Annotated in this window: 61 protein-coding genes, 1 pseudogene and 1 riboswitch (2 of these 63 cut by a window edge); of the genes and pseudogenes, 16 read left to right on the forward strand and 46 right to left on the reverse strand. The window is 72.1% G+C overall.

Annotated elements, in window-relative coordinates:
- From ACCP09_RS05550 to ACCP09_RS05610, 13 genes are all read right to left on the reverse strand, one after another.
- Positions 1–531, reverse strand: partial view of a histidine phosphatase family protein gene (locus tag ACCP09_RS05550; protein WP_433743583.1) — the 5' portion only. Its footprint begins 96 nt before the window's first position; only the first 531 of its 627 coding nucleotides appear in the window; the start codon lies at positions 529–531; its stop codon lies beyond the left edge, outside the window.
- On the reverse strand, positions 528–1,829 hold the full coding sequence (hemL, locus tag ACCP09_RS05555) for a glutamate-1-semialdehyde 2,1-aminomutase (RefSeq protein WP_433743586.1): 1,302 nt from the start codon (positions 1,827–1,829) through the stop codon (positions 528–530). The genes ACCP09_RS05550 and hemL overlap by 4 nt, the downstream gene beginning before the upstream one ends.
- Positions 1,830–1,854: 25 nt before the next feature.
- Positions 1,855–2,199: a hypothetical protein gene (locus ACCP09_RS05560; RefSeq protein ID WP_027932774.1), complete on the reverse strand. Its 345-nt coding sequence runs from the start codon at positions 2,197–2,199 to the stop codon at positions 1,855–1,857.
- Positions 2,200–2,211: 12 nt separating this feature from the next.
- Positions 2,212–2,634, reverse strand: coding sequence for a DUF3093 family protein (locus ACCP09_RS05565; RefSeq protein WP_027932775.1), 423 nt, complete (start codon positions 2,632–2,634; stop codon positions 2,212–2,214).
- Between the two features lie 3 nt (positions 2,635–2,637).
- Positions 2,638–3,099 carry a hypothetical protein gene (locus ACCP09_RS05570; protein ID WP_027932776.1) on the reverse strand — a complete coding sequence of 154 codons (462 nt, stop codon included), beginning with the start codon at positions 3,097–3,099 and terminating at the stop codon, positions 2,638–2,640.
- Positions 3,100–3,157: 58 nt separating this feature from the next.
- On the reverse strand, positions 3,158–4,129 hold the full coding sequence (gene hemB / locus ACCP09_RS05575) for a porphobilinogen synthase (RefSeq protein ID WP_433743591.1): 972 nt from the start codon (positions 4,127–4,129) through the stop codon (positions 3,158–3,160).
- Positions 4,130–4,418: 289 nt separating this feature from the next.
- Positions 4,419–5,954, reverse strand: coding sequence for a uroporphyrinogen-III synthase (locus ACCP09_RS05580; protein WP_017986409.1), 1,536 nt, complete (start codon positions 5,952–5,954; stop codon positions 4,419–4,421).
- Positions 5,955–6,009: 55 nt separating this feature from the next.
- Positions 6,010–6,966 (reverse strand): hydroxymethylbilane synthase, encoded by a 957-nt coding sequence (hemC, locus tag ACCP09_RS05585; RefSeq protein ID WP_017986408.1) that lies wholly within the window; start codon positions 6,964–6,966, stop codon positions 6,010–6,012.
- Complete coding sequence (locus ACCP09_RS05590) at positions 6,963–8,288, reverse strand: glutamyl-tRNA reductase (protein ID WP_020417383.1); 1,326 nt, start codon at positions 8,286–8,288, stop codon at positions 6,963–6,965. Before ACCP09_RS05590 ends, hemC begins: the two co-directional genes overlap by 4 nt.
- Positions 8,289–9,071: a redox-sensing transcriptional repressor Rex gene (locus tag ACCP09_RS05595; protein WP_020417382.1), complete on the reverse strand. Its 783-nt coding sequence runs from the start codon at positions 9,069–9,071 to the stop codon at positions 8,289–8,291.
- A gap of 165 nt (positions 9,072–9,236) precedes the next feature.
- Complete coding sequence (locus ACCP09_RS05600; RefSeq protein ID WP_433743596.1) at positions 9,237–10,751, reverse strand: molybdopterin-dependent oxidoreductase; 1,515 nt, start codon at positions 10,749–10,751, stop codon at positions 9,237–9,239.
- A 47-nt stretch (positions 10,752–10,798) separates the two neighbouring features.
- Entirely contained in the window at positions 10,799–11,035 is a 237-nt protein-coding gene (locus ACCP09_RS05605; RefSeq protein WP_433743599.1) for a glutaredoxin family protein, read from the reverse strand.
- Between the two features lie 7 nt (positions 11,036–11,042).
- The gene (locus ACCP09_RS05610) at positions 11,043–12,536 is read right to left on the reverse strand and encodes an AMP-binding protein (protein ID WP_123684107.1); all 1,494 of its coding nucleotides are present in this window, start codon (positions 12,534–12,536) and stop codon (positions 11,043–11,045) included.
- Between the two features lie 212 nt (positions 12,537–12,748).
- On the opposite strand from ACCP09_RS05610, the gene ACCP09_RS05615 reads away from it, so the two are divergent.
- The gene (locus ACCP09_RS05615) at positions 12,749–13,339 is read left to right on the forward strand and encodes a sigma-70 family RNA polymerase sigma factor (RefSeq protein WP_228685318.1); all 591 of its coding nucleotides are present in this window, start codon (positions 12,749–12,751) and stop codon (positions 13,337–13,339) included.
- A 39-nt stretch (positions 13,340–13,378) separates the two neighbouring features.
- On the forward strand, positions 13,379–14,377 hold the full coding sequence (locus ACCP09_RS05620; protein WP_433743603.1) for a DUF5667 domain-containing protein: 999 nt from the start codon (positions 13,379–13,381) through the stop codon (positions 14,375–14,377).
- Here the strand turns inward: ACCP09_RS05620 and ACCP09_RS05625 are convergent.
- Together ACCP09_RS05625 and ACCP09_RS05630 are read right to left on the reverse strand one after the other, a co-directional pair.
- On the reverse strand, positions 14,374–14,688 hold the full coding sequence (locus ACCP09_RS05625; protein ID WP_400980631.1) for a DMT family transporter: 315 nt from the start codon (positions 14,686–14,688) through the stop codon (positions 14,374–14,376). The genes ACCP09_RS05620 and ACCP09_RS05625 overlap by 4 nt on opposite strands.
- 33 nt (positions 14,689–14,721) lie before the next feature.
- Positions 14,722–14,781, reverse strand: a riboswitch (guanidine-III (ykkC-III) riboswitch).
- Between the two features lie 5 nt (positions 14,782–14,786).
- On the reverse strand, positions 14,787–16,787 hold the full coding sequence (locus tag ACCP09_RS05630) for an ABC1 kinase family protein (RefSeq protein ID WP_433743606.1): 2,001 nt from the start codon (positions 16,785–16,787) through the stop codon (positions 14,787–14,789).
- Between the two features lie 136 nt (positions 16,788–16,923).
- Here ACCP09_RS05630 and ACCP09_RS05635 point away from each other — a divergent pair, with 136 nt between their 5' ends.
- Positions 16,924–17,760, forward strand: coding sequence for an HAD family hydrolase (locus tag ACCP09_RS05635; RefSeq protein ID WP_223843283.1), 837 nt, complete (start codon positions 16,924–16,926; stop codon positions 17,758–17,760).
- Between the two features lie 54 nt (positions 17,761–17,814).
- Here ACCP09_RS05635 and ACCP09_RS05640 read toward each other — a convergent pair whose 3' ends face one another.
- The 14 genes from ACCP09_RS05640 to ACCP09_RS05705 all read right to left on the reverse strand — a co-directional run bounded on the left by ACCP09_RS05640 (position 17,815) and on the right by ACCP09_RS05705 (position 30,877).
- Positions 17,815–17,946, reverse strand: coding sequence for a hypothetical protein (locus tag ACCP09_RS05640; protein ID WP_267283903.1), 132 nt, complete (start codon positions 17,944–17,946; stop codon positions 17,815–17,817).
- Between the two features lie 24 nt (positions 17,947–17,970).
- Positions 17,971–18,963: a lysophospholipid acyltransferase family protein gene (locus tag ACCP09_RS05645; RefSeq protein WP_027932784.1), complete on the reverse strand. Its 993-nt coding sequence runs from the start codon at positions 18,961–18,963 to the stop codon at positions 17,971–17,973.
- A 28-nt stretch (positions 18,964–18,991) separates the two neighbouring features.
- Positions 18,992–20,017, reverse strand: a complete 1,026-nt coding sequence (locus ACCP09_RS05650) for an NAD-dependent epimerase/dehydratase family protein (protein ID WP_123684110.1) — start codon at positions 20,015–20,017, stop codon at positions 18,992–18,994.
- 191 nt (positions 20,018–20,208) lie between these two features.
- Positions 20,209–20,310: a 30S ribosomal protein bS22 gene (locus tag ACCP09_RS05655; protein ID WP_017986394.1), complete on the reverse strand. Its 102-nt coding sequence runs from the start codon at positions 20,308–20,310 to the stop codon at positions 20,209–20,211.
- Between the two features lie 323 nt (positions 20,311–20,633).
- Entirely contained in the window at positions 20,634–20,846 is a 213-nt protein-coding gene (locus ACCP09_RS05660) for a helix-turn-helix domain-containing protein (RefSeq protein WP_017986393.1), read from the reverse strand.
- A gap of 189 nt (positions 20,847–21,035) precedes the next feature.
- Positions 21,036–21,842, reverse strand: coding sequence for a pyrroline-5-carboxylate reductase (gene proC / locus ACCP09_RS05665; RefSeq protein ID WP_027932786.1), 807 nt, complete (start codon positions 21,840–21,842; stop codon positions 21,036–21,038).
- A 645-nt stretch (positions 21,843–22,487) separates the two neighbouring features.
- Positions 22,488–23,312: a thioesterase family protein gene (locus tag ACCP09_RS05670; RefSeq protein WP_027932787.1), complete on the reverse strand. Its 825-nt coding sequence runs from the start codon at positions 23,310–23,312 to the stop codon at positions 22,488–22,490.
- Positions 23,309–24,235 carry a proline dehydrogenase family protein gene (locus ACCP09_RS05675; protein ID WP_123684111.1) on the reverse strand — a complete coding sequence of 309 codons (927 nt, stop codon included), beginning with the start codon at positions 24,233–24,235 and terminating at the stop codon, positions 23,309–23,311. The genes ACCP09_RS05670 and ACCP09_RS05675 overlap by 4 nt, the downstream gene beginning before the upstream one ends.
- Positions 24,236–24,318: 83 nt before the next feature.
- Positions 24,319–25,092: a sugar phosphate isomerase/epimerase family protein gene (locus ACCP09_RS05680; protein ID WP_027932789.1), complete on the reverse strand. Its 774-nt coding sequence runs from the start codon at positions 25,090–25,092 to the stop codon at positions 24,319–24,321.
- Positions 25,093–25,117: 25 nt separating this feature from the next.
- A complete protein-coding gene (locus ACCP09_RS05685; protein ID WP_433743615.1) occupies positions 25,118–26,806 on the reverse strand; it encodes a hypothetical protein in 1,689 nt (562 codons plus the stop codon).
- 88 nt (positions 26,807–26,894) lie between these two features.
- Positions 26,895–27,902, reverse strand: a complete 1,008-nt coding sequence (locus tag ACCP09_RS05690; RefSeq protein ID WP_027932791.1) for a Ppx/GppA phosphatase family protein — start codon at positions 27,900–27,902, stop codon at positions 26,895–26,897.
- 67 nt (positions 27,903–27,969) lie between these two features.
- Entirely contained in the window at positions 27,970–28,659 is a 690-nt protein-coding gene (locus ACCP09_RS05695; RefSeq protein ID WP_026153724.1) for a response regulator transcription factor, read from the reverse strand.
- Complete coding sequence (locus ACCP09_RS05700; protein WP_027932792.1) at positions 28,659–29,879, reverse strand: sensor histidine kinase; 1,221 nt, start codon at positions 29,877–29,879, stop codon at positions 28,659–28,661. Before ACCP09_RS05700 ends, ACCP09_RS05695 begins: the two co-directional genes overlap by 1 nt.
- Positions 29,880–29,986: 107 nt before the next feature.
- Entirely contained in the window at positions 29,987–30,877 is an 891-nt protein-coding gene (locus ACCP09_RS05705) for an oxidoreductase (protein WP_433743620.1), read from the reverse strand.
- Positions 30,878–30,944: 67 nt separating this feature from the next.
- On the opposite strand from ACCP09_RS05705, the gene ACCP09_RS05710 reads away from it, so the two are divergent.
- Positions 30,945–31,574, forward strand: coding sequence for a DNA-binding response regulator (locus tag ACCP09_RS05710; RefSeq protein WP_433743623.1), 630 nt, complete (start codon positions 30,945–30,947; stop codon positions 31,572–31,574).
- On the opposite strand, the gene ACCP09_RS05715 is transcribed toward ACCP09_RS05710, so the two are convergent.
- Positions 31,560–32,159: a TetR/AcrR family transcriptional regulator gene (locus ACCP09_RS05715; RefSeq protein ID WP_123684114.1), complete on the reverse strand. Its 600-nt coding sequence runs from the start codon at positions 32,157–32,159 to the stop codon at positions 31,560–31,562. The genes ACCP09_RS05710 and ACCP09_RS05715 overlap by 15 nt on opposite strands.
- A gap of 67 nt (positions 32,160–32,226) precedes the next feature.
- Between ACCP09_RS05715 and ACCP09_RS05720 the strand changes: the two genes are divergently transcribed.
- Positions 32,227–32,406: a hypothetical protein gene (locus tag ACCP09_RS05720; protein WP_027932796.1), complete on the forward strand. Its 180-nt coding sequence runs from the start codon at positions 32,227–32,229 to the stop codon at positions 32,404–32,406.
- A 51-nt stretch (positions 32,407–32,457) separates the two neighbouring features.
- Here the strand turns inward: ACCP09_RS05720 and ACCP09_RS05725 are convergent, their stop codons facing one another.
- From ACCP09_RS05725 to ACCP09_RS05740, 4 genes are all read right to left on the reverse strand, one after another.
- Complete coding sequence (locus tag ACCP09_RS05725) at positions 32,458–33,198, reverse strand: phosphoglyceromutase (RefSeq protein WP_433743627.1); 741 nt, start codon at positions 33,196–33,198, stop codon at positions 32,458–32,460.
- A gap of 565 nt (positions 33,199–33,763) precedes the next feature.
- The gene (locus ACCP09_RS05730) at positions 33,764–34,279 is read right to left on the reverse strand and encodes a YbjN domain-containing protein (protein ID WP_433743630.1); all 516 of its coding nucleotides are present in this window, start codon (positions 34,277–34,279) and stop codon (positions 33,764–33,766) included.
- Positions 34,276–35,571: a D-inositol-3-phosphate glycosyltransferase gene (mshA, locus tag ACCP09_RS05735; RefSeq protein WP_208722538.1), complete on the reverse strand. Its 1,296-nt coding sequence runs from the start codon at positions 35,569–35,571 to the stop codon at positions 34,276–34,278. The genes ACCP09_RS05730 and mshA overlap by 4 nt, the downstream gene beginning before the upstream one ends.
- A 111-nt stretch (positions 35,572–35,682) precedes the next feature.
- Entirely contained in the window at positions 35,683–36,852 is a 1,170-nt protein-coding gene (locus ACCP09_RS05740; protein ID WP_378333810.1) for a L,D-transpeptidase, read from the reverse strand.
- A 94-nt stretch (positions 36,853–36,946) separates the two neighbouring features.
- Here ACCP09_RS05740 and ACCP09_RS05745 point away from each other — a divergent pair, with 94 nt between their 5' ends.
- On the forward strand, positions 36,947–37,681 hold the full coding sequence (locus tag ACCP09_RS05745) for an SDR family oxidoreductase (protein ID WP_017986377.1): 735 nt from the start codon (positions 36,947–36,949) through the stop codon (positions 37,679–37,681).
- On the opposite strand, the gene ACCP09_RS05750 is transcribed toward ACCP09_RS05745, so the two are convergent.
- The gene (locus ACCP09_RS05750; RefSeq protein ID WP_027932801.1) at positions 37,682–38,704 is read right to left on the reverse strand and encodes a UDP-N-acetylmuramate dehydrogenase; all 1,023 of its coding nucleotides are present in this window, start codon (positions 38,702–38,704) and stop codon (positions 37,682–37,684) included. It abuts the gene before it with no gap.
- A 26-nt stretch (positions 38,705–38,730) separates the two neighbouring features.
- Here ACCP09_RS05750 and ACCP09_RS05755 point away from each other — a divergent pair, with 26 nt between their 5' ends.
- From ACCP09_RS05755 to purU, 7 genes and pseudogenes are all read left to right on the forward strand, one after another.
- A complete protein-coding gene (locus ACCP09_RS05755) occupies positions 38,731–39,228 on the forward strand; it encodes a DUF2505 domain-containing protein (RefSeq protein ID WP_027932802.1) in 498 nt (165 codons plus the stop codon).
- Positions 39,210–40,004 (forward strand): class I SAM-dependent methyltransferase, encoded by a 795-nt coding sequence (locus tag ACCP09_RS05760; RefSeq protein ID WP_433743636.1) that lies wholly within the window; start codon positions 39,210–39,212, stop codon positions 40,002–40,004. The genes ACCP09_RS05755 and ACCP09_RS05760 overlap by 19 nt, the downstream gene beginning before the upstream one ends.
- A gap of 112 nt (positions 40,005–40,116) precedes the next feature.
- Positions 40,117–40,839, forward strand: coding sequence for a GNAT family N-acetyltransferase (locus tag ACCP09_RS05765; RefSeq protein ID WP_433743639.1), 723 nt, complete (start codon positions 40,117–40,119; stop codon positions 40,837–40,839).
- Positions 40,840–40,916: 77 nt separating this feature from the next.
- On the forward strand, positions 40,917–41,600 hold the full coding sequence (locus tag ACCP09_RS05770) for a lysophospholipid acyltransferase family protein (protein WP_378333808.1): 684 nt from the start codon (positions 40,917–40,919) through the stop codon (positions 41,598–41,600).
- A 103-nt stretch (positions 41,601–41,703) separates the two neighbouring features.
- Positions 41,704–42,063, forward strand: a pseudogene (locus ACCP09_RS05775) (DedA family protein); the annotation flags it as partial.
- Positions 42,064–42,187: 124 nt separating this feature from the next.
- Positions 42,188–42,928 carry a maleylpyruvate isomerase family mycothiol-dependent enzyme gene (locus ACCP09_RS05780; RefSeq protein ID WP_433743643.1) on the forward strand — a complete coding sequence of 247 codons (741 nt, stop codon included), beginning with the start codon at positions 42,188–42,190 and terminating at the stop codon, positions 42,926–42,928.
- A 26-nt stretch (positions 42,929–42,954) separates the two neighbouring features.
- Positions 42,955–43,815 (forward strand): formyltetrahydrofolate deformylase, encoded by an 861-nt coding sequence (gene purU, locus ACCP09_RS05785; RefSeq protein WP_037322690.1) that lies wholly within the window; start codon positions 42,955–42,957, stop codon positions 43,813–43,815.
- On the opposite strand, the gene ACCP09_RS05790 is transcribed toward purU, so the two are convergent.
- From ACCP09_RS05790 to ACCP09_RS05805, 4 genes are all read right to left on the reverse strand, one after another.
- Entirely contained in the window at positions 43,812–44,555 is a 744-nt protein-coding gene (locus tag ACCP09_RS05790) for a hypothetical protein (protein ID WP_433743647.1), read from the reverse strand. The genes purU and ACCP09_RS05790 overlap by 4 nt on opposite strands.
- Before the next feature lie 76 nt (positions 44,556–44,631).
- Positions 44,632–45,639, reverse strand: a complete 1,008-nt coding sequence (locus tag ACCP09_RS05795) for an NADP-dependent oxidoreductase (RefSeq protein ID WP_378333893.1) — start codon at positions 45,637–45,639, stop codon at positions 44,632–44,634.
- 105 nt (positions 45,640–45,744) lie between these two features.
- Positions 45,745–46,179, reverse strand: coding sequence for an SRPBCC family protein (locus ACCP09_RS05800; protein WP_123684124.1), 435 nt, complete (start codon positions 46,177–46,179; stop codon positions 45,745–45,747).
- 46 nt (positions 46,180–46,225) lie between these two features.
- Entirely contained in the window at positions 46,226–47,143 is a 918-nt protein-coding gene (locus tag ACCP09_RS05805) for an ABC transporter substrate-binding protein (protein WP_433743651.1), read from the reverse strand.
- A 118-nt stretch (positions 47,144–47,261) separates the two neighbouring features.
- Here ACCP09_RS05805 and ACCP09_RS05810 point away from each other — a divergent pair, with 118 nt between their 5' ends.
- Positions 47,262–47,948, forward strand: a complete 687-nt coding sequence (locus ACCP09_RS05810; RefSeq protein WP_027932812.1) for an ABC transporter permease — start codon at positions 47,262–47,264, stop codon at positions 47,946–47,948.
- Positions 47,921–48,670, forward strand: coding sequence for an ABC transporter permease (locus ACCP09_RS05815; protein WP_123684126.1), 750 nt, complete (start codon positions 47,921–47,923; stop codon positions 48,668–48,670). The genes ACCP09_RS05810 and ACCP09_RS05815 overlap by 28 nt, the downstream gene beginning before the upstream one ends.
- Here the strand turns inward: ACCP09_RS05815 and ACCP09_RS05820 are convergent.
- The 4 genes from ACCP09_RS05820 to ACCP09_RS05835 all read right to left on the reverse strand — a co-directional run bounded on the left by ACCP09_RS05820 (position 48,654) and on the right by ACCP09_RS05835 (position 51,630).
- Positions 48,654–49,205 carry a YbaK/EbsC family protein gene (locus ACCP09_RS05820; RefSeq protein ID WP_400980676.1) on the reverse strand — a complete coding sequence of 184 codons (552 nt, stop codon included), beginning with the start codon at positions 49,203–49,205 and terminating at the stop codon, positions 48,654–48,656. The two genes, ACCP09_RS05815 and ACCP09_RS05820, sit on opposite strands and share 17 nt — an antisense overlap.
- Positions 49,206–49,230: 25 nt before the next feature.
- On the reverse strand, positions 49,231–49,527 hold the full coding sequence (locus ACCP09_RS05825; protein WP_017986361.1) for a DUF2516 family protein: 297 nt from the start codon (positions 49,525–49,527) through the stop codon (positions 49,231–49,233).
- Between the two features lie 1,045 nt (positions 49,528–50,572).
- On the reverse strand, positions 50,573–51,193 hold the full coding sequence (locus ACCP09_RS05830; protein ID WP_378362603.1) for a hypothetical protein: 621 nt from the start codon (positions 51,191–51,193) through the stop codon (positions 50,573–50,575).
- Between the two features lie 5 nt (positions 51,194–51,198).
- The gene (locus tag ACCP09_RS05835) at positions 51,199–51,630 is read right to left on the reverse strand and encodes a helix-turn-helix domain-containing protein (RefSeq protein ID WP_020419556.1); all 432 of its coding nucleotides are present in this window, start codon (positions 51,628–51,630) and stop codon (positions 51,199–51,201) included.
- A 111-nt stretch (positions 51,631–51,741) separates the two neighbouring features.
- Between ACCP09_RS05835 and ACCP09_RS05840 the strand changes: the two genes are divergently transcribed.
- Positions 51,742–52,875, forward strand: coding sequence for a methyltransferase domain-containing protein (locus ACCP09_RS05840; protein WP_378362602.1), 1,134 nt, complete (start codon positions 51,742–51,744; stop codon positions 52,873–52,875).
- Between the two features lie 806 nt (positions 52,876–53,681).
- Here the strand turns inward: ACCP09_RS05840 and ACCP09_RS05845 are convergent.
- The 3 genes in view from ACCP09_RS05845 to ACCP09_RS05855 are tightly spaced (at most 49 nt apart) and all read right to left on the reverse strand, a layout consistent with a single transcriptional unit that may run on beyond the window.
- On the reverse strand, positions 53,682–54,305 hold the full coding sequence (locus ACCP09_RS05845) for an AAA family ATPase (protein WP_378362601.1): 624 nt from the start codon (positions 54,303–54,305) through the stop codon (positions 53,682–53,684).
- A 15-nt stretch (positions 54,306–54,320) separates the two neighbouring features.
- On the reverse strand, positions 54,321–54,722 hold the full coding sequence (locus tag ACCP09_RS05850; RefSeq protein ID WP_081617646.1) for a zf-TFIIB domain-containing protein: 402 nt from the start codon (positions 54,720–54,722) through the stop codon (positions 54,321–54,323).
- 49 nt (positions 54,723–54,771) lie between these two features.
- Positions 54,772–55,925: the 3' portion of an FtsX-like permease family protein gene (locus ACCP09_RS05855; RefSeq protein WP_433743660.1), read on the reverse strand. The gene runs 1,081 nt beyond the window's last position; 1,154 of the gene's 2,235 nt are visible here — the last part of the coding sequence; its start codon lies beyond the right edge, outside the window; its stop codon occupies positions 54,772–54,774.

Raw genomic sequence — 55,925 nt, forward strand, 5'->3', positions numbered from 1 at the left:
CGCGAGCGAGCACTGGCGGCGGCGCGGGTCGTGCCACAGCGGCTTGGCCTCCAGGAACCGGCGCAGCGTCCAGATCGGCAGCTGGTGCGACACGCACAACGCCTCGTGGCCCTCGGCCTTCGAGCGGGCCCGCAGGACCGCGCCGAGCATCCGGTGCGCGATCTCCACGTACGGCTCGCCCCACGAGGGCAGGAACGGGTTGCGCAGCTTCGACCAGTGCCGCGGCTGGCGCAGCGCGCCGTCGCCGACCGCGACCTTCTGGCCCTCGAACATGTTGCCCGCCTCGATCAGCCGCTCGTCGGTCTGCACGTCGAGCCGGTGCGCCGCGGCGATCGGGGCCGCGGTCTCCTGCGCGCGCTGCAGCGGCGAGGCGACCACGTGGGTGATGTCGTGGGCGGCGACGGCCTCGGCGACCGTCAGTGCCTGGCGGCGGCCGCGCTCGGACAGGTGGAAGCCGGGCAGGCGGCCGTAGAGGATCCCCTCCGGGTTGTGCACTTCGCCGTGCCGCAGGAGGTGCACGATGGTCGTCACTGACGGGCCTCCGCAGCGGCCTTCGCAGCCGCGGGCAGCGCGGCCTCGATGACCTCGAACGCCGCGTCGTCCATCGCGGAGTTGACGAACCAGGCCTCGAACGCGCTCGGCGGCCCGTACACGCCGCGCTCCAGCAGCGCGTGGAAGAACGGCGGGAAGCGCCAGGTGTCCGCGCTGGTGGCGTCGTGGTAGTTGCGCACCGGCTCCTCGCGGAAGAACACGCTGAGCAGGTTCCCCGCGTAGGCCACGTGGTGCGGCACCCCGGCCTTGGTCAGCGCCTCGGTGAACAGCGCGCCGAGCCGCTGCGAGTTGGCGTCCAGGCGGCGGTACACCTCGTCGTCGGCCGCGCGCAGGGTCGCCAGGCCCGTGGCCACCGCGACCGGGTTCCCGGACAGCGTGCCGGCCTGGTAAACCGGGCCCGTCGGGGCGAGCCGGGCCATCACGTCGGAGCGGCCGCCGAACGCCGCGGCGGGCAGCCCGCCGGACATGACCTTGCCGAACGTGTAGAGGTCGCCGGGCACGCCCTCGATGCCGAACCAGCCGGACCGGGACACCCGGAAGCCGGTCATGACCTCGTCCATGATCAGCAGCGCGCCGTGCTCGTGCGCGAGGTCACGCAGCTGGGCGTTGAAGTCCACGTCCGGCGCGACGGCGCCCATGTTGCCCGCGGCGGCCTCGGTGATGACCGCCGCGATCGAGTCCGGGTTGTCCGCGAACGACTGCCGCACGGCCTCGATGTCGTTGTAGGGCAGCACGATCGTGTCCGCGGCCTGCGCCCCGGTCACCCCGGGCGAGGTCGGCAGGCCGAGCGTGGCGACGCCGGAGCCGGCCTGGGCGAGCAGCGCGTCGACGTGCCCGTGGTAGCAGCCGGCGAACTTGACGATCTTGCTGCGGCCGGTGAACCCACGGGCCAGCCGGATCGCGCTCATCGTCGCCTCGGTGCCGGAGTTGACCAGCCGCACCTGGTGCACCGGGTCGACCCGGTCGATGATCTCCTCGGCCAGCTCGACCTCGCCGATCGTCGGCGTGCCGAACGACAGGCCCGAGCTCGCGGCCGCGCGGGCCGCCTCGACGACCGCCGGGTGCGCGTGCCCGAGGATCATCGGCCCCCACGAGGACACCAGGTCCACATACCGGTTGCCGTCCGCGTCCCACAGGTACGGACCCTCGCCGCGCACCATGAACCGCGGCGTGCCGCCCACCGAGTTGAACGCCCGCACCGGGGAGTTCACCCCACCCGGCGTCACAGCGGCGGCCCGGTCGAACCATGCCCTGGACTTGTCGACTGCTTGCGTCACAGACCCCAGTCTTGCAAAGGTCCCGTCAGGCCTGGTTCAGGTGTCCGGTGAAGTAGCCGAAGTCGTCCTCGCCGCGCTCGGACTCGCGACTCTTGCGGCGGCGCCTGACGCGCACCGCGAGCAGGACCTCGCGGACGGCGTCGACCAGCAGGATCCCGGCGACCACGCCGAGGCCGATCGCGCCGGACATCCAGCTCCCGACCCAGCGCGTGCTGGTCAGGACGGTGCCGTCGGTGAGGGTCACCACGACCGTGTGCACGCCCTGCTGCCACAACTGGAAGGCGCCCCACACGGCCACCGCCGCCAGCAGCACCTCGGCCAGCGCGACCACCGCGCGCACGGGCTGGTTGAGGCGGGCCTGTTCAGTCACGTGAGCAGCCTCTCATGCCGTCCGCGCCTCCTGCAGCGCGGTCCGCAGCGCCTCGACGTCCTTGGCCCATGCGAGCACGACGGTGCCGTCGGTGAGCCGGACGGGCAGCGAGTCGTATTTGTTCGGGGTGGTCCAGCCGCCGCCGAGCACCCGCGCCCCGGTCGGCGCGCCGACGTCGGCGACCTCGGCGATGTCGGTCAGCGGCAGCCGTTCGCGGCCCTGCCACAGCGCTTCGCCGGTGACGCGGACGGTCAGGAACCGCCGCCGCGCGTACACCCACGGCGCGGTGATCGCGGCCAGCCCGAGACCGACGATCACCCACGCGACGGTGTGCGTGGCGCCGGTGAGCAGCTCGGCCAGGAACCCGAGCAGGGCGAAGCCGGGCCCGTACGCGAGGGCCGTCCAGCTCGCTCCGCGTTCCAGGTACCGGTCCACGGCTTACCGGCGGCTGACCTTCGGGAAGAACGGCTGCACCGACGGGATGTACATCAGCGCCAGCGCGACCAGGCCGAGCAGCGTCGCGACCAGCGAGATGCCGGTGTAGGCCTGCATCACGAACTGGAACACCAGCGTGATCGCCACCAGGACCGTCAGGACGGTGCGGGCGGAGCGGGTGCCCTGGCGCGCCTTCCAGGCGAACAGCACGAAGAAGGCCGCGAACGACACCGAGCCGACCAGCAGCATCGCGAACAGCACCGTGGTGCCGGACGCGATCTTGTCCGGGGTGATCTGCGTGTTCGTGTTGGCCTTGACCAGGGTGTCGATGACCTGCTGGCGGGCCAGGAACACCACCAGGTAGGCGATGACGAGGACCACCGCGGAGGCGACCCACAGCCAGAACGACACTTGCACCGGCCTCGGCGGCTCGGGCCGTTCGACCAGGTCGTCCGATTCACTCACCCGTCAGAGCCTACTGTGCCGACGGCGCCGCCGACGCAGCCGGGCCGCGGCCGCTGGCTCAGTCCAGCCAGGCCACCGCTTCCGTCGCCCAGTAGGTCAGGATCATGTCCGCACCCGCGCGGCGGATCGAGGTCAGCACCTCCAGGATCGTGCGCTCGCGGTCCAGCCAGCCGTTCGCCGCGGCCGCCTCGACCATCGCGTACTCGCCGGAGATGTTGTACGCCGCCACCGGGACCGGGGACGCGTCGGCCGCCAGGCGGATCACGTCCAGGTACGACAGCGCCGGCTTGACCATGATCGCGTCGGCGCCCTCTTCGACGTCCAGCTCGAGCTCCCGCAGCGCCTCGCGCGCGTTGCCCGGGTCCTGCTGGTACGTCTTGCGGTCGCCCTTGAGCTGGGAGTCCACCGCCTCGCGGAACGGGCCGTAGAACGCGCTCGCGTACTTGACGGAGTAGGCCAGGATTCCGGTCTCGGTGTGGCCTGCCTCGTCGAGCGCCCGGCGGATCACGCCGACCTGGCCGTCCATCATGCCGCTCGGCCCGAGGAGGTGCGCCCCTGCTTCGGCCTGGGCCACGGCCATGTCCGCGTACACCGCCAGCGTCGCGTCGTTGTCCACGGCTCCGCGGTCGTCCAGCACGCCGCAGTGGCCGTGGTCGGTGAACTCGTCCAGGCAGGTGTCGGCCATCAGGACGGTCGAGTCGCCGAGCTCCGCACGCAGGTCCCGCAGAGCCACGTTGAGGATGCCGTTCTCGTCGACCGCGCCGGAGCCGGTCGCGTCCCGGTTCGCGGGCACGCCGAAGATCATCAGCCCGCCGACGCCTGCCTGCACCGCTTCCACGGCCGCCTTGCGCAGCGTGTCCCGGGTGTGCTGGACGACGCCCGGCATGCTCGAGATGGGCCGCGGCGCGGTGGCGCCCTCGGCGACGAACATGGGCAGGATCAGCTGACGCGGCCGGAGGGTGGTCTCACTGACGAGGCGCCGCAGCGCCGCCGTGCTCCGCAACCGGCGGGGACGATGCTCGGGAAACACCCCATCGACGGTACTCCGGCCACGGAACGCGCTCGGGGCCGCCCGCGACATCTCACGGACGGCCCCGAGGGTCGGACGATCAGGAAGAACGCCGGGTGCGCTTACCCCGGAAATGACTCGCGGCCGCCCGCGGTTGACCACGAGCGGCCCAAGCCGACGATCAAGAGAACCCCCGAGAGCGCGTTACCTTCCTCGGCGGCGGCAGGGCGCGTGCGCGGCCGGCGGGTCCCCGGGAAATGGCTCGGGGCCGCCCGTGGCAATCCACGAACGGCCCCGGAACACCGGACGATCAGGAAGAACGCCGGGTGCGCTTCGCCTTCCGCGGCGGCGGCAGGGCGCCCTCCGCGCGCAGCTTGGCGGCGTGCGCGGCGAGCGCGTCGACCAGGTGCGGCACGTCGGCCACCTCCGGCTGCACGTCCACCCGCAGGCCGAACTCCACCGCGGTCTCCGCGGTCTTCGGCCCGATGCACGCGACCAGCGTGCGCGTGTGCGGCTTGCCCGCGATGCCGACCAGGTTCCGCACGGTCGACGACGAGGTGAAGCACACCGCGTCGAACCCGCCGGTCTTGATCATCTCGCGGGTCTCGGCCGGCGGCGGCGCGGCGCGGACGGTCCGGTAGGCCGTCACGTCGTCGACCTCCCAGCCGCGGTCCACCAGGCCGGCGGACAGCGTCTCGGTGGCGATGTCGGCCCGCGGCAGCAGCACGCGGTTCACCGGGTCCAGCACGTCGTCGTACGGCGGGAACTCGGCCAGCAGACCCTCGCTGGACTGCTCGCCCTGCGGGATCATCTCCGGGTTGATGCCGAACGCGCGCACGCGGGCCGCGGTGGCCTCGCCCACGCAGGCGATCTTCACGCCGGAGAAGGCGCGGGCGTCGAGGCCGAACTCCTCGAACTTCTCCCACACAGCCTTCACCGCGTTGGCCGAGGTGAACACGATCCACTGGTAGCGGCCGTCGACCAGGCCCTTGACCGCGCGCTCCATCTGGGCGGGGCTGCGCGGCGGCTCGACCGAGATGGTCGGGACCTCGTGCGAGGTGGCGCCGTGGATGCGCAGCCGCTCGGCCATCTCGCCGGCCTGCTCCTTGGTGCGCGGCACCAGGACCTTCCAGCCGTAGAGGGCGCGCGACTCCCACCAGGACAGCTTCGACCGCTGCCCGGCCTGCTCGCCGACGGTCACCACGAGCGGGCCGACCAGCTCACCGGCGTCCTGCGACAGGCTCGCCAGCGTGGTGTCGACCGTGCGCTGGGTGTTGATCGTGCCGTTGGCGGTGACGGCGACCGGGGTGGTGCCTGCCAGGCCGTGCTCGGTCAGCGCGCCCGCGGCCTCGGCCAGCTGGCCGGACGTCGCGTGCAGCACGATCGGGCCGGGAGCGGCGGCCACCTTCGCCCAGTCGACGTCGCCGCGGACGTCGACGTCGGTGTAGCTGCCGCCGAGCGCGATGCCGGCGTAGGCGGGCACGGCCGAGCCGGGCGTGATGCCGGGGACGACCTCGAAGACCGCGCTGGTCTTCGCGACGGCCTGCACCTCGGCGACGGCGGCGGCGCTGGTCAGCGGGTCACCGCTGGACAGGCGCAGCACGAGCCGTCCGCCCTTGGCCTCGTTGGCGAGGTCCTTCGCGACCTCGGCGGGCTCGCCGACGGCGGGCCTGACCTCGGCGTCCGCGCTGGCGCCCGCGAGCACGCCTGCGGGCACGTCCGGGTCGGTCACCACGACCTCGGCCTTCGCCAGGAGCTCCTGGGCACGTACGGTCAGCAGTCCGGCGTCGCCGGGGCCGGAGCCCACGAAGGCGACGCGCCCAGCGGTTGTCCGCGCGGGGGTCATCGTGTCTTTCTCCTATGAGTCGGCGCGAGCGCACCGAACCGTTCGAGGAACTGTTTCACCGTGATTCGCGGCCCGGGCCGGACAGCGCGCCGGCTCCGAGGTCGAGCAGCTCCGCGGCCAGGTCGCGGCCGAGTTGCTCCGCTTCGCTCTTGCCGGCGACCGCCGAGGCGCGCAGCAGCTGCACACCCTCGTCGTCGAGGCCGGCGGCGGCGACCCCGCGCAGCGACACGTTCTCGATGACCGAGCCGTCCGCGTCGAGATCCTCCACCACCTCGGCGAGTGCGCCGACGGGCGCGCTGCAGCCGGCTTCGAGCGCGGCCAGCATGGCCCGCTCCGCCGTCACCGCGGCCCGTGTCGCTTCGTCGTCCACAATGGACCGAAGAAGGTGTTCGATGTCCACGTCGTCGACGCGGCACTCCACCGCCAGCGCGCCCTGTGCGGGCGCGGGCAGCATCTGGATCGGGTCCAGGGTCTCGGTGATCACGTCGGCCCGGCCGAGGCGGGCCAGGCCGGCGCGCGCGAGCACGACGGCGTCCAGCTCGCCGTCGAAGACCTTGTTCAGCCGGGTGTCGATGTTGCCCCGGATGGGCACGACCTCGAAGCCGAGGCCGAGCGCGCGCAGCTGCGCCGTGCGGCGCGGCGAACCGGTGCCGATGCGGGCGCCGGGGGGCAGCTCGCCCAGCGTCAGCCCGTCGCGGGCGATCAGCGCGTCACGCGGGTCCTCCCGCGGCGGCACGGCGGCCAGCACGATGCCGCGCTCGGGCGCCGTCGGCAGGTCCTTGTACGAGTGCACCGCGACGTCGACCTGCTTGTTCAGCAGGGCCTCGCGCAGCGCGGAGGTGAACACGCCGACACCGATCTCCGCGATCGGCGCGCTGGAGCGGTCACCGGGTGTCGAGACCTTGACGATCTCGACCTCCTGGCCCGCCTTGCGCAGCGCGTCGGCAACCGTGCCGGTCTGGGTCAGGGCGAGGGCGCTGCCCCGCGTCCCGATCCGAATGGTCCTCGTCACTTGCTTTCACCGTCTGTCCTGGGCAGGCGCTCGGTGGTCGGGCTCGACACGACGGCAGGCGATGCCGGGTCGAGCTCGAACAGCTCCCGCAGCGCGTTGGCGTAGTCCGTGCCCTGGGTTTCCGCGGCGAGCTGCTTCACACGCACCGTCGGCGCGTGCAGCAGCTTGTCCACCACCCGGCGCACGGTCCGGTTGAACTCGTCGCGGACCTCGGCGTCGAGGCCGGGCAGCCGGTTGTCCAGCCGCAGCATCTCGGCGTCGACGACCTCGGCGGCCCGCTTGCGCAGCGCGGTGACGGTCGGGGTGACCGCGGCGCTGCGCTGGGCGGCGAGGTACTCGCGCACCTCGTCCAGCACGATGCCGTTGGCCTTGGCGATCTGCTTGGCGCTGCCCGCCGAGCCCAGCGAGTCCATCCGCTTGCGGACGGTCTCCAGGTCGACGAGGCGGACGCCGGGCAGGCTGTCCACGTCGGGGTGGACGTCCCGCGGCAGGCCGAGGTCGCACACCACCACCGGACGCTCGCCGCGGCCGGCGAGGTGCGCGGGCGTGATGACGACGTCCTGCGCGCCGGTGCAGGCGACCACGACGTCGGCGTCGGCGAGGCGGGCGGTCAGCTCGTCCATGCCGGCCGCGACGGCGGGCACGCCCTGCTCGGTCACGTTGGCGGCCAGCCGCTCGGCGTTGGCCAGGGTGCGGTTGACGACCGTGATGCGGCCGATGCCGCTCTTGCGCAGCTGGCTCGCCGACAGCGCGCCCATCGAACCGGCGCCGACGATGACCGCGTGCTTGCCGGCCAGGTCGGGCGCCTCGCCGAGGGCCTCGGACACCACGGACGCGCCGAGGTGGTCCAGCCCGGTCTCGGTGTGCACGCGCTTGCCGACGCGGAGCGTGGTCTGGATCAGCTCGTGCAGGGTGCGGCCGACGGTGCCCGCCTCGCGCGCGGCGGCGTAGTAGTTGCGCACCTGACCGAGGATCTGGGTCTCGCCGACGACCATCGAGTCCAGGCCGGAGGCCACGGAGAAGATGTGCTCGACGGCGGCGCCCGCGTAGTGCACGTAGAAGTTGTCGTAGAGGTCGGCGGCGTCGCAGCCGGCCTGCCGCGCGAGCACCTCGGAGATGTCGGCCAGACCGCCGTGGAACGCCTCGACGACCGAGTAGACCTCGATGCGGTTGCACGTCGAGACGAGCATGACCTCGTTCACGTGCGGCGACTGCTGGAGCTCGTGCAGCACCTTCTCCAGCTCCGTCGCAGGCACCGCGACCTTCTCCAGCGTCCGGAGATCGGCAGTGCGGTACGACAGCCCGACGGCCAGGACACTCACTTAGCGCACCACCATTCCGTTACCACCCACGTTCTCCGCTCGCCGGGCGACGTGGAACGACAGGATCTGCAGCTCCACGGCCAGGTCGACCTTGCGCACCTCGACGTGGTCGGGCACCTGGAGGACCACCGGCGCGAAGTTCAGGATGCACTGCACCCCGCCCTGCACCAGCCGGTCGGCGACCGTCTGGGCCGCGGGCGGCGGCGTCGCGATGACGCCGATCGAGATCCCCCGCTCCGAGCACACCTCGGGGATGTCGTTGAGGTGCGACACCGGGATCCCGCCGACCGGAACGCCGATCAGGTCGGGGTCGATGTCGAACAGCGCCTCGACCGGGAACCCTCGGCCGGGGAAGCCTCCGTAATTGGCCAACGCATGACCGAGGTTACCGATTCCGACGACGGCGACCTTGTGCTGTCGCGTGAGTCCCAATATGCGCTCGAGCTGGGCCACCAGCACGGCGACCTCGTAGCCGACGCCGCGGGTGCCGTACGAGCCGAGGTAGGACAGGTCCTTGCGCAGCTTGGCGGAGTTCACGCCGGCGGCGGTGGCGAGCTCCTCGCTGGCCACGGTGGTCGCGCCCTGCTCGGACATGGCGGACAGGACGCGCAGGTACACGGCGAGACGGGCGACGGCGGCCTCCGGGATCGCGCGGACCCTGGCCTCCTCGGCGCCGTTCTCGGTGACCGCGGGCATCTCCGCGGTGGGGGCGTTGTCGGCGTCCGGGGTGGACAGCTTCCGGGCGACGGCCGAACCGTTTCGCCGGCCACGCTGTGACACCACGCCGGCCTCCTCGTTCCACGCCCTCGATGAGCTTCGAAATCCCTCTTGACCCGGGCCGCGAAGTCGGGTTTGATGCACGGCCGCCGTGAGGGGTACCGGCAATACGGTAGCCACTTGTGAACGCAGGCACAAAGTGGCTGGTCAACGGCATGACCGAAAGCACATCTAGCGCGCGGTGAAGGTGATCGTGTGCCAGCCGGTGGCGCCGTCCGGGACGACGTCGGCGAGCTGATCGGTCTGCGTGTAACCGCTGCGGTCGGTGGCCCGCACCCGCACGGCGTGGCTGCCGCGCGCGACCGGCACGTCCACCCACCACATGCGCCAGGCGTCCACCGTCACCTCGGTGGACAGCTCCGCCGTCGCCCACGGGCCGTCGTCCACGCTCACCTCGACCCGGTCGATCCCGGTGTGCTGCGCCCACGCGATCCCGGCGATGCGCACCTGCCCGGCGGCGACCGGACCGCGCGGCGCGTCGACGCGCGACTCGGTCTTCACCGGCGCCTGCCGCGCCCAGCCGCGCTGCAGCCAGTACGGCTTGCGCGCGGCCCAGGTGGTGACCTCCAGGTCGGTCACCCACTTGGTCGCCGAGACGTAGCCGTACAGCCCGGGCACGACGAGCCGCGCCGGGAAGCCGTGCTCGACGGGCAGCGGCTCGCCGTTCATGCCGATCGCGAGCATCGCGCCGACGGACGGGTCGGCCATCGCGGACACCGGCGTGCCCGCGGTCCAGCCGTCCGCGCTGGTGGAGAACACCTGCTCGGCGCCGGGCCGGACACCCGCCTCGGCGAGCAGCTCGGCGAGGTCGACGCCGATGAACCGCGCCGTCGAGATGTAGGGCCCGCCGACCGGGTTGGACACGCAGCACAGGGTCACGATCCGCTCGACCAGCGGCCGGTTCCGGATGTCGGACCAGGAGTAGGCGACCTCTCGGTCGACCATGCCGTGGATCCGCAGCGACCAGTCCTCGGTGCGGACCTGCGGCACCACGAGCGCCGTGTCGATGCGGTAGAAGTCCGCGTTGGGCGTGAGGAACGACGGCGTGCCGAACTTCGCGAAGTCCGCGCCGGCGGGCACCGGTGGCGCGGTCCGCGCGGCGACCAGCGGGCCGACGGCCGCCCGGGAGCCCTCGGCGTCCCTGCTCGTGCCGACCAGCTGTCCGGCGACCCCGGCCACGCCTGCGCCGGCCACGGCGATGAGGAAGTTCCGCCGCGCGGCCGACGAGTACTGCCCGTCGAGCGCGGTCCGGTGCAGCCACGCGAACACCGCGAGCCCGGCGACCAGGCTGGCCACCGGCGCGAGCAACGCGATCTGCCCGAGGTCGGGGCGGGTGAACACGGCGGCCCCGCCGAGCACGCCGACCGCGGACACGAACACCAGCCCGGGCGCGGCCCGGCGGCGGGAGGCCAGCCCGGCGGCCACCGCGAGCGCGAGCGCGACCACGGCCATGCCGGTCAGCAGCACGGCCTTGTCCGCGGTGCCGAACGCCCGCACCGCGAAGTCCTTGAGCCAGGCCGGGGTCAGGTCGATCGCCGCGTTGCCGACCGCCACGAACGGCGAAGCGCCCGCCCCGACGAACCCGGCGACCAGGTGCCCGGCCCCGAGCGCGGCGACCAGGGCGATCACGCCGATCAGCCCGGCAACGGGCGCGGACAGCCGCGGCGACTCGAGGTTCGTGCTCACGCCACCAGTCTGGCCCCGGCGGAGCGCCCAGCGGGGTTACCGATCGCTTACGCCAGCGCGGCCCGGAGCCGGTCCTCCTCGACCTTCCAGTAGCCGTGCTCGGCGCCGTCGACCAGGATCACCGGCACCCGGTCGCCGTACTCGGCCTGCCACTCCCGGTCGCTGTCGACGTCCGCGGCGCGCCACGGCACGCCCAGCTCGGCGCAGATCCGCTCGACGTCCCGCTCCGCCTGGACGCACGACGAGCAGCCCTGGCGGGTCATCACGGTCACTTCGTGGGCCATGGGGAAATCATCCCCGCAACTGCACCCGGCGCAGCTTCCCGGTCGGCGAATGCGGCAGCCGCTCGGCGAACTCGACCGTGTGCGGCACCTTGTACCCGGCCAGCCGCTCCGCGCAGGCCTCGACGACCTGCTGCTCGGACAGCGACGCACCGGGCGCGGGAACCACGACCGCCTTGACCGCCTCGCCGCTGCGCTCGTCGAGCACGCCGACCACGGCCACCTCGGCCACCTCCGGCAGCCCGGCGATGACCTCCTCGACCTCGTGCGGGTACACGTTGAAGCCGTTCACGATGATCAGGTCGTTGGCGCGGTCCACCAGGTGGAGGTCGCCGTCGCTGTCCAGGAACCCGACGTCGCCGGTGCGGAACCAGCCGTCGGCGTCCGGCCCGTGCGCGCCGTCCGGCCAGTAGCCGGAGAACAGGTTCGCGCCGCGGATCGCGACCAGGCCGGTGCCGTCGCCGTCCTCCTCGAACACGTCCTCCGGGTCGTCCGGGTCGAGCGGCACCGGCTCGCCCGAGCCGTCCGGCCCGACCAGCCGGATCTCCACGCCGGGCAGCGGGCGGCCCGTCGAGCCGGGCTTCGGGTAGCCGGTGACCAGCGTCGACGTCACCACCGGCGCGGTCTCGGTCAGCCCGTAGCCCTCGAACACGCCCAGCCCGGTCTTCTCCCGGATCGCGGCGAGGACCTTCGGGTGCAGCGGCGCCGCGCCCGAGGTGAGCAGGCGGACCGTGCCGAGGCCGGCAGCCAGCTCGTCCGGCTCCAGCGTGGCCAGTTCGGCGTACATCGCCGGGACCCCGCCGATCACGGTGACGCGGTGCTCCGCGCACGCCTGCAGCGCCCGGCGCGCGTCGAACCGCTCGGCCAACACGACCGTCGCGCCCACCGCCGTGCTGAGCAGCAGGCCGGGGCCGAGCCCGTAGACGTGGAACAGCGGGATCGCGATCAGCACCCGGTCCGGGTGCCCGACCGGCGGCGGGTCGATCCGGCCCAGCTGTTCGAGGTTGGCGAGCAGCGCGCGGTGCGACAGCATCACCCCGCGCGGCGGCCCGGTGGTGCCCGAGGTGTAGGACAACACGGCGATGTCCTCACCGCCGCCGCGGACGGGGAAATTCGCACCGGGACCGATTTCCGGCCGCAGCACCGGCACGTCGTCCGTCCCGTCGTCGGGGTTCCGGCTGATCACCAGGCGCGCGCCGCTGTGCGCGAGCACGGTGTCCAGTTCCGGGCGCGGGGACAGCGGCGAGACGGGCACCGCGATCGCACCGCAGCGGGTGACGCCGAACAGGGTGACGGCGAAGTCCGCCGAGGTGGGCAGCCGCAGCGCGACCCGGTCACCGGCACCAACGCCCCGGTCCGCCAGGCGTTGCGCGAGCCCGCCCGCGGCCGCGTCCAGCTGCGACCAGGTCAGGCTGACGCCGGCGGCGGTGTCGATCACCGCGACGGCGTCCGGCCACTGCTCCGCGGCGCCGGTGAGCAGGTCGGCGATGTTGCCGGTTTTCATGGGGTCAGTGTGGCACCAGCTCCCCCGTCATGGGGAAGCTCGCCGATCGTCGCTCTTCCGAGACCCCCGCCACTACCTACTTCCGGGTAACTACCCGTATGCTGCTTCTCGCGTCGTAGTGGTGATGATCACTCGGGTCGGACGAAGGAGTCGCCGTGACGAACTGGCTTGCCGCCCGCCCAGCGGGTCTGCACGTCGGCACGGTCACCCGCGTGCACGAGGTGCCGGACGAGCAGGCGGGGCCGTGGGCCCTGGTCCGCGCTGCCCAGCAGGGTGACAGCGCCGCCTTCGGCGCGCTCTACGACCAGTACGTCGACGTCGTGTACCGCTACGTGTACTTCCGCCTCAGCGACCGCGAGCTCGCCGAGGACATCACGAGCGAGACGTTCCTGCGGGCGCTGCGGCGCATCTCGTCGGTCAGCTACCAGGGCCGCGACGTGGGCGCCTGGTTCGTCACCATCGCCCGCAACATCGTGCTCGACCACCTCAAGTCCAGCCGGTACAAGCTCGAGGTGGTCACCGACGAGGTGGCCGACTCGGGCACCGCGCCGTTCGCCGCGCCCTCGGGCGCCGATCCGGGACCGGAGCAGCAAGCGGTCACCAGCGCGACGCGCGACGCGCTGCTGTCCGCGATCGCCGGGCTGGGCGACGACCAGCGGGAATGCATCGTCCTGCGGTTCATCCAGGGCCTGTCGCTGGCCGAAACGGCGCAGATCATGAAGCGCAACGAGGGCGCCATCAAGGCGTTGCAGCACCGCGCGGTGCGCAAGCTCGCCCAGCTACTCCCGGACGCGTGGCGCTGAACGCGTAACAACCGGACGGTTTGCGTCGTTGCAGCAGGTGTGGACGAGCACCGGTGGACGGCGCGCGAGCTGGAAGTCATCTCCGGGCTCCGCGGGCTCGGTCGCGCCGTCGAACCGGACGACGACACGAAGGCGCGGATCCGCGCCGAGATTTCGCGGAAGCTGGAGGCGGAACCCAGCAGGCGGCGCCGCGCGCTGGCGACCGTCCTCGCCGCCGCGGCCGCGCTGATCGTCTTCGTCGGCGGGGTCGGCCTGCTGCTCTCCCGCGGCTCGCTGCCCGGCGACCCGCTCTACGGCATGAAGCTGGCGAGCGAGGACGCCGAGCTGCAGCTCACCTTCGACGAAGCCGCACGCGGGTCCAAGCACCTGCAGTTCGCGTCGAACCGGCTGGACGAACTCGCCGCGATGCCGTCGGCGGACACCAGCGCTTTTCTGACAACGTTGTCGGCATTCGCCGCGGAGGCGACGGCCGGGACGGCGCAGCTCACGGTGCTCGGCGTGCAGGGCGACACGGCCCGGCTGGACCAGCTGCGGACTTGGGCGAGCGAGCAGGCGGGCAAGCTCGCCGCCCTCGACGTGCCGGACGGCGCCCGCAACGGGTTCACGCAGGCCGGGACGCTGCTCAACCGCATCGACGCGCGGGCGGCGGCACTGACCGGGCGGCTGTCCTGCTACCGCATCACCACCGGCGAGGCGGACGACCTGGGCGCGGTCCCGGCGACCGGCGAGTGCACCGTGCCGCCGGACGCGCTGCTCGGCATCCCCTCGGGCGCGCCGCTGCCGCCGGTGAGCACGGTGTCCCCGCCGCCGGTGGAGATCGCCACCACGCCGACCGCCCCCGGCAGCAGCACGCCCTTCGTGCCCAGCGCGACCGGCCCGCTACCACCGTCGAGCACCGGATCGACGCCGACGGTCCTGCCGCCGCCGATCAGCGCGCCGACCAGCACCCGGCTGCCCACCCCGTCGACCACGACGCCACCACCACTGATCTCGATCCCGCCGCTGATCCCCGGCCTGCCGGGGCTCGGCATCGGCTAGTGCAGGACCTTCAGGCCGACGACGCCCGCGACGATCAGCCCGAGGCACACCAGGCGGGCCGCGGTGGCCGGTTCGCCGAGCGCGACCATGCCGTACACGGCGGTGCCGATCGCGCCGATGCCCACCCACACGGCGTATCCGGTGCCGATCGGGATCGACCGCATCGCGTACGAGAGCCCGGCCATGCTCGCGACCAGCGCGACGACGAACAAGACGCTCGGACCGACCCTGGTGAAGCCGCGCGCCGCGTTCAGCGCCGCGGCCCACACGGTTTCCAGGATTCCGGACAGGATGAGCACGATCCACGCCACGACGAGAAACCTCCGAACGAAAACCGACGTCCTCCCACGTCGTCTTGTCCTGCCGGGTACGACGGCTCGTCCGGGGTGGCGCGCCACCGCCGCCGAGGCTACCCCGGCCCGCCCCGCTGGGCGCGGAACACCACGAACAGCAGCCGCAGCCCCAGCAGCGCGCTGACCACCAGCAGGTTGTAGCCGAACAGCTGGTTCAGCGTCAGCTCCGGCAGCACCCGCGGCCCACCGGTCCCGGCGAGCAGCAGCACCGCCATCAGGCCGGTCGCGGCGCCGGTCAGGGCCAGCAGCACCTCGTGCAGCATGCCGAAGACCACCGCGCGGTCACGTTCGTCGGCGAAGGTGCGGACGTTCACGGTCAGCCTGCCCTGCTCCAGCGCCGACGTCAGCCGGTCCACGCGGCGGGGCAGGCGGCGCAGCACCGGCAGCAAGGCGAGCAGCTCGTCGGTCGCCGCGCCGCGCAGGGACTCCGGCTGCAGCCGCTCCCCGACCACGGACCCGGCGAACTTCCGGGACTCGCCGAGGATGTCGAACCCCGGCGACAGCAGCGCGAGCGTGCCCTCCACCGTCGCCAGCGCGCGGAACACCGCCGCGATGGCGGGCGGGATCGACAACCGGAACTCGGCGATGATCCGGAACAGGTCGGTGAACATGTCCACGTCCGGCGACCGCCCGTGCGACAGGTGCTTGGCCATCAGCGCGCCCAGCGCCCGCTCCAGGCGCTGCTCGTCGATCTCGTCCGGCCGGTCCACGATCTCCAGCAGCCCGTCCCGCAGCCCCTCCGGATCGCCGCGGTCGACGGCGGCGAACAGGTTCGCCAGCCCGCCGCGCAGGGACGAGTCGAGCCGGCCCACCGATCCGAAGTCGAGGAGCCCGAGGTTGCCGTCGGCGAGCAGCAGGACGTTGCCGGGGTGCGGATCGGCGTGGAAGACGCCGTGCAGCAGGACCTGCCGCAGCAGCGAGTCGAGCAGGCCGCGGGCCAGCACCGCGCGCCGCTCGGCCGGGACGTCGCCGATGCCCTCCCGCACCGGCACGCCGTCCAGCCGCCGCATGACCAGCACGCGCTCGCCGGACAGCTTGGCGTGCACGGCGGGCAGCGCGAGACCCGAGCCGTTCTCCGCGGCGGCGACCGCGGTGAGGTTGCGGGCCTCGACCCGGAAGTCCAGCTCCTCGGTCAGCGCGGCGCGGAACCCCTCGGCGAGGTCGAGTACGCCGAGCGACCGGGCCCAGGCCGCGCGCAGCTGCAACGAGCGCGCGACGCGGAAGACGATGTCCAGGTCGCGCTCCACGATGCGGTCGATGCCCGGCCGACGCACCTTGACGACGACGTCCTCGCCGCTGTGCAGCCGGGCCCGGTAGACCTGGGCGATCGACGCGGCGCCGAGCGGTTCGGGGTCGAACTCGGCGAACACCTCGGCGCGCGGGCGGCCCAGCTCGGCCTCCAGCTCGCGCTCGACGTCGGCGAACGGCACCGGCGCGACGCGGTCCTGCAGCAGGCTCAGCTCGTCGACGAACACCTGCGGCAGCACGTCCGGCCGGGTCGACAGGACCTGGCCGAGCTTGACGAACGTCGCGCCGCCGTCCTCCAGCGCCCGCCGCAGCGAGCGGGCCAGGGTGGCGTGCCTGCCGGAGTCGGTGACGCGACGGCCGGTCAGGTACGGCCCGATGCCGTGCTTCACCGCGATCCGCATGATCTGCGAGTACCGGCGGGTCCGGGCGAACCGCGCGCGCAGCGACCGGAGACGGCCGAGCAGCCCGAGCCCGCCGCCGCTGGGCACCGCCATCTCGGCGAGGAACAGGAAGATCAGGGTCGCCAGGAACGCGCACCCCGCGAGCGGGATGAGGAAGCCCAGGTAGACGGGGTCGGAGGCGCGGGTGAGGGGCGCGATCCGGACGGCGAGGCCCCCGGCGACGGCCCACCCGGCGGCCGCGCCGAGCAGCGCCCGCAACGCCCCGATCCGCACACCGAGCACCCGGCGCGAAGCGACCACGAGCGGCCACAGCATCAGGACGTAGACGGGCACGCTGAGCAGCCCGAGTAGTGCGGTCGACAAGGTGATTTCCCCCGGTGCGCGGTCAGTGCCCAGATCGAAGCACATCGGTGTCCGTTCCGGAGGGATCGCCTGATCCGGATCCGTGACGTCCTCGCTACGCTGACCCCAGGGACGAGCGCAGGAGGCGGTGTGCGTGTGGCGCAGCAGGGGTGACGGCCCGGAACGCGAGCGGCTCGCCGAGATGGCCGGCGAGGCGTCGGCCGACGCCGCCGTGGCCATGGAGTCCCAGCTCGACGTGCCGCCGGCCCCGCCGGACCTGACCGCGGCCGCGTTCTTCGACGTCGACAACACGATGATGATGGGCGCGTCGATCTTCCACTTCGCCCGCGGTCTGGCCGCGCGCAAGTACTTCACGACCTCCGACCTGGCCGGGTTCGCGTGGCAGCAGATCAAGTTCCGGGTCGGCGGGCGCGAGTCGCACAGCGGCGTGCAGTCCAGCCGGGAGCAGGCGCTGTCGTTCGTCGCGGGCAAGACGGTCGCCGAGATGAACCAGGTCGGCGAAGAGATCTACGACGAGCTGATGGCCGACAAGATCTGGTCGGGCACGCGCGCGCTGGCCGAAATGCACCTCAACGCGGGCCAGCGGGTGTGGCTGGTGACGGCGACGCCGGTCGAACTCGCGGCGATCATCTCCCGGCGGCTCGGGCTGACCGGCGCCCTGGGCACGGTGGCGGAGCACGTGGACGGCGTCTACACCGGTCGCCTGGTGGGCGACCTGCTGCACGGCCGGGCGAAGGCGCACGCGGTGCGGGCGCTGGCCGCGCGGGAGGGCCTGAACCTGCGGCGCTGCACGGCGTACTCGGACTCGTCGAACGACATCCCGATGCTGTCCGTGTGCGGCACGGCGGTGGCGGTCAACCCGGACGCCGGCCTGCGCGAGGTGGCGCGCGCCCGTGGCTGGGAGATCCGCGACTTCCGGACCGGCCGGAAGGCCGCGAAGATCGGGGTGCCGTCGGTGCTGGGCGCGGGCGCGCTGGCCGGCGCCGTGGCAGCCGGAATGGCCTACCGCCGCCGCTGAGCCCAGCCCCCGCGCCCACCGCTCCGCTGGCTCGCCGAAGCGGGCGCGCCGGACCTACGGCCGTCGCTGCGGTCGCCGGTTTCGCGTCGACTCACCGGCTGGGATGCCGGTGACCAGGTTCGCCAGCTTCAGCACCTCGCCGACGGTACGGCCCACCACGTACCCGATCCGCTTGATCAACCCCATGCCACCAGGATGGCACGGAGCCGGTCAGTCCTTGAACGCGCTCCGCCGGTGCGCCAGCCTCCGGTACAGCGTCGTCTGGATGGACTCGCGCACCTGGTCGGTCAGCGAGAACACCAGCATCGGGTCGTCGAGGTCCTCGTCGGCGAAACCGTCGGTCCGGATGGGCTCCCCGAACTCGATGTGCCACTTCGTCGGCAACGGGATCGCGCCCAGCGGCCCGAGCAGCGGGAAGAACGGCGTCACCGGGAAGTACGGCAGCCCGAGCAGGCGGGCCAGCGGCTTCAGGTCGCCGATCTTCGGGTAGATCTCCTCGGCCCCGACAATCGAGCACGGGATGATCGGCACCCGCGTCCGCAGCGCCGCCGACACGAACCCGCCGCGCCCGAACCGCTGCAGCCGGTACCGCGCCGAGAACGGCTTGCCGATGCCCTTGTAGCCCTCCGGCCACACGCCGACCAGCTCACCGGAGCACAGCAGCCGCTCGGCGTCGGCCGTGCACGCCAGCGTCTGGCCGGTCTTGCGCGCCAGCGCCCCGAGCAGCGGCGTCTGGAACACCAGGTCCGCGCCGAGCATGCGCAGGTGCCGGTGCCCCGGCGTCTCGTCGTGCACGGCGACCGCCGTCATCACCGCGTCCAGCGGCACCGTGCCGGAGTGGTTGCACACGATGAGCGCGCCACCGTCGGCCGGCAGGTTCTCCGCGCCGTGCGTGGTCACCCGGAAGTACTTCTCGTACAGCAGCCGCAACGGCGGCAGCAGCAGGTTGTCGGTCAGCTCCGGGTCGAACCCGAACTCGTCGACGTCGTAATCACCGGTCAGCCGGTGCCGCAGGAACCCGAGGAACCTGCTCAGCGCGTCCGGTTCCGGTGCGGGCGGCTCCTCGGCCGGCGCGCTCCTCGTCGGGAACGCCACGACGGGCGCGTCGGCGGGGGTTTCCCCGGCCCGTGCCTCGACGTCGGCCGGCTTCTCACGTCCGGGTGCGTGCAGGGGGATGACCTGGGCTTGCGCGCTGGTCGTCACTTGTCTTGCCCCGCTTTCCTCTCTTCGTTCATCGGACTGCCGCCAGCACCTTCCCGGCCGCTTCGGCCAGCTGCTCACCGTCCAGCACGGGCCGCAGACCGCGCCCGGTGACGTAGTCGTCGAAGGCCGCCTCCGTGGACCACCGCGGCCGGTAACCGAACACCTCGGCCAGCCGCGTCGTGTCGACGACCCGCCCGTAGTTCAGCAGGCGCACCTGATCCGGCGAGAAGTCCACCCTCGCGCCACGCAGCATCTTGGCCACCGTGCCCACCATGGCCCGCGGCACCGGCAGCTCGACCCGGCCCGCGCGCCGGATCGCTTGAGACAGTGTGAGTACCCCGTCGCCGCCGGCGTTGAACACGCCCGGTTTGTCTTCCAGGGTCGCCTTCTCCAGGATCGCCAGCGCGTCCGACGAATGGAGCAACTGCAGGCGGGCGTCGTAGCCGAGCACGGTCGGCACGACCGGGAGCGCGAAGTAGCGGGCCAGCACGGTGTCGACGTCCGGCCCGATGACGTTGGTGAAGCGCGTGGTGGTGATGGTGAGGTCGGGCCTGCGGCGGGCCAGGCCGCGCACGTAGCCCTCCATCTCGACGGCGTCCTTGGCGTAGCCGCTCGACGAGGTCGGGATCAGCTCGGAGTCCTCGGTGAAGACGGCCGGGGAGCGGGGCCCGGAGCCGTACACCGCGGCGGTGGACTTCACGACGAGCTTGCGCACCCGGGGCGCGCGCTGGCAGGCGGCGAGCAGGCGCATCGTGCCGATGACGTTGACTTCCTTGATCGCCGTGCGGCGCGCCGGGCCTGCCGGGTGCACGGTGGTCGAGCAGTGCACGACCGTGTCGACGCCTGCGGTGTCGATGACCTTGGCGATCAGCGGGTTGCGGATGTCGGCCCGGACGAACTCGGCGTGACCGAGGCGCTGCAGGACCTTGCGGGGCGGTGGCGCGGTGTCGACGCCGATGACCCGCTCCAGGTCCGGGTTGTTGCCAAGCCGTACCAGTAGCCTGCCTCCGAGTTCGCCGCCGACCCCGGTGACCAGCACGACATTGGACGCCATGAAACCCCCTGACAAGGGTGTGGGATGTGGTGTTCGCGGCAGTGGCCGATGCTACCCCGGACCCGGGCCGGAGTCAGGAGGCCTAACACGCTATTAACCCAGGTCAGGGACTTTGGTCACTGATCGCCGGAAAAAGCGCACGGCCCGCCCAGGATCTGGACGGGCCGCGTGAAGAGGCGTTCGCGCAGGATTTACTTGCCCTGCTTGCGGCGCTGCATCCGCGTCCGGCGCAGCAGCTTGCGGTGCTTCTTCTTGGACATGCGCTTGCGGCGCTTCTTGATCACCGAGCCCACAGGTGCTCCTTCACGTTTCGTCTGCTTCACACGCTGCCCAGCGCAACGTCCAAAGAGTTGAAGCGCTACAGGCACGAGCGGCCTTTAAGGTTACCGGGCGGGCCCGCGCACCAGCGCGGGCCCCCGGCCTAGAGCGTGTTCGAAGCGGCGGAGCCGCTTGCTCCACGCTCGCAACTTGCACCGCCGCGGGTTCTGAGGTGGTTCCTCGCGAGGACAGCGCCGACGTGGTGAATTGGACATTCATGAGTCGGCGATCCCACAGCGAGGGGCCGCCTCAGGTTCCGCTACCCGCACCGCCAAGCAAGCCGCTCTCCGAACTGTTGTCAGCCCACATCGAAGTAGGCGCTCTCGAGGTATTCGTGGACTGCCTTCTCGGGCACCCGGAACGACTTGCCGACGCGAACGGCCGGTAGCTCGCCCGAGTGCACGAGCCGGTAGACGGTCATCTTGGAGACCCGCATCAGCGAGGCCACCTCGGCGACCGTCAGGAACTGGACCTGCCCGACGGCGGGCACGTCCTTGTTGTTCGACGGCATACGTCACCGTGCCCTTCGACACGTGCCGTGCCGCTCGGCTTCCCCACCGGGCGGTACCGACACGCACGTGCTTCACCCTTGAGGGTAGCGGGACACCTGGGGCCAATGCGACGCCCGGCCGGTACTTTCCCGCGAAAGAGCCCGCTCGGCGGAGCCCGTTCGGCCTAGTCAGACCCGGTGCGCGCGGTCTTATTCGTGGGCTTTGCCGAGTTCGACGGACCGGTCCCGGGCCGCTTCGATGGCCGCCAGCAGCGCGGCCCGCACGCCGTGCTTCTCCAGTTCGCGGATCGCGTTGATCGTGGTGCCCGCGGGGGACGTGACGGCCTCCCGCAGGATCACCGGGTGCTCGTCGGTCTCGGCGAGCATCTTCGCGGCGCCCACGGCCGACTGGATGATCAGCTTCTCCGCCACCGCGCGGGGCAACCCGAGCAGGATGCCGGCGTCGATCATGGCCTCGACCAGGAAGAAGAAGTACGCGGGCCCGGACCCGGACAGCGCGGTGACGGCGTCCTGCTGCGCCTCGGGCACCTCGACGACCTGGCCGACGGTGGCGAGCATCTCCTTCACCAGCGCGACGTGCTCGGGGGTGGCGTGCTTGCCGGGCGACACGGCGCTCATCGCCTCGCCGACGACCATCGGCGTGTTCGGCATGACCCGCACGACCGGCACGCCGTCCGGCAGCCGCCGCTCGTAGAGGCTGGTGGGCAGGCCCGCGCAGAGCGACACGACCAGCGAGCCCGGGCCCACCAGCGGCGCCAGCTCGGCCAGCACGGGCTCGATGTCCTGCGGCTTGACGGCGACGACGAGCACGTCGGCGCGCTTGGCCGCCTCGGCGACCTCCACCCCGGCGATGCCGTAGCGCCCGGTCAGCTCGGCGGCGCGTTCCGGGTGGCGTTCGGTGAACAGCAGCTCCTCGGCACTGCGACCGCCCTGCAGCAGGCCCGCCAGCAGCGCCTCACCGATCTTCCCCGCCCCGAGAACCGCGATAACCGTCATGGCACCAGCGTGCCAAATCGTGCTCGGACCGCCGGTGCCAGGGTGAGCACGACGCCCGGCTCGGCCGGTGCGCCCACCCGGCAGTGGCGCCGACGCAGCCCGGGGGCACAACACGGCCCGGCCGGCGCGCCCACACGGCAACAGCGCCGGCGCAGCCCGGACGGCGCACAACACCAGCCCCTCCGGCGAGCCCGCTCAGAGGGCCAGCGCCAGGGTGGGCGCGACGCCCCTCCACGAGCGGCGCGACCACCCGGCGCCCGTGCTGGGTAGCGCCGCGGCGGGCTCCAGGACAGGCAGGCCCGGTATCGAGGAGCAGCCGCTCGCCGTCACCTGAGGCGTCGCAACGTCCACCGAGGACCGTCGGGGGCGCACTACGCAAGCCCCGGCGAGCCCGCTCAGGGGCCGGTGCCAGGGTGAGCACGGCGCCCGGCCCGGCCAGGCGCCCAGCGGCAGCGGCGCCGGCGCAGCCCGGGGGCACAACACGGCCCGGCCGGCGCGCCCACCCGGCAACGGCGCCGACGCTCCCCGCGCGCACAACCCCGGCCCCCGGGCGAGCCCGCTCAGGGACCCACGCCAGGATGAGCGCGACCGCCTCCACGAGCGGCGCGACCACCCGGCGCCCGTGCCGGGTAGCGCCGAGTCCGCTCAGGGGGCCGGTGCCAGGGCCAGTTGCCGCGCCTGGCAGACCAGCCGTCCGGCCGAGTCGATGACCGTGGCGTCCGAGTCGAACCACGCCTCCTGCACCGTGCGGCAGTCGACCTGCACGCGGAGCCACCCCGGCGCCGGCCGGGCGCGCACGAGTGCCGTCAGCTGGGCCGTCGGCGCCCACCCCATCCGCCCGAGGTTGAACACGACCGGCGGGTTGATGTCGCCCGCGAGCAGCGCGAAGTACGTGTCCGGCACCGAGTAGCGCGGCTTCACCCACAGCCGCAGCCGCGGGTCGCCGCTGCGGCCGGCCAGGTACCCGGCGGTCGCCGGGTCGATCCGCACGTCGCAGCCCTTCGCAAGGTTGAACACGCCCTCCGACGTCTCCCCGGCCAGGTGGATCGCCCGCGGCGGCGGTTCGACCGGCATCTGCGGCAGGTCCGCCCAGTCCGCCCGGCGCACCGGCAGCCGCCCGGTGGTGACCGTCGCCTCGACGCAGCTGCGTCCCCGCTGCTCCAGCCGCACCGCGACGACCGTCGCCCGGCGGCCGACCTTGCGGATGTCGGTCCGCAGCAGCGCCGGGCCGATCGCGGGCGGCCGGAGGAACTCGGCGCTCACGGCCAGTGGATCGGTCGAGGGCTCGCCCCGTTCGGACAGCACCGCCAGCGCCGCGCGGGCCATCAACGCGATCAGGAATCCCCCGTGCGGGTGGGTGCCGATGGACCATTCGTGTCGCAGGTCGGCCGTCAGTGTGCCGTCGCCCAGCGACCGGACCGCGCACGCGGCCTCGAAGGACGCGTTGTCCGGAACCTCTGCCGCGCTCACGAACGGCTTACCAGCGCGCGCAGGAAGAACATCAGGTTCGCGGGGCGCTCGGCGAGCCGCCGCATCAGGTAGGGGTACCAGTGCTCCCCGAACGGCACGTAGACGCGCACCGTCTCCCCCTCGCCGGCGAGGCGCCGCTGCTCGTCGGGGCGGACCCCGTACAGCATCTGGTACTCGTAGCTGCCCTGCTTGCGGCCGTACCAGCGGGCGCGCTCGGCCAGGATGGCGATCAACCGTGGGTCGTGCGTGGCGAACATGGGGTAACCGTCACCGGCCAGCAGCGAGTTCGCACAGCGGACATAACCGAGGTCGACCTCGTGTGCCCGCGTGAACGCCACCTCGTCCGGCTCGGCGTAGGCCCCCTTGCACAACCGGATCCGCGAGTCCGCCACCGCCAGCGCGCGCACGTCGTCCTCGGTGCGGCGCAGGTACGCCTGCAGCACGCCGCCCACCCACGGCCAGGTGCGGCGCAGCTCGGCGAGCACGCGCAGCGTCGCGTCCGTCGTGGTGTGGTCCTCCATGTCGAGCGTGACGGTGGTGCCGCACTGCTCGGCCGCCGCGCACACCCGGTACGCGTTGTCCAGCGCGAGCCGCTCGTCCAGCCGAAGGCCCAGCGCGGACAGCTTGACGCTCACCTCGACCCGCGCGGCCAGGCCCTCGGCGTAGAGCCGGTCCAGCAGCGCGAGGTAGGTCTGGACCGTCCGCTCCGCCTGCCCGGTCTCGGTCACGTCCTCGCCGAGGTGGTCCAGCGTCACCCACAGGCCGTCGTCCACCAGCCGGGCCACGCGGGTCACGGCGTCCGCGATGGTGTTCCCGGCGACGAACCGCTCGACCACTCCCGAGGTTCCCGGGGTTGTCGCCACGAGGTGGCGGACCACCTCGCTTCCGGCGGCGGCGAGGATCAGCGAGCGCAGCGGGTTCACAGCGGAAACTTTACGTGTTCATCTATCGGAAGCCCATGATCCGCGCCGCCCCCTGACCCAAGAAGTTGATCTTGTAATGTGCCTCACTGGCCCAGGTGGAAGCGCGCGAACAGCAGGGCCTCGGCAAGATCGCGGGCGCGGTCCGCGGCGCTCACCGCGCGCCGCGTGTTGACCTCCAGAACCACCTGACCGGTGAACGACGCCGCGACCAGCTTCTCCAGCAGCTCCGCGCACGGCTGGTTCCCACGGCCCGGGACGAGGTGCTCGTCCTTCGGGACACCCGTCCCGTCCGCGAGGTGCACGTGCGTCAGGCCGCGGCCCATCCGCTCGGCCAGCTCCATCGCGTCCATGCCCGCCGCGGCGCTGTGCGACAGGTCGAGCGTGTAGTGGCGGTACCCGACTTCCGTAGGGTCGATCGAGGGCCGGAACGCGGACACCCTGGCGTCCCGGCGGCCACCCGGCGGCCGGACCTTGAACATGTTCTCGACCGCGATCTCGACCCCGGTCTCGTCCTCCAGCTCGGCCACCAGATCGGCGAACATGTCGCCGTAGCGGCGCTGCCACCGGAACGGCGGGTGCACCACGACGGTGCGCGCGTCCAGCTCGATGGCCGCCTCTACGCTGCGCCGCAGCCGGACCGCCGGGTCCGGCGACCAGACCCGCTGCGTGATCAGCAGCGACGGCGAGTGCACGGACAGCACCGGCACCCCGGTCTGCCGCGACAACCGCCGCAACGCCCCGACGTCCTGGCTGAGCGGGTCGACCCAGACCATCACCTCGACCCCGTCGTAACCCAGCCGCTGGGCCAGCTCGAAACCGGCGCCGGCCCGCAACGGCCAGACCGACGCGGTGGACATCCCGATCGGTACCGGCACGTTCGCGCTACCTCGACAAGAGCAACAACGCCGCGGGCGAGACGGTCACCACGAGACCGACCAGCACCGCGAGCACCGTGGTCTGGATGTCGTCCGCGCGGCGGATGCGCCGCACGATCCACACCAGCCCGACGATCACGACCAGCGCGGCGATCAGCGCGGCGGCCGGGATCTGGCCCCACAGCCAGTTGAAGCCCAGCCACACCGCCGCGCCGCCGACCACGCCACCGGCCAACTGGCCGGCCATCGACAGCCACTGCTTGGCAGGCGACGGCTCCGCCTCCCGCTTCTTCGCGCGGGCCGGCTCGTCGGCGTCCGCCGCGGGCTCGTCGTCGTAGTCGTAGGGCTGCTCGGCGGCCTCCTCGGCGGGGCCGAAGTCGCCGAACTCGTCGACGTCGTCGTCATCGTCGGCGAACGGGTCGTGGAACCCGGTGGCCTCGAGCGCCTCGCCGGGGTCGTCCTGGGGCGGACGGCCGGGCAGATGCGGCGGCGCGTGGAACCCGGTGGGCTCGTCGGCGTCCGGCGCGTCCCGCACCGGCGGCATCAGCCCGACCTCGGTCTCCTCCTCCGCCGGCGTCTCTTCGCGGCCACGGCGCCAACGCTGTAGCCCCGCGGGCGGCGCGGACAGCCCGGCGGGCGGCGCGTCCGGAGCGGGTTCCTCGGCCGGCTTGACCTCGCCGACCGGCTCGAACTGCTCGGTGCTCGGGTCCGGTGGCGGGGTGGCGCGCGCCGGGGCGCGACGCGGACGGCGCGGCGGCGGGAACGTGCCGGTGGCCCGGCCCCCGGCAGGCGGCGCGTCCGGGTCGACCGGGGCGTCGAGACCGTCCAGGCGGGCGGCCAGCCCGGTGCTGGTCTCCTCGCCCGGCGGACGGCGGCGCAGCGGCGGCGGCACGGCCTCCGCCGGCGGCACCGGCAGGGCGCCGGAGTCCTGCGGGGGCAGCGGCAGCGCCCCCGACTCCTGGGGCGGGCGGCGCACGAAACCCGAGTCCTGCGGGTGCGGTCGCCGCAGCGGCATCGAGTCCTGCGGCGGGGGCGGCAGCGCGCCGGTGTTCGGGCGCGCGAACCCGCCCGAGTCCTGCTGACCGCGGCGCGGCGGGGCGCCGGGGCCGGGCGGCTCCGGGGTGACCGGCCGCGGCAGGGCGGCCGAGCTCTGCTGACCAGGGGGAACGGGCTGGCCGGGGGCGACGGGCGGCTCGGGCGTCACCGGCCGCGGCAGGGCCGCGGAACTCTGTTGTCCGGGCGGTACGGGCTGCCCGGGGTTGTCCGGCAGGACCGGTCGCGGCATCGCCGCCGAACTCTGCTGGCCGGGCGGCACGGGCGGTACGGGAGGACCGGCGTGACCAGGCGGCACCTGCTGCCCGGGCGGTACCGACGGCCCCGGCGGCGGGCCCGGTTCGGGACGGCGGAACCCACCCGAGTCCTGTCGGCCGGGCGAGTCGGGCATGGCACGACGGCCGCCGTTGCGCCCGGGCGGCGCGCCGTTGGGTCCCGCGCCGTTGGCGCGGACCCGGTCGATGATCGCCTGCGGGCCGGTCTCCGTCGGGTCCTGGGCGCGGCGCGGGCCCTCGTTCTCCTCCGGCGCGTCGTCGTCGGCCGCGCGCCTGCGGCGCCGCCTGCCCTCGATGTTGCCGCCGTGCAGGGCGAGCAACTCGGCGACGGTCTTCTGCGAGCGGTCTTCTCGGCTCTCTCGGCTCATCGTGTCATCCCAAACAGCGCGTAGGGCCACAAGACGCGGGCTCGTGTACTGCACACGCCCACCACCGCCTTACGCATCCTTCCGCCTTTCACCGTGCCTGATCGAGCTCACCGAGGTCCAGCCGGTTGCTGTCACCGGTGGTTCTGCCGCGGCGAACAGTCGCCTCGTCACCGTTGGAGTGATCAAGTCGCCGCAGGATGACGCCCTCTCGCAGCGCCCAGGGACAGATCTCCAGTTCTTCCAGCGACAGCGCCCGCATCGCGGCCTGCGCCACCAGCGCCCCACCTGCCAGCTGGTGCGCGCGGCTCGCGCTGACCCCTTCCAGCTCGGCGAGGTCGGCCGCCTCCATCCGGGAGATGAACGCGATGAGCTGCCGCAGTGCGGTCTGGGACAGGGTACGGCGTACCCGCGGACCGGCTGCGGAGGGAGCCGCCCCGGTCAGCCTGGCCAGGGACCGGAAGGTCTTCGAGGTGGCCACCACGCGGTCCGGCAGGCCGAGCTTGGCGACCCGTTTCGCCAGCGGCGCCAGCTGGTCCTCCAGCCACGCCGACGTCGAGACCAGCTCGGACCGGGTCGGCGGGTCGTGGGCGAACCGGGTGCGGGTGATGCGGCCCGCGCCGAGCGGCAGCGACTCCGCGAGCGCCGGCTCCTCGTCGATCCCCATCGCGACTTCCAGCGAACCGCCCCCGATGTCGAGCACCAGCAACTGACCGGCCGACCAGCCGAACCACCGGCGCACCGCGAGGAAAGTCAACCGCGCTTCGTCAACACCGGACAGCACGGTCAGCTCGACACCCGTCTCGTCCGCGACCTTCCGCAGCACGTCGGAGCTGTTGTCCGCCTCGCGCACCGCCGACGTGGCGAACGCCATCAGCTCCTCGCACCCGAGCCTCGCCGCGGCGGCCTTCGCGTTCTCGATGGCCTCGACCAGCGCCTGCGCGCCCTGCTTGGAGAGGTGGTTGTTCTTGGTGATCTGCTCGGCCAGCCGCAGCACGGTCTTCTCGGAGTGCATCGGCGTCGGGTGCGCGCCGCGGTGCGCGTCCACCACGAGCAGGTGGACGGTGTTGGAACCGACGTCGAGGACCCCTAGGCGCACAAAGCCCTACGGTACCGGTCCCCACCGTGTGCGGCCGCAAAGTGCCGGATAGGCCACCTCTGCTTGCTCAGGACTCGAACTTGTACCCGAGCCCGCGGACGGTGACCAGGTGCCGCGGCGAGCCCGGGTCCGGTTCGATCTTCGACCGCAGGCGCTTGACGTGGACGTCCAGCGTCTTGGTGTCGCCGACGTAGTCCGCGCCCCACACCCGGTCGATCAGCTGACCGCGCGTGAGCACCCGGCCGACGTTGCGCAGCAGGTACTCGAGCAGGTCGAACTCCTTGAGCGGCAGCGACACCTCGCCGCCGTCGACCGTCACCACGTGCCGTTCCACGTCCATCCGCACCGGGCCTGCCGCGAGCACCAGCGGCGCCAGCTCGCCGTCCCCGCCGGTCTCGCCGCCACGGCGGAGCACCGCGCGGATGCGGGCGATCAGCTCGCGCGCCGAGTACGGCTTGGTCACGTAGTCGTCGGCGCCCAGCTCCAGGCCCACGACCTTGTCGATCTCGCTGTCCCGGGCGGTCACCATGATCACCGGGACCGCCGAGCGCTGCCGCAGCTGCTTGCACACGTCGGTGCCGCTCATGCCGGGCAGCATCAGGTCGAGCAGGACGATGTCGGCGCCGTTGCGGTCGAACTCGTCCAGGGCCTGCTGGCCGTTGGTGGCGACGGCGGCCGTGAACCCCTCCTTGCGCAGCAGGAAGGCCAACGGGTCGGCGAAGGACTCCTCGTCCTCGACGATGAGCACTCTCGTCACTACTTTCCTCCCTGGTTCCGGCCGTCCTTGGCCGCGGTCACGACGAGCCGCGACAGCTGCGCGGGGGTCTGTCCGTCCGGTGCCGCGGGGGTTCCGTCCCCGTTGCGCCCGGACTGGTGCATCGGGATCCGCAGCGTGAACGTCGATCCCGTGCCCGGCATGCTCCACAGCTTGACCTCGCCGCCGTGGTTGGCGGCGACGTGCTTGACGATGGCCAGCCCGAGGCCGGTGCCACCGGTGGCGCGCGAGCGCGCCTTGTCCGCGCGGTAGAAGCGTTCGAAGACGCGCTGCTGGTCTTCCTCGGCGATGCCGATGCCGCGGTCGGTGACCGCGATCTCGACCATGCCGCCGGACAGGCGCCTGCTGATCGACACCGGGCTGCCCTGCGGCGAGTAGTTCACGGCGTTGTCGAGCAGGTTCGACAACGCCGTGACCAGCAGCGTCCGGTCCCCTTCGACGAGCAGGCCGCTCGGCTCGTCGGTGGTGATCTCGATTTCGCGGGACTCCGCGGACAGGCGGGTGCGGCCCAGCGCCTCCCGCACGACGGCGTCCACCTCGACCACGTTCAGGTCGGGCAGCCGCTCGGCGCCCTGCAGCCGGGACAGCGCGATGAGCTCGCTGACGAGCGTGCCCAGCCGGGTCGACTCGTGCAGGATCTTGCCGCCGAAGCGGCGCACCTCCTCGACGTCGTCCGCCGCGTCCAGCACCGCCTCGGCGAGCAGCGCGATCGCGCCGACCGGGGTCTTCAGCTCGTGGCTGACGTTCGCGACGAAGTCCCGCCGGACGGCCTCCAGCCGGGCGGCCTCGGAGTGGTCCACCGCCTCGACGACGGTGAACCCCTCGCCGAGCGGGCGGATCTCGGCGACCACGGCCTCCGGCTGGCGGCCGCGGGCCTCCAGCGGCGACAGGTCGATCTCCATCGGGTCGCCGGTCTCCTCGACCTGCTCGGCCGCGACCCGCGCGCGCGGGTCGGCGCGATTGGCCTGGACCAGTCCGAGCGCCTCCGCGCGGCGGTTGAACAGCACCAGGTCGCCGAAGCGGTTCAGCACCAGAATCCCGTTGTTCGACGAGCGCACCAGCCTGAGCAGCAGTTCCGCCACCGTGGGGCCCGCCGGCCGCCGCTGGGCCCGCCTGCGCCTGAGCCGCGGAACGAGGAAACCGGCGATCAGGCCGACCAGCAGACAGCCGACGGCCAGCAGGACCGCACCGGGCGCACTCACGGGTGAATCGTAAGCATGGAGGTGGCCGTTTGGCCTAGTCCTGGCTGCCTTCTCGTGATGGCTGTGACACCTTCACAACGCGTGTTCGCAACCGGTTCAACCTGCGTTTACTCACCTCGTCCCGGCTCGTGACCATTCACCCCGTCGAGCCGCGCGAGTTCCTCTTCGGACAGCCGCAGCGAGGCCGCCGCGATGTTCTCCTCGAGGTGCTCGACGCTGCCCGTGCCCGGGATGGCGAGCACGTTCGGCCCCTGGTGGAGCGTCCAGGCGAGCCGGACCTGCGCCGGGCTGACACCGTGGTCCCGCGCGATCGCGCTGACGGTCTCGTCTTCCGCGCCGCTGGCGATGGCGAAGAACGGGACGAACGCCACCTTCTGGTCGGCGCACAGGCGGACGAAGTCGTCGTCCTCGCGCCGGACGGTGAGGCCGTATTGGTTCTGCACGCACACCACCGGCGCGATGGCCTGCGCCTCGGCCAGGTGCTCCGGGCCGACGTTGGAGATGCCCAGGTGCCGGATCAGACCCTCCTGCCGCAGTTCGGCGAGCGCGCCGAACCGGTCGGCGAGCGAGCCGGCGCCGCGGTCCAGGGTGCTGCCGATGCGCAGGTTGACGACGTCGAGGTGGTCCCGGCCGAGCTGCCGGATGTTCTCCTCCACCTGCAGCCGCAGCTGCTCCGGGGTCGCCTCCTGCAGGAACGAGCCGTCGAGCGCGCGGCCAGGCCCGACCTTGGTGGTGATCACCAGGTCGTCCGGGTAGGGGTTGAGCGCGGTGCTGATCAGCTCGTTGGCCGAACGCAGCGGGGAGAAGTAGAAGGCGGCGGTGTCGATGTGGTTGACGCCCAGTTCGACGGCCCGGCGCAGGACGGCGATGGCCTGGTCGCGGTCGAGCCGGCCGTCGCCGGAGATGGCCAGCCGCATGGCGCCGTAGCCCATGCGGTTCACGGTGAGGTCGCCGAGCTGCCAGGTGCCTGCCGCACCGGCGTTGATCGTTTCGGTCATGGCTCCAGGTTGGTCCGGCGCTCGCGGACGCGCCGCAGCTTGGCAACTTGCTGCCACACTGGTCGTCATGGACGTGCTGGTGCGCGGTGAGGCCGAGTTGTTCGCGCGGACGGCCCACCTGTTCTCCTCGGCGCGGGAGATCTTCTGCGCCGCGAACGACCTGCACACGTGGGCGACGGCGCACCAGGTGCCGCACAGCCGGCAGCAGGACATGGCCGGCCGGACCGTGCGGAAGCTGTACCGGCCCGCGTCGCTGCTGCAGCCGGGCGGGGTGGCGCACCTGCGCGAGCGGGAGCGGCAGGGCGCGCGGATCCGGATCACGCTGGACGAGATCAACGAGACGATCGTGCTGGACCGGAAGGTGGCGATCCTGGCGGGCGACGCGGCGAGCGGCGAGCGCGGCTACACGGTCGTCACCACCCCCGAGGTGATCGGCAGCGTGACGGGCCTGTTCAACGCCGCCTGGCGGGCAGGCACCGAGCTGGCGATCTACGAGACGGAGTTCGCCGAGGTCAGGGCGCTGGCGCCACGGATACTCGACGAGCTGGCCGCGGGCAGCAAGGACGAGGCGGCCGCGCGGGCGCTGGGGCTGAGCGTGCGCACCTACCGGCGGCGGGTGGCGGAGCTGATGGACGCGCTGGGCGCGACGTCCCGTTTCCAGGCGGGGGTGCGGGCCCGGCAGCTAGGACTGGTCTAGCGCGTCGAGGTGGGCCCGGAGCGCCGACAGCGCCGCCGCGGGCGACCACAGGTCCGGGTGCAGGACCCCGTTCAGGCTCAGGCCGTCGATCAGCGCCGTGAGCCGCCGCACCTCGGTGTCCGGATCGTCGAGGTCCAGCGCGGCGAGGACGCGCCGGACCAGCGCCCGCGTCCCGGACGCCGCCTCACGCGCCAGGTCCGCCAGCCGCTCGTCGGTGCGTGAAGCCACCGCGAACTCGAGGAACACCGTCACCTCGGCCCGCCGGACGTCGTCGAGCGGCAGCAGTTCGGCCAGCAGTTCGGTCCGCGCCGCGCGGCGCTCGGCCGGGGACAGCCCGCCGACGTCGCCGAGCGCTTCGACCTTCTCGGTCAGCCGGGCGGACACGCGGTCGATGACGGTCCGCATGGCGAAGCGCATCAGCTCGGCCTGGCCGTCGAAGTAGTGCCGGACGGAGCCGACGTTCAGGCCGGCCTCGGCCGCCACCGTCCGCAGCGACACCCGGTGCAGCCCCTCGCGCACGGCCAGCCGGAACAGCGCGTCGGCCACCTCCGCCCGCCTGCTCTCCGGATCCACGATCTTCGGCACCTCGCCTTTGTATCACAGCTGTGCTAACTTCTATTTATCACAGTTGGGATATAAAGGAGGGGTTGCTGTGGAAACCCTGCTCACCGTGCTGCTGGTCCGGTTCGCGCTGATCGCGGCGGTGGTCGTGGCGCTCGCGCTCGTCGTCCTCGCGGTCGTGCTCGTGCTGCATCGGCGGGGCAAGGGCGATCAGGCACGCCGGGTGGCGCGCACGGCGGCCGAGTTCGCTCAGCGCCGGATCGGGCGCTGAACGCGAAAACGCCGGCCCCTCCAGGGGAGCCGGCGTTTTGGCGGACTGGCGTCAGCGGCCCTGGTTGGCGACCGCGGCGGCGGCCTCGGCGGCGGCCTCCGGGTCGAGGTAGGTGCCACCCGGGTTGACCGGCTTCAGGTTCTCGTCCACGTCGTAGCGCAGCGGGATGCCGGTCGGGATGTTCAGGCCGGCGATGGCGTCGTCGGAAATCCCGTCCAGGTGCTTGACCAGGGCGCGCAGCGAGTTGCCGTGCGCGGCGACCAGCACCGTCTTGCCCGCGCGCAGGTCCGGCACGATGGCCGAGTCCCAGTACGGCAGCAGCCGCGCGACGACGTCCTTCAGGCACTCCGTCAGCGGCGCGTCCGGGCCGTAGCGGACGTCGGTGTCCTGGCTGAACTCGCTGCCGCGCTCGATCGGCGGCGGCGGCACGTCGTAGGAACGGCGCCAGAGCATGAACTGCTCCTCGCCGAACTCGTCCCGGACCTGCTTCTTGTTCTTGCCCTGGAGCGCGCCGTAGTGCCGCTCGTTGAGCCGCCAGTCGCGGCGCACCGGGATCCAGTGCCGGTCGGCGACGTCGAGCGCGATGTTGGCGGTCGAGATCGCCCGGCGCAGCAGCGACGTGTGGACGACGTCGGGCAGCAGACCGCTCTCCGCGAGCAGCTCACCACCCTTGCGGGCCTCCTGCTGCCCGAGCTCGGACAGGGGCACGTCGACCCAGCCGGTGAACAGGTTCTCGGCGTTCCAGGTGCTCTGCCCGTGGCGGAGCAGCACCAGCGTCCCAAGTTCGGCCATACCCGCTAGCCTGCCAGAACACGGCGAGCGACCGGATGACGCCCAGAGCTTTCTACAGACAGTGTGTTACCACTCGGTAGAGGTTCGCCCGACTGCACTTTGGCCGATTGAACACCGGTCATGAAAGTGACACTTGCTGCATACCGTTAACACAGACAGTGAGAATCACTCGAACGGAGTAACCAGTAGTCTTGTGATTACTGGTGGACATCTGACAAGTTGGCTTACGTCCCGCTCGGCTGGAATTCCACGCACTCCCCAGCCGGACGCGGGGTACGACCGCAGCCTGTCTCCCCCCTGCCGGGCTGCGGCCCCGCCGGCCCCGTTGGCACTCCCCCTCGCCACCGGGTCCAGAAGCGGCGGGAGCGTTCGCGGGGCGGCTTGAGTTCGCGACTCCCCCTCCCTCAAGCCGCTCCGCCCGCTCCTCCTGTTCGCTCGCTGCGCTCGCTCCCGGAGCGGGCGTTCGCAATCATGTTGGGGGGCGACCCCCCAAACCCCCACGGTGCGAGCTTCTTGCGTTGGCGGGCGCTGGGCGCGATGGGCTTGGACCAGCGCCGGTGGTTTGTCAGTCGCTGGTGAGGGTGCCGGGGTCGTGGGCTTGCTCGGGCTCTATCAGGTGTTTGAAGGCTTGTAGGTTTGCCAGGCTTTCGCCGCGGCTTACGCGCCAGTCCCACTCGCGTTTGATGGACGTGGCGAAACCCAGTTCGAGGATCGTGTTGAAGTCGCCGTCCGCGGCTTCCAGCACCTGGCCCAGGATCTTGTCCAGCTCCTGCTCGGTCACCGCGTCCTTCCCGAAGCGGCCCACCAGGTAGATGTCGCCGAGAGCGTCCACGGTGTAGTGGACGCCGTAGAGCTTTGCGTTGCGGCGCAGCAGGAAGCGGTAGACCTGCTCGTGGTTTTCGTCGGGGCGGCGGCAGACGAACGCCTCCACGGCGAAGGCGTGTTCGCGCTCGATCAGCCAGACGTTGGTCTGCAGCTTCTTCGTGCCGGGGAGGGTGACGAAGTACTTGCCATCGTCCTTGCGGTCGTACTTCAGGTCTGCCTGGTCCAGCGTTGTCCGGACGACCTGGTCGAGCGTCATACCGCGATCTCCTCGTGCAGCGCGGCCAGCGTCCGCGAAGCCGCCGCGTAGGTCTCCAGCAGGGCGTCCGTGGTGCGCGCCCACGAGAACCGCCGCGCATGCACCAGCGCGTTCTCCGCCAGCTCCGCCCGCCGGTCCGGCCGCAACGCCACACTGGCCAGCGCCCCGGCCCAGTCCCGCGCCGCGTGCGACGGCACCAGCAGCCCGGACACGCCGTGCGCGACCGCCACCGGCAGCCCACCGACCTCGGCCGCCACCACGGGCGTCCCGCAGGCCTGCGCCTCCAGCGCGACCAGGCCGAACGACTCGTTGTAGCTCGGCACCGCCACCACGTCCGCGGCGCGGTACACCTCCGCCAGCCGCTCACCCGGCTGCGGCGGCAGGAACCGCACCACGTCCTGGATACCCAGCGAAACGGCGAGCTCACGCAGGGCCTGCGGCTGCTCCAGCCCGGTGCCCGACGGACCACCCACGACCAGCACGATCAGCCGCTCCCGCAGCTCCGGCTGCCGCTGGAGCAGGTGCGCGGCCGCGTGCAGCAGCACGTCCGGCGCCTTCAACGGCTGGATCCGGCCGGCGAACGCCAGCACCACGGCATCGCGCGGCAACCCGAGCCGCCGCCGGGCGCCCGCCTGCGACCCGGGCACGAACCGGTTCAGGTCCACCCCGGGCGCGACCGTGTGCACCCGCTCCGGGGCCGCGCCGTAGAGGTCCACCAGCTGCCGCGCCTCCACCGGCGTGTTCGCCACCAGGCGGTCGGACTCGGCGACCACCTGCTCCTCCCCGATGACCCGGGTGCGCGGCTCGGGCTTGTCACCCTCGGCGAGCGCGGCGTTCTTGACCTTCGCCAGCGTGTGCGCGGTGTGCACCAGCGGCACGCCCCACCGGTCCCGCGCGAGCCACCCGACCTGGCCGGACAGCCAGTAGTGCGAGTGGATCAGGTCGTAGTAGCCGGGCTCGTGGAAGGCCTCCGCGCGCAGCACGCCCGAGGTGAACGCGCACAGCTGGGCGGGCAGCTCGTCGCGGCCCAGCGGTTCGAACGGGCCTGCCGGGATGTGCCGCACCAGCACGCCGGGAGCCAGCTCGGCGACCGGGGGCTGCTCGGACGAGGTCGCGCGCGTGAACACCTCGACGGCGATCCCGCGCCGCGCCATCTCGACCGCGGTGTGCGTGATGTAGACGTTCATCCCACCGGCGTCACCGGTGCCGGGCTGCTCCAGGGGTGACGTGTGCACCGACAGCACCGCGACCCTGCGCGGCCAAATCGTCTGCGTCCGTCGTGATCCGCGCAGCGAGATCGTCACCTGGTTCAACTCCCGTGTCAGTCTCTTTCCGCATCAGGGCGGAGCCCGTGAACGACAACGCCCACGGGCACCCGTCATCTTCCCAGCGGTGCGAAACCGTCACAGGGCGGACTTGGCCTGCCAGGCGCTCCAACTGACGAGCCAGTCCATGACGTCCGAGGTGACGACCGGCCCGAGCTTCGAACCGGTGATCTCGACGGGGTCGCCGATCAGGGCCGAGTCGAAGTAGTCCTTCGCGTCGGCTTCCAGCAGGTTGACGCAGCCGTGCGAGGTGTTGGCCCGCCCGATGTTGGCCGCGTTGTCCTGGTTTTCGTGGATGAACTCGCCGTGGTTGGAGAACCGGCAGGCCCACTTCTTGTTGACGTTGGTGTAGCCGTAGCGCGCGTTGTCGAAGATCGCGCTCGGCTCCTTCGTCATGATGATGTAGGTGCCGTTCGGTGTGTTCAGGTTCACGTCCGAGTCCTTGCCGTTGCTGCACGGGTAGCTCTTGTGCAGGGACCCGCCCCGGTACACGTTCATCTTGTGGTCCGGGGTGTGGATCTTCACGACCTGGTTGCGGCCGATCTTGAACTCGGTGGTGACGTCGGCACGCGGGTAGGCCCCGCCGCCGAGGTCGATGCCGTAGAGCTTCGCCTCGACCTTGACCGTGGTGTTGGCGGGCCAGTACTCCTTCGGCCGCCAGTCCACCTGCTGGTCGGACAGCCAGCCCCAGGAGCCCTCGACGTCAGTGGACGTCTCGATCTTCAACGCCCGCTCCACGGCGGCCTTGTTCTTCACGGCGCTGGTGAACTTCACGCTCACCGGCATCGCGACGCCCACGGTCACGTCGTCGGCCGGGTTCAGCGTGACGCGCACGGTGGAGGCCGGCTTGAGCGTCGAGAAGCTGCCGGTCAGCGTCACCGGCTTGCCGTCGGTGCCGGTGGCCGTCGCGTGGTAGGTGTAGGTCTTGTCGTAACCGAGGGTCTCGCTGCTGGTCCAGGTGGTCTTGTCGTCGCTGAGCTTGCCCTCGACGGCCTTGCCCTCGGCGTTGGTCAGCTTGACCTCGGTGAGCGTGCCCTTGGCGACCTTCACGGTGACGGGCTGCAGCACGGGGACGTTCTTCGCGTCCGCGGCGGGCTCGGCGGTGATGACCGCGGCAGGCGGCGCCTCGGTCGTCGCCCCGCCCCCGGTCTGCGCGCCGCCGTCGTCCCCGCCGCTGGTGCACGCCGCGGCCATGGTCGCCGCGCCCGCGGCGAGCGCGGCCTTGAACACCGTGCGCCTCTCGATCACCTGTTACCTCCGCACTCCGTACTTCTCCCGGACGTCAAGCGACGCCCGGCCCTGCCGCGTTACCGGCATGTCCCCCGCTGGGAGTATGTGCGGTATGACGACCAAGCGAACCGCAGTGATCACCGGCGCCAGCGCGGGTATCGGCGAGGCGACCGCCCGCGCCCTCGCCGAGGCCGGATTCCACGTCGTGCTCGGGGCTCGGCGCCTCGACCGCCTGGAGAAGCTGGCCGCCGAGTTGTCCGGAACCGCACACGTACTGGACGTCACCGACCCCGGTTCGGTTGCCGCATTCGTCCAGCAGGTTCCAGATTGCCACGTTCTCGTCAACAACGCGGGCGGCGCACGGGGCCTCGAGCGCGTGGAAGACGCCGACGAGGACCACTGGCGCTGGATGTGGGAGGTCAACGTCCTCGGCACCCTGCGCATGACGAAGGCGTTGCTGCCGAAGCTGATCGCCTCCGGTGACGGCCACGTGGTGACCGTCACGTCGATCGCCGGGCACGAGGTCTACGACGGCGGTTCCGGCTACACGTCCGCGAAGCACGCCCAGTCGGCCCTGCACCGCACCCTGCGCTCGGAGCACCTCGGCGACCCGGTGCGGATCACCGAGATCGTGCCCGGCATGGTCGAGACCGACTTCTCCGCCAACCGGTTCGACGGCGACACCGAGCGCGCCGCGAAGGTCTACCAGGGTCTCACCCCGCTGACCGCGGAGGACGTGGCCGACGTGATCGCGTTCGCCGTGACCCGGCCGGCGCACGTGAACCTGGACACCATCGTCATGAAGCCGCGCGCGCAGCTCAACGGCAGCCGCGCCCACCGCGAGTGACTACAGCGCGCAGTTGATCAGCAGTGGTTCGGGACGCAGCGTGACGCCGAAGCGGGCGTGCACGCCGTCCCGGACCTCGCGCGCCAGCGCCAGCAGGTCCGCGGTGCTTGCCGAGCCCCGGTTGGTCAAAGCCAGGGTGTGCTTGGTGGACAAGGACACCCGCCCGCCCGGCCCCGGGTGGCCCTTGCCGAACCCGGCCCGCTCGATCAGCCACGCCGCGGACAGCTTCACGCCGCCGTCGGCCGGGTAACGCGGCATCTCCACGCCCGCCAGCGCCGGCGGGATCTCCGCGACGATCGGGTTGGTGAAGAACGAGCCCGCGCTCCACGTGTCGTGGTCGGACGCGTCGAGCACCATGCCCTTGCCCTGCCGCAGCTTCAGCACGGCCTCCCGCGCCTGCGCCGCCGGGACCCGCGCGCCCTGCTCGACGCCCAGGGTCCGGGCCAGTTCGGCGTAGCGGATCGGCGCGGACAGCCCGTCGGGCCGCAGGGCGAACCGGACACTGAGGACGATCCCCCAGCTCTCCCCCTTGAGCACGCTGGTGCGGTAGCCGAAGCCGAGCTCGTCGGCGGTCATCGTGCGCACCTCGCCGGTGCGCCGGTCGTAGCACTCGATCGAGGTGAGCAGGTCGGCCACCTCGCAGCCGTACGCGCCGACGTTCTGGATCGGCGTGGCGCCCACCGAGCCGGGGATGCCGGACAAGCACTCCAGCCCGCCGAAGCCGGCCTCGACGGTCGCCGCGACGAACTCGTCCCAGTTCTGCCCGGCCGCGACCTCGACCTCGTCACCGTCGATGCGCCAGCCGCCGGTCGCGATCTTGACCACGGTGCCGGGGAAGCCGTCGTCGCCGACGACGAGGTTCGACCCGCCGCCCAGCAGCAGCACCGGTCCCTCGATCGAGCGCACCGCGGCGAGCAGTTCGTCGGTGGTCCCGGCCACCACGAACGCGCGGGCAGGCCCGCCGAGGCGCAGCGTGGTGTGTTCGGCCAGGGTCGTCTGGGTCGGTGTGTCAAGACGGCTCACGAGGACAAACGGTACTGTCTGGCCCCATGGCATCCCGTATCGAGCACCGCGCGGAGTACCCCAACGGCGTCTCCGAGGTGTTCCGGGCCGAGACGAGCGAGGAGGCGCTGACGGCCCGCCTCGCCGAGATCGGCGGCAAGAACAGCGCCCTGCTCAGCCATTCCGCGGACGACGACGGCGCCCGGTACACGCTGCGCCAGGGCATCGAGGCGGACAAGCTCCCGCAGATCGTCCGCAAGCTGCAGCCCGGCGACCTCTACGTCGACCGCGAGCACACCTTCACCCGCGACGGGGACGGCTACACGGGCACGGCGCGGGCCACGGTGAGCGGGATGCCCGGCGAGATCACCGCCCGCACCGAGCTGCGTCCCCGTGGCGACGGCTCGGTGGTCGAGACCCGCGGTGAGGTCAAGGTCAGGATCCCGCTGGTCGGCGGCAAGCTGGAGAGCTTCGTCGCGGGCGAGCTGACCAAGTTGCTGGCCCGCGAGGCCCAGTTCAGCCGCGAATGGCTCGCGGCCCGGTAGGCGCGCCGACCCGAGGAACCACGAACCCCAACCGCCTGCGCCGCGTCGACCGCTGGCTGGCCGGCGCCCCCGAGGTGTCGGCCGCGCTGCGCCGCGCGCCGGACCCGCTCGTCGTGGACCTCGGGTACGGCGCGTCCCCGGTGACCACGGTCGAGATGGCCGCGCGATTGCGGCGGGTCCACCCGCGGGTCCGGGTGCTCGGGCTGGAGATCGACGCCGAGCGCGTCGCGGTCGCGAAGCCCGTCGCGCGGCCCCCTGTGCTGGACTTCCGCCAGGGCGGTTTCGAGCTGGCGGGAACCCGGCCGAACCTGGTGCGCGCGTTCAACGTGCTGCGGCAGTACCCGGAGGACGAGGTCGCGGGCGCGTGGAAGCTGGTCGTCGATCGCCTCGCCCCGGGCGGGCTGCTCGTCGAGGGCACCTGCGACGAGATCGGGCGACTGTCCACCTGGGTCACTCTGGACGCGGACGGCCCGCGTACGCTCACCCTGTCCTGCCACCTGGATTCGCTCGACCAGCCGTCCACTTTGGCCGAACGACTGCCGAAGGCGCTGATCCACCGCAACGTGCCGGGCGAGCGGATCCACGACCTGTTGTCCACATTGGACATCTGCTGGGCGACCGCCGCGCCGCACCAGGCGTTCGGCGCCCGCGCCCGCTGGCTGGAGACCGTGCGGCTGCTCGCCGCGCGCGGCTGGCCGGTGCTGACCCGGCCACGGCGGATCCGGCTCGGCGAGCTGACCGTGCCGTGGGCGACGGTGGCACCCGGAAGCAGGTAGGGACAACCCCACCAAAGCAGCGGGGGCGGCACGTACGGGGGTTCCCCGGGATATCCCTGATCTTGCCGGAAGTCCCTGGCTCAGGCGGTGTGCGCGGCGACACGATCGCCCCATGACCGCAACCCTCAGCAGGCAGTACGAGGCCGTCATCACGACGGACTCCGAGATCGTCCAGGCGTGCCAGCGACTGCGGCACCGCGTCTTCACCACCGAGTTCGGCGCGGCGCCGCACCCCAGCGGGCTGGACGCCGACGAGTTCGACGACGTGTGCGAGCACCTCGCCGTGATGCACGGGGGCGAGGTCGTCGGCACCTACCGGCTGCTGCCGCCCGGCCGGTCGGCGCGGCTGTACTCGCAGTCGGAGTTCGACCTGGACGCGCTGGCGCCGCTGCGGCCGCACCTGGTCGAGACCGGCCGGTCGTGCGTGCACCCGGACCACCGTTCCGGCGGCGTGATCAACCTGATGTGGTCGGCGATGGCGCGTTACGTCGTCGGCCACGGCTACCGCTACCTCGCCGGGTGCGCGTCGGTGTCGCTCGCCGACGGCGGCGCCTCGGCGGCCGCCACCTGGGCGCTCGCGCAGGCCAAGCACCGCCCGCCCGGCGAGCTGCGGGTCGAGCCGCTCCGGCCGTGGATCCCGCTGCCCCGCACCGAGCGCCCGCCCAGCTACGCCCAGGTTCCGCCGTTGCTGCGCGGCTACCTGCGCCTTGGCGCGTGGGTCGGCGGGCCGCCCGCGCACGACCCGGACTTCGCGGTCGCCGACTTCTTCACCGTGCTGGCGGTCGACGAGATCGGCGAGCGCTACCGCAGATTCTTCCTCGGGGAGAATTCATGAACCCGTGGGACGTGACTTCACCTTGTACCCCTCGCTGCGTCACCCACCGGCTGCCTGAGATCAGCACACTGCTGACCGTGCGACGGTGGCTGGCGCTGGGCTCGGTCCTCGCCGGGGTGCGGCGGGGGGACCTGCGGCCGCACGCCCGCGGGGTGCTCGACGCCCTCGGCATCACGCTGGACGCGAACACCGACCTGCTGCGGGTACCGGCGGGCACCGGCACGCTGATCGTGGCCAACCACGTGTCGTGGCTGGACATCGTCGCGCTGCTGGCCGTCGACCCGGTGGGATTCCTGGCCAAGCGCGAGGTGCGCTCGTGGCCGGTCATCGGATCGCTCGCGCAGTCCTGCGGCACCCGGTTCATCGCCCGGCGCGAGCTGCGGGAGCTGCCCGCCGTGGTGGCCGGGCTGGCGGACGCGCTCCGCGCAGGCGAGTCGGTCGTCGTGTTCCCCGAGGGCACCACGTGGTGCGGCGGCCGCGGCGGGACGTTCCGGCGCGCCGCGTTCCAGGCCGCGATCGACGCCGGCGCGCCGGTGCGGCCGGTGACCTTCGCCTACTCGCAGGGCGGGCAGCCGAGCACGGTCGCGGCCTTCGTCGGCGACGACGCGCTCCTGCCGTCGCTGGGCCGGGTCGCGCGCGCCCGTGACCTGCGGATCGAGCTGACCGCGCACCCGCCGCTGGAGCCCGTCGGCGACCGGCGAGAGCTCGCCGCGCGCGCCCAGGACGTCGTCCGGTCCACCCGGGTCCCGGCTCATGCTTGACTTCCTGAACCACCTCGGTGAGCTGCTCCAGGGCACCCTGTCCTCGCCCTGGCTGTGGCTGATCGTGTTCGCGGTGGCGGCGCTGGACGCGCTGCTGCCGTTCATGCCGAGCGAGACCACGGTGATCACGGTCGCCGTGCTGCTCGGCACCGACGTGCCGAAGCTGGCGCTGCTGGCGCTGCTCGCGGCCGCCGGAGCACTCGCCGGGGACTGCCTGTCGCATGCGGTCGGCCGGGGCGCGGCGCCCGCGCTGACCCGGTGGCTGCGCGGCGGGAAGCAGGACCGCTACGAATGGGCGCGCGGCCAGGTCGAACGCCACGCCGGGCTGCTGATCGTGGCGGGCCGGTACCTCCCCGGCGGCCGGGTCGCGAGCGGACTGGCCACGGGCAGCATGGGCGTGCCGTGGGCGCGCTTCGTCGCGCTCGACGCCGTGGGGACCGGGATCTGGGCCGTCTACAGCGTGATCATCGGCGCGATCGGCGGCGCGAGCTTCGACGGGCAGCCCGCCAAGGGGCTGCTGTTGTCGTTCGGCATCGGGTTGATCATGGTCGGTGTCATCGAGGCGGTGCGGCGGTTACGCTCACGGCATGCAGCACGCCGAGTACCTCGCGACGATCGAGGCGCAGTGCCGGGCCCTGCGCGCGGCCGCGGTGCGGACGGGACCGGAGGCGCCGGTGCCGACCTGTCCGAAGTGGACTGTCCAGCGCCTCGTCGACCACCTGGCGAAGGTCCACTCGTGGGTCCGGGCGGCGATCGCCGATCCGAGCGGCGCGAACGTGACCCGCGGGCAGCCACCCGCCGACTGGACTGAACTGCTGTCCTGGTGGGACGAGCAGCTGCAGGGGATGCTGGCCGAACTCGCCGATCCCACGACGCCGGCGTGGCTGCCGTGGACCCGCTACGAGCAGACCACGCGGTCCTGGGCGCGGCGGCAGGCGCACGAGACAGCGATCCACCGGCTGGACGCCGAGCACGCGTTGGCAGGCAGCGCGGATGCGTCCGCGGTCCCGTCGCTCGTGTTCGACCCGGAGTTCGCCGCGGACGGCGTCGACGAGCTGCTCGCCTGGATGCTGCCGACGCGCGCGAAGTGGGACCAGTTCGCCCTGTCCGGTTCGGTGCTGGTGCACGCCGCCGACGCCGGTCGCATGTGGCGGGTCGTGCTGCACCCGGGGCAGCCCGGCACGATCGAGCCGGTGACGGCCGCGTTCGAGGCCGACGTGACGGTCGCGGGCACCGCCGACGCGGTGTACCGGCGCGTGTGGGGGCGGCCCAGCCACGCCTCGGTGACCGGTGACGTGCGTCTCCTGGAGCCCCTGGCCGCGCCGTGATCGGGAGCGGCGGGGAAGATGGGGCCGTGTCCGAACGACGTTATGTGATCACCTTCGGCTGTCCCGACCGCACCGGCATCGTCGCGCGCGTGTCGTCCTTCCTCGCCGACGCGGGCGGCTGGATCGTCGAGGCCGCCTACCACACCGACCCGGACACCGGCTGGTTCTTCACCCGCCAGGAGGTCAGGGCGGACTCCCTGCCGTTCGGAGTGGACGAACTGCGGTCGCGCTTCGCCGAGGTGGCGACGTCGCTGTCGGCCGAGTCGAACTGGCGCGTCGAGGACACGTCCGAGCGGCGGCGCGTGGTGATCCTGGTGTCGAAGGAGGGGCACTGCCTCTACGACATCCTGGGCCGGGTCGCGGCCGGTGAGCTGGACGTCGACGTGCGGGCGGTGATCGGCAACCACGACAACCTCGCGGACATCACGCGAGCGCACGGGATCCCGTTCCACCACGTGCCCTTCCCCGCCGGTGACAAGGCGGAGGCGTTCGCCGAGGTGCGCAAGCTGGTCGATGAGCACGACCCGCACGCCGTGGTGCTCGCGCGGTTCATGCAGATCCTGCCGCCGGAGCTGTGCCAGGCGTGGTCCGGCCGGGCTATCAACATCCACCACAGCTTCCTGCCGTCGTTCATCGGCGCGCGGCCCTACCACCAGGCGCACCGCCGCGGTGTGAAACTGGTCGGCGCGACGTGCCACTACGTGACCGCCGACCTGGACGCGGGGCCGATCATCGAGCAGGACGTGATCCGCGTCGACCACGGCGACACCGTGCCCGACCTGGTGCGCAAGGGCCGCGACATCGAGAAGATCACGCTCGCCCGCGGCCTGCGGTGGCACCTGGAGAGCCGCGTGCTGGTGCACGGCAACCGCACGGTCGTGTTCTAGCTCGCGAGCACCGCTCCCGCGATCAGCAGCGTGTAGACACCGACGGCGGCTTGAACCGCTTTGGTGCGGCGGCGTTCCGGCGCGTGCCGCAGCAGCCAGGCCAGCCCGGGGACCACGAGGACCGCGTGCATCGTGACCGCGTGCACGAGCTTGAGCGAACCCGCGGTCGTGTAGGCGAGCTGCGGTTGTCCGCCGCGGGCGAGGGTGACGCCGTCGGCGATCATGATTGCGCCGACGACCATGGCCGCGAACAGCACGACGAGCCCGAACCGCAGGGCCAGGGTCATGCTCGGGCTGAGGTTCGTCGTCCGCCAAGCCGCCACGGCGAAGGCCAGCACGGTCACGATGATCACCGCGCCGCCCGCGGCGAGGCTGTAGGAGACGGCGGTGTCGAAGCCGGTCTCGAAGTTGAAGTGCGACGGCACCCCGCGCCAGACCTGCAACGTCACCAGGGCGACCTCGACGACGCTCACCACGGTGAGCGCGCCGAGCAGGAGGTTCCGCCGCCGGACCGCGAGGAAGCCCGTGGCCCAGGCGACGCTGGCCAGGGTGAGGCCGAAGGACAGGCCGAACGTCATGGCCTTGCGGTAGGACAGCGGACCCTCCCACGTGGTGCCGCTCGCCACGAGGACCACCAGGTGCACGAGGCCACTGGCGAACAGGGCGGCGGCCACCACGTAGGCGACGCGCTCGACGGGCCGGGCGCGGGTCCAGAGGGTTTCGCGAAGTGCGAGGGTCATGCCGACGATGGTCGGCGTTGGGAGCGTTCGCGGCGTCTGCCCGGCGACGTCTCTTCGCCGTACGTCGGCGGGCGTATCAGACGCGGACGAGCATCTTGCCGGTGTTCGCGCCCGCGAGGAGGTCCAGGAAGGCCTGCGGGGCGTTGCGCAGCCCCTCGACGATGGTCTCCTCGTACTTGATCTCGCCGGAGCGCACCAGCGGCGCGACCTCCTCGAGGAACTTCGCCTGCAGGTCGTAGTGGTCGCTGACCAGGAACCCGCGGATGTCCAGCCGCTTGCCGATGATCTGCGCCAGGTTCCGCGGCGCGGCGGGCGGCTCGGTGGCGTTGTAGATCGAGATCATCCCGCACACGGCGATCCGCGCGTGCACGTTCGCCGAGTCGATGGCGGCTTCCAGGTGCTCGCCGCCGACGTTGTCGAAGTAGACGTCGATGCCCTCCGGCGCGGCCTCCGCCAGCTGCTTCGCGACCGGCGCGTCCTTGTAGTTGAACGCGGCGTCGAAGCCCAGGTCCTCGACGAGGTGCCGGACCTTGGCGGCCGAGCCGGCGCTGCCGATGACCCGCTTGGCGCCCTTCAGCTTCGCCAGCTGGCCGACGACGGACCCGACCGCCCCCGCCGCGCCCGAGACGAACACGGTGTCGCCCGGCTGGAACCGCGCGATCTCGGTCAGCCCGGCGTACGCGGTGAGGCCGGTCATGCCGAGCACACCGAGGTACGCCTCGCGCGGCGCCGCGCCCGCGTCGATCTTGGCCGCCTGCTTCGGGGTGACGACGGCGTGCGAACGCCAGCCGAAGCCGTGCAGCACCAGGTCCCCCGGCCGCAGGGCGTCGGTGTTCGACTCGACGACCTCACCGACCGCGCCGCCGAGCATCACCTTGCCGACCTCGTACGGCGGCGCGTACGACTTGGCGGAGCTCATCCGGCCGCGCATGTACGGGTCGACGCTGATCTCCAGGTTGCGGACCAGGGCCTCGCCCTCGCCGGGCCGCGGCACCTCGACGTCGACCACGTCGAAGTTGTCCAGCGTCGGCGCGCCGTGCGGACGGGAGGCGAGCCGGATCTCGGTCGCGGTGGTGCTCATCATGCGCTCCAGGGGTGTCGGAAGTGTCTCCACGGCTGCCAACACACTAACCGGGGCGCTGATTCCGCTTTGTGGCTGAGGCTACAGCCACCCCGCCGAGCGGCGCGGCTAGGCCAGCTCGGCGAGCTTGCCCAGCACCCCGTCGTAGATCCGGCGGAGCCCGCCCGGCGCGAAGGTCTTCTCGAAGAAGCCTCCGATGCCGCCCGCGCCCTGCCAGGTGGTCTCGATCCGGACGACGCTGCGCTCGCCCGCGGGCCGCACCGTCCAGGTCGTGACCATGCTGGAGTTGGCGTCCGTCTCGACGAGGGTGCCCGCTTCCGGCTCGGACACACTCGCCGCGACGTCCCGCACCCGCTTGGAGGTGGCCTGCAGCTTCCACTTCGCCTTCGTACCGGCGCCGGTGCCGCCCTCGACCACCTCGTAGTCGCGGTAGTGCTCGGTCAGGATCTTGGGCCGGGTCTCGGCGTAGTCCGCGACCAGCGCCCGCACCTTGTCGGCCGGTGCGTCGATCGTCCGTTCCGCGCTTGCGGTGACCTTCGCCATAACCCCTCCTGATCTGCTCGAACGCTGTCGCCCGCGACTCTATCGATCAGAGGAGGCCCTGCTGCGACAGCCAGTCCTTGGCGACGTCCGCCACCTGGTCGCCGTCCTCGTCGACCTGCTTGTTCAGATCCCGCAGCTGGTCGGTGGTCAGCTTCGCGCTCACCGCGTTGACCGCCGCGGCGAGGTCGGGGCCGCGCTCGTCGAGCACCTTCTGGTTCACCGCGGGCACGATGTTCTCGGTCGCGACGATCTTCTGGTCGTCCTCCAGCGCGGTGAAGTCCGGGTTGCCGACCAGCGGGTTCACCGAGTCGAGCGGGATCACCGTGACCGCGCCCGAGCGCAGCTGCTCGACCCGCGGGCCGGACTCCTGGATGCTCGAGAACGTGACGTTCAGCTTGTAGACGTCACGGAACCCGATGAAGCAGTTGGCCCGGGTGCCGCACTCCGGCGGGCCGCCCAGCACGACCTTGTCCAGCTTCTTCAAGTCGCTGATCGTCCGCACGCCCTGCTGCTGCGCGAGGTCCGACTTAACCACGTAGGTGTTCTTGTTCTCCGCCGGCGCGTAGTCCAGCAGCCCGATGCCGGACGGCTTGAACAGCTCGGCGAGCTTCGCGTGCTCGGACGCCGCGTCGTTCGGCGCCTGCTCGTTGAACCCGGAGCTGATCGCCGCGCCCTGGTACTCGGGGATGAACTGCAGCTCGCCCGACTTGAGCGACGGGTACACCAGCTCCCGTGAGCCGATGTTGAACTTCCGCTGGACCGGGTAGCCCTTCGCCTCCAGCGCCTGCGCGTACACCTCCGCCAGGATCTGGCTGTCCGTGAAGTTGAACGACGCCACCACGATCGGCGCGCCGCCCTTGCCCGGCGCCGCAGTGCCGCCGTCGTCCCCGCCGCCGCAGGCCGTGAGCCCGAGGACCGCCACCGCGAGCACCCCGGCCGCCCGCAGGCTCCGTGTCCACCGCATACCTGTTCACCCTCCCAGTGCTGTTCGTCGCCAGCGACCCTATCCGCGGGCACCGACAGAAACCACATAGTGAGATCGTCCGCCCGTCAGTGTCGGTCACCGCCCGTATGCTCGCCCGGTGAGCGAGTACGTGCTGGCCGCCACCGACCGGCCGCTGTTCGAGTGGCGGTGGGTGGAGCGCAACGCGGACGAAATCGTCCAGCGCCTCGGCGAGCACCTGGCGCTGACGGCGGCCGCGCTCGCGATCGGGCTCGTCGTGTCGGTCGCGCTGGCCGTGCTGTCGCTGCGCTGGCGCTGGTTCTACGCGGTCGCGCTGGGCGCGGCCGGCGCGCTGTACGTGATCCCGAGCCTCGGGGCGTTCGCGCTGCTGGTGCCGTTCTTCGGACTGTCGTTCACCACGGCCGTGATCCCGCTGGCCACGTACACGCTGCTGATCCTGCTGCGCAACATCGTGACCGGCATCCAGCAGGTGCCCGCGGAGGTCCGGGAGGCCGCGATCGGCATGGGCTTCACGCGGCTGCGCCTGTTGCTGCAGGTCGAGTTCCCGCTGGCGCTGCCGGTGGTGATCGCCGGGCTGCGGGTCGCGGCCGTGACGACGATCGGGCTGGTCACGGTCACCGCGATGCTCGGCATGGGCGGGCTGGGCTTCTTCATCCGGCAGGGCATCCAGACGACCACGCCGAACCCGACGGCGATCATCGTCGGGATCGGGTTGTCGATCGTGCTCGCGGTGCTGGTGGACGCGCTGTTGTGGCTGAGCGAGCGGGCGCTGGCCCCGTGGGCGCGGAAGGCGGGGCGGGCGTGAACGCGTTCGAGCAGGCGCTGGACTGGCTGGGGCAGCCGGGCCGGTGGAGCTGGACCGACCCGGCCGGCATCCCGTACCGCACGCTGGAGCACCTGGGCTTTTCGGCGTTGTCGCTGGTGATCGCCGCCGCGCTGGCCGTGCCGCCCGCTCTGGTGCTGGCCCACTACCGCCGGGGCGCGTTCCTGGCCAGCAGCGCGGTGAACATCGGCCGGGCCATCCCGAGCTTCGGGTTGATCATCCTGTTCTGGTACCTGGCGAGCCGGTGGGAGGTGGACACGTCGTTCTGGCCGCTGCTGCTCGCGCTGGTGGCGCTGGCCCTGCCGCCGTTGTTCACCAACACCTACGCCGGGGTCGTGTCGCTGGAGCCGGAGGCCGTGGACGCGGCGCGCGGCATCGGGCACACGGAGGGGCAGATCATGCTGCGCATCGAGCTGCCGCTGGCGTTGCCGGTGATCCTCGCGGGCGCGCGGGTGGCGTTCCTGCAACTGGTGGCGACGGTCGCGATCGGCGCGATCGTCAACGACGGCGGCGGCCTCGGCCGGTTCATCGTGGACGGGTTCGCGCAGGGCGCGGGTGGTTACGGCGAGATCCTGGCCGGCGGGCTCGCGGTCATCGTGCTGGCCCTGGTGTGCGAGGGCGTGTTCGCGCTGCTGGAGCGGTTCGCCGTGCCGCGGGGCCTGACGTTGTCGCGCCGGGCGACGATGTCTACGCGACCGGTTTAGCCAGGCCGTCGATCACCTCGGCGCCGGGCAGCGACGCGAGCAGGTCGCCGGTGACCAGGAGTTTCCCGCCGCGGATGCCGCTGCCGACGACGAGTTCCGGCGAGTCGGCGACGGCCTTGTCGACGAGGATCGGCCAGTCCGCGGGCAGCCCGACGGGCGTGATGCCGCCGTAGGCCATGCCGGTGAGGGCGACAGCCTCGTCCATTGGGGCGAAGGAGGCTTTGCGCACGTCGAGGCGGCGCTTGATGACGCCGTTGACGTCGGCGCGGGTGGTGGCGAGCACCAGCGCGGCGGCGAACCGGACCTCGCCTGCCCGCTTCCCGGCGACGACGACGCAGTTCGCGGAGGCGTTCAGCGGCGAGCCGTAGGCCTCGCAGAACGCGGCGGTGTCGGCGAGTTCGGGATCGATCTCGACGGCGCCGACGCTGTCGGCGTCGAGGGCGGCCAGTGCTTTGGCGACGGGCTCGGCGAGCAGGTCGGTGCGTTCGGCGGCCGGGTGGACGGTCAGCGTCCCGGCGATGCTCCAGGTCCTCACGCCGTCAGGATAGGGAATAGCCCGTTCACCAGTTCTTGCCGCCGCGCTGAACCTCGATCAGCCGCGGCCGCACGTCGACGAGGTAGACGAGGACGGCGACGATGCCGGCCAGCCAGAAGAGGCTGCCCGCGCCCCCGAAGCCGAACAGCCCCATGGCGGCCGTGCCGGCGCCGGTGATGGCGAGCCAGATGGGCTTGGTCTTGCGGTCCGCGGCGTGGTAGGCGTCCGCGCGCTGGAGAAGGGCGTGCACGAACGCGCCGAGGCCCACCAGCGTGCCTGCCCAGCTGATGACCTGCATGATCCAGTACGCGATGAACGGCACGTTCCTAGCCTACGTCCCTTCGCCCCCGCCGTCGGATCCCCGGTGTCCAGAATGCCACGAACGCCCGGGACCGTCACCGCCGTCCCGGCCTGGGGCCCGCCCCCCCCCGTACCGATGCCGTCCAGCCACCCGACAGCGGCGGTCGGCGCGAACACCTCCCATGCCCGCCCACCCCGCACAGCCTCACGACACCGCCCACCCGCCCGGCACCCCGGCAAGCCCACCGGCCGCCCAACCCGCGAGCGCCGAGCCCCTTGGCGCGGCAGCCCGACACGACAAAGCCCACCGGCGGCGCCAAGCGTTGCTCGGCAGGGCCGGTGGGCATGCGTGTTGCCTATGCGCCTTGGCTACCTTCAGCGCGCCCCTTCACTACCGTGGGCCGCCTACCGTCGGCGTCCGCCTTGCCTCCAGTGCCTGCCCCGGCATGCGCCTCGCGTATGGTGAGCCACTGACCATCGGCGCCCACCATGCCTCCAGCCACTGCCCGGGCACGCGCCTCACGCATCGTGGCGCACCGTCGGCGCCCACCATGCCTCCACTGGCAGCCCACGCATCCGCCTCACGCAAGATGACCGCCCACTGCCGGCGCCCACCATGCCTCCAGCCACTGCCCAGGCACGCGCATCGTGGCCGCCCACCGTCGACGTCCACGATGCCTCCAATGGCCGCCTCGACATCCGCCTCACGCAAGATGACCGCCCACCATCGGCGCCCACCGTGCCTCCACTCAGTGCCCAGGCACGCACCTCACGCATCGTGGCCGCCCACCGTCGACGTCCACGGTGCCTCCAGTGGCCGCCTCGACATGCGTCCCGCGCATGGTGGCCGCCCACCGTCGGCGCCCACCTTGCCTCAGTGACCGCCCAGGCACGCACCTCACGCAAGGCGGCCACCCACCATCGGCGCCCACCGTGCCTCCACTGAGTGCCCAGGCACGCACCTCACGCATCATGGCCGCGCACCGTCGGCGCCCACCATGCTTCCAGTGGCGGCCCAGGCACGCGCCTCTCGCACGCTGGCCGCCACTGTCGGCGTCCGCCTTGGCCTACTTGGTCGTCTTCGGCGTGGTCGCGTTCGCCGGGCGCTTGGCCGGCGTCGTGGTCCGGCGGGCGGCCGGGGCCTTCGTCGTGGCGGTCTTGGGGGCGGGCTTGGCCTGCTCCTCCTTGACCTCGTCCTCGATCTTGTCCGCGACGTCGTCCGCCGCCTCGGCGACCTTCTCGCCACCGGCGCGGGTCCGCTTCGCGACCAGGCCGAGCACGTCCTCGACCTTCTCGCGCGCCTCGGTGCTCACCTCGCCGACCCGCTCCTGCGCGGTGTTCAGCGCCTCCTCGACCTGCTCGACCACGCTCTTCACGCGCGGCTCGGCCAGGAACTTGTCCCACGCCTGCTCACCGGTCTCGGCCAGCTTGTTGTACAGCTTGAGCGCGGCCTCGGTGTACTCGTCGATCAGCTTGCGCAGCTCGGCCGGGTCGAGCTTCTCCCGCAGGGTGGTCACCTCGGTCGGCAGCTCCTCGATGTTCTTCCGCGCCACCTCGCTGCCCTCGACGACCCGCTCGCGGGCCTTGCCCACGGCGTCGACCACGGCCTGGCCGGCCAGGTTACCGGCGCCCAGGGCGGCCAGCAGCGGTGTGCGGAGCTGTTCGATGGCGGTCTTGGTGCTGGGCATTGTGCTCACTCCTTGGCGATGACGGTTGCTTGTCCTCGATCGCCGCCCGCCGCCGCGTTCTCCCGGCGGAACGACTCGTACACGTCGAGCAGGACCTGCTTCTGCCGCTCGGTGAGCTCGGCGTCCGCGCGGATCGCGTCGGTCACCGGTCCACCGTTGGGCAGGTCGAGGATTCCGGCCTGCACGTAGAGCGCTTCCGCGGAAATCCGCAGCCCCTTGGCGATCTGCTGCAGGATCTCCGCGCTGGGCTTGCGCACCCCGCGCTCGATCTGGCTCAGGTACGGATTGGACACTCCGGCGAGCTTTGCCAGCTGCCGCAAGGAGATCTTCGCGTTGTTGCGCTGCTGGCGGATGTACTCACCGATCCCGGAGGCGATGTCGGCGACCTTCTCCACCGGTCCGCCCGCCGAGTTCTCGTGGCCGTTGTCCTCCGACATGTCAGTCCATCTCCTCGCGACGATTCCAACGGTACGCGCGGGTGCTAGCTATTGCAAGCACCCTGCTTGCAACCATCGGGTGTTACTTGAGTCACCCGTTACGGTGGGGGTGTGCACAGCACGGCACGTCGCCGGCGCCAGCTGGCCGAGTCGCTGCGCCGGGACGGCATGATCACCGATCCGGCCTGGCTGGACGCGTTCCGGCGAGTGCCGCGGCATGCCTTCGTGCCCCGGTACTTCCTATCCCAGCCCGGTGGCTGGCGCGCCGTCGACCGCACGGATGAGGACTGGCTCGACCACGTCTACGCCGACCAGGTCCTGGTGACGCAACTCGACGGCGATCCGCTCGCGTGGGAGCGCGCTCGCCGGCAGGGCGTGGTGCGCGGCAACCCGACGTGTTCGTCGAGCATGCCGGGGATCATGGCGGTGATGCTCGAGGAGCTGTCGGTGCACAGCGGGCACCGGGTGCTGGAGATCGGCACCGGCACCGGTTACAACGCCGCCCTGCTCTCCGAACGGCTCGGCTCGTCGCTGGTGTCCACTGTGGATGTGGACGAGCAGCTGGTGCGGCTCGCTTCGGAACGCCTGTCGCTGTGCGGGTACCACCCGGCGGTCGAGGTCCAGGACGGCGCGGACGGTTTCCCGGCGGGTGCGCCGTACGACCGCGTGCTGTGCACGTGTGCGGTGTCGGAGGTGCCGGTCGCGTGGCTGGAGCAGGCGACCCGCGGGGCGATCGTGGTGACCACGCTGAACCGCCCGATCGGCGCCGGCCTGGTGCGGCTGATCGTGATGCCCGGACCAGTTGCCCGGGGCCGCGTGCTGAGCCGCGACGGCCGGTTCATGCCGCTGCGGGCGCACCGCCTCCCGGATCCGGTGTCGCTACCGGAGATCTCCGGGCCCGTGCGTGCCACGGACCTGTCAGCCGAGGTGGTCCTGCACCCGTCGAGCCGGTTCGAGTTCTTCGCCGGGCTGGCGTTGCCGGGGGTGGTGCCGGTGTTCCGCGGCGAGGACGCGTTCCTCCTGCACAGCGACGGTTCCTGGGCACGGGTGACAACGCACGCCGACCGGACGACAGTGACACAGGGCGGCCCGCGGCGGCTGTGGGACCTGACGGAGGCCGCCCACCGGCAGTGGACCGCGCTCGGCAAGCCCGCCCGGCAGCGGTTCGGGATGACCGTGACGCCCCAGCACCAGGAATTCTGGCTGGACGACCCCGACGGCGACCACCGCTGGCCACTGCACTAGACCCCGCGGCGCCCAGCACACTCACCGGCGCCCCCGCTTGCCCACCGGCCCAGCCGAGATCCGGCGCCTTGACGGCGACTACTGCCGGCCGACACTCGCCGCCCCCGCCGGCGACGACCCCGCCCGGCGCACCCCGCCAACGACTGCCGCTGGGCGGCACGAGGCACCCCCAGCCAGCGGCCACCCTGATTAGCTCCGACGCACTTCCCGTCGGCAACCACCGATGCCCAGCACCCCACGCACCACGCCAGCACCCAGCGACGCAAGCTTCCCGCACGACGCCAGCAACCCACTGACCGGCAACATTCCACGCGCCGAGCCAGCAACCACCGCACGCCAACGCGCCGCGCACCACGCCAGCGACTACCGACACCAGCACTCCGCGCATCGAACCGGCAATTACCGAATGCAAGCGCTCGGCGCACCACGCCAGCAACCACCGACAGCCAGCACACCGCGCCTCAAACCAGCAACCACCGCACGCCAACGCGCGGCACACCACGCCAGCAACCACCGACAGCCAGCACACCGCGCCTCAAACCAGCAACCACCGCACGCCAACGCGCGGCACACCACGCCAGCAATCACCAATGCAAGCGCCCCGCGCACCACGTCAGCAACCACCAACAGCCACCACCCCGCCCACCGCGCAGCGACCACCGACTGTCAGCGCTCGGCGCACCACGCGCCGCCGCTGTCCAGCGGTGTGCGCGCCGTCGCCAGCGCCTACCGCCGAGCGCCGCAACATAGCGCCCCGGCCACCCCGCACACAGCGCGCCGGCCGCGAGCCACCGTCGGCCGTCGCGCTAAGGCAGCCGGCTCTCGACCCAGCTCGCGACGTGCTCGACGCTCGCGTCGAGTGGCGCGGTCGTCGTGTCGAAGAGGGTGACCGGCGGGTCCAGCGTGTCGGCGTTCTTGTGCAGCCACGTGTTGAACTCGAGCATCTCGGCGATGCGGGGTTCGTCCCAGCCGCGCCAGGCCGGGCGGGCCCGGAGCCGCCGGGCGAGCACCTCCGACTCGGCGACGAGCGCGAGGTAGTGAATCTCGCTGAACAGCGCGCGCTCGGGCAGCGTCTCGAACTCCGGGGGCACCACGGTGCCGCACAGCACGACCGGCCGACCGTTCTGGTGCACCATCGCGGCCATCCGCAGCCAGGTACCCCGGAACGTCGGGTGCCCGTTCACGTCGTCGCGGAGGCCGGCCACCCACAGCACGTCCTGCTCCAGCACCGTGACCCGACCGCCGAGCCGCTCGACCAGGGCCGGACCGACCGTCGACTTCCCCGCCCCACTCGGCCCGGTCAGGGCGAACAGCGGCAACCGGCGGAAGGGCCAACGGTGACCACACCGGTGGCACAACCGGACGTCGCCCTCCACGGCCGGGACTTCAGCCAGGTCCCCGCATCGAGGGCAGATGCGGGGATCCAGCATCGCTTCCGGCATGTGTCAGTCGAAGAGCTGCTCGAGGAAGCTCCGCTTGCGGTGACCACGGTGCCCGTACGGGCGCGGCGAATCCGAGTAGTAGCCACCACCCTGGTACGGGCGGGGCGAATCGGAGTAGCCGTGCCCACCCCGGTACGGCCGGGGCGAGTCGGTGTGCCCGTGGCCGCCGTACGGGCGGGGCGAATCCCGGTACGGCGCGGTGTGCCCGGCCCCCTGGTACGGCGGTGGAGCAGCGGCGGGCCCGCCGTAGTAAGCGCTCTCCGCGCCCACGATCTGCTCCAGCTCGCCGCGGTCCAGGAAGATGCCCCGGCAGCCTTCACACTGCTCGATGTGGATGCCGTTCTTGTTGACGGTCCGCATCACGTTTTGACACTTCGGACAAATCACGTATGCCACCCTACGCATGATCCGGCCGGTCGGGGGTGAGGTACGCCGGGTTCCCGCCCGGAGCTCGTCATTCCGCTCGCAGCGCCTCCACTCTGGTGACCGCCCGGAGCGCGGGCAATGCCGCGCCGGTCACCGCGAATACCAGGGCCACCGCCGTCACGGCGGCGACACCGATGAAGCCCACGTCCACGTGCAGGCTGATGTCCGCGCCCAGCAGCCGCACGAGGAGGGCGCCGGTGCCGATCGCCACCGCCACAGCGACCACGACCCCGAACACCAGCGGAATCGCGTTCTGCCAGAGCAGTGACCGTCCCAGGACCGGCAGCGGCACACCGGACGCGTGCATCGCCGCGAAGGCCCTCCGCCGTTCGCTCAGCTGCCCGGCCAGCAGCACCAGCAGACTGGCCGCCGCGATGACGAGTCCCAGCAGTCCGCCGGTGTAGAGCAGGCCGTTGACCGCGGTCAGGAAATCGTCTCCCCCGCCGTAGTACTCGTCTTCGCTGTAAGCCGTCGCCTGCCACCCGAGCGGGCCGAGCGCGGCCCTGATCCGGTCCATTGCACCCGGCTCGCCTGGAGCGAGCAGGAGCTCGATCATCCGCCCGCCGCCGGGCAGGTGCTGCGCGCTCGCGGCCGACGGTGTGACGGCCAGACCGACACCGTGGGCGACGCCCGCGGCACCGGGAGAGGCGGTCGCCGCATCCGCGGGAACCGTGAACCGCACGTCGTCCACCCTCATGGTCGAACCCGGCTGGACGCCCGCCCCGGCCACGACGTACACGGCACCGTCGACACACCCAGATGTTCCGAAGAGGTGCTCCAGCACCGGACACGGCGCGACCAGCAACTCCACCGGTCTGCCGGTCCCGGGGCTCGCCGCCAGACGTTGGATCGGGTACGCGCCGACCAGCCCGGGCGTCCCGTCGAGCAGGCGCATCGCCTCCGCTTCGGCATTGTCGGTGACGCTGAGATTCCCGGCGCCGGTGGCGACCCGAGGGCGATCCGCGTCCGCGGCGGCCGAACCGATCATCGTCTGCAGCGTGATGACCCCGGCCAGCACGACCACCACTCCTGCCACGACACGGTTCGGCGTGCCGCTGTCGAGCTGCAGCCGTCGGACGGCCAGTTGCCACGCCGGGCTCCCGCCCCGGATCCGCCGCACCACGAAGTCGGTGATCCAGGGCATGATCGCGGGCACGCCGATCAGCAGCAACGTCGACCCGG

It is taken from the genome of Amycolatopsis sp. 3B14, from assembly GCF_050958625.1.
Taxonomy (GTDB): Bacteria; Actinomycetota; Actinomycetes; order Mycobacteriales; family Pseudonocardiaceae; genus Amycolatopsis_E; species Amycolatopsis_E thermoflava.

Coding starts and splice junctions, on each gene's coding strand:
- ACCP09_RS05610 (WP_123684107.1), bottom strand. CDS start 12,536: ATGAAAACCGGCAACATCGCCGACCTGCTCACCGGCGCCGCGGAGCAG.
- ACCP09_RS05755 (WP_027932802.1), top strand. CDS start 38,731: ATGGCATCCCGTATCGAGCACCGCGCGGAGTACCCCAACGGCGTCTCC.
- ACCP09_RS05725 (WP_433743627.1), bottom strand. CDS start 33,198: ATGGCCGAACTTGGGACGCTGGTGCTGCTCCGCCACGGGCAGAGCACC.
- ACCP09_RS05795 (WP_378333893.1), bottom strand. CDS start 45,639: ATGATGAGCACCACCGCGACCGAGATCCGGCTCGCCTCCCGTCCGCAC.
- ACCP09_RS05780 (WP_433743643.1), top strand. CDS start 42,188: ATGCAGCACGCCGAGTACCTCGCGACGATCGAGGCGCAGTGCCGGGCC.
- ACCP09_RS05680 (WP_027932789.1), bottom strand. CDS start 25,092: ATGTCCACCGCGTCGGTCTGGCCGTTGCGGGCCGGCGCCGGTTTCGAG.
- ACCP09_RS05800 (WP_123684124.1), bottom strand. CDS start 46,179: ATGGCGAAGGTCACCGCAAGCGCGGAACGGACGATCGACGCACCGGCC.
- ACCP09_RS05635 (WP_223843283.1), top strand. CDS start 16,924: ATGGCCGGCGAGGCGTCGGCCGACGCCGCCGTGGCCATGGAGTCCCAG.
- ACCP09_RS05845 (WP_378362601.1), bottom strand. CDS start 54,305: ATGCTGGATCCCCGCATCTGCCCTCGATGCGGGGACCTGGCTGAAGTC.
- ACCP09_RS05605 (WP_433743599.1), bottom strand. CDS start 11,035: ATGGCCCACGAAGTGACCGTGATGACCCGCCAGGGCTGCTCGTCGTGC.
- ACCP09_RS05580 (WP_017986409.1), bottom strand. CDS start 5,954: ATGACCCCCGCGCGGACAACCGCTGGGCGCGTCGCCTTCGTGGGCTCC.
- ACCP09_RS05765 (WP_433743639.1), top strand. CDS start 40,117: ATGACCGCAACCCTCAGCAGGCAGTACGAGGCCGTCATCACGACGGAC.
- ACCP09_RS05760 (WP_433743636.1), top strand. CDS start 39,210: ATGGCTCGCGGCCCGGTAGGCGCGCCGACCCGAGGAACCACGAACCCC.
- ACCP09_RS05650 (WP_123684110.1), bottom strand. CDS start 20,017: ATGGCGTCCAATGTCGTGCTGGTCACCGGGGTCGGCGGCGAACTCGGA.
- ACCP09_RS05730 (WP_433743630.1), bottom strand. CDS start 34,279: ATGACGCTCGACCAGGTCGTCCGGACAACGCTGGACCAGGCAGACCTG.
- ACCP09_RS05835 (WP_020419556.1), bottom strand. CDS start 51,630: ATGTCGGAGGACAACGGCCACGAGAACTCGGCGGGCGGACCGGTGGAG.
- ACCP09_RS05830 (WP_378362603.1), bottom strand. CDS start 51,193: ATGCCCAGCACCAAGACCGCCATCGAACAGCTCCGCACACCGCTGCTG.
- ACCP09_RS05630 (WP_433743606.1), bottom strand. CDS start 16,787: ATGTGCTTCGATCTGGGCACTGACCGCGCACCGGGGGAAATCACCTTG.
- ACCP09_RS05805 (WP_433743651.1), bottom strand. CDS start 47,143: ATGCGGTGGACACGGAGCCTGCGGGCGGCCGGGGTGCTCGCGGTGGCG.
- ACCP09_RS05745 (WP_017986377.1), top strand. CDS start 36,947: ATGACGACCAAGCGAACCGCAGTGATCACCGGCGCCAGCGCGGGTATC.
- ACCP09_RS05685 (WP_433743615.1), bottom strand. CDS start 26,806: ATGAGCCGAGAGAGCCGAGAAGACCGCTCGCAGAAGACCGTCGCCGAG.
- ACCP09_RS05660 (WP_017986393.1), bottom strand. CDS start 20,846: ATGCCGTCGAACAACAAGGACGTGCCCGCCGTCGGGCAGGTCCAGTTC.
- ACCP09_RS05710 (WP_433743623.1), top strand. CDS start 30,945: ATGGACGTGCTGGTGCGCGGTGAGGCCGAGTTGTTCGCGCGGACGGCC.
- ACCP09_RS05705 (WP_433743620.1), bottom strand. CDS start 30,877: ATGACCGAAACGATCAACGCCGGTGCGGCAGGCACCTGGCAGCTCGGC.
- ACCP09_RS05790 (WP_433743647.1), bottom strand. CDS start 44,555: ATGACCCTCGCACTTCGCGAAACCCTCTGGACCCGCGCCCGGCCCGTC.
- ACCP09_RS05850 (WP_081617646.1), bottom strand. CDS start 54,722: ATGCGTAGGGTGGCATACGTGATTTGTCCGAAGTGTCAAAACGTGATG.
- ACCP09_RS05640 (WP_267283903.1), bottom strand. CDS start 17,946: ATGGGGTTGATCAAGCGGATCGGGTACGTGGTGGGCCGTACCGTCGGC.
- proC (WP_027932786.1), bottom strand. CDS start 21,842: ATGACGGTTATCGCGGTTCTCGGGGCGGGGAAGATCGGTGAGGCGCTG.